This is a genomic window from Streptococcus suis (assembly GCF_019794555.1).
Lineage (GTDB): Bacteria > Bacillota > Bacilli > Lactobacillales > Streptococcaceae > Streptococcus > Streptococcus suis_AB.
The window spans coordinates 1-57,671 of sequence record NZ_JAIMEP010000002.1; the positions used below are offsets into that span (position 1 = coordinate 1).

A 57,671-nucleotide genomic window follows, 5' to 3' on the forward strand; every position below is an offset into this window, starting at 1 on the left:
TACAATCATCAACGTTTTCAAGAGCGCAACAACGGCCTTGCCCCTCTTGAAATGAGGAACAAGGCCGTCGCCTAATCTTTTATTATTTCATTGTCCACTTGACAGGGAGCTGTTCAGTTTTTGCCATCATATATAACAAGCTAGTTTTATATAAACGCGAAAGTTCGAAATTAGGTAAGCCGACTGCTGTCGGCTCTCATCTCCAGCCTTAGCCTCGCTTCTCTATATCTAGGATCGGGCTGAAACAATTCACTTAACAAGCCTTGCTTTTATATTTTTAAGCTCGGGTTAAAACAGTAACTCCCCTGACTGTTTTAATCCACCCGGACTTTATTCAATGGTAAACTGACTATCGCCAGTTCCCATCTCCCGATAGCAAACATCTCCCAGATGTTAGTAAAAGGTAAGCTGATTACCATCAGCTCTCATCTCCCACTAGAAAAGGTCCACTGGACCTTAGCCATTGGTAAGCCGACTGCTGTCGGCTCTCATCTCCAGCTACCAACAGTCCCCCAGACTGTTGCTACATCTTCTCTTCCAACTCCACATCCGGATACTTGTCCGCAAACCAGCGGAGGGCGAAGTCGTTTTCAAAGAGGAAGACTGGTTGGTCAAAGCGGTCTTTGGCTAGGATGTTGCGACTTGATGACATGCGTTCATCCAGGTCTTCTGGCTTGATCCAACGGACAGTCTTTTTGCCCATTGGGGTCATAACTACCTCAGCATTGTACTCACCTTCCATGCGGTGTTTGAAAACTTCAAACTGGAGCTGACCTACGGCCCCCAGCATATACTCGCCAGTCTGGTAGTTTTTGTAGAGCTGGATAGCTCCTTCTTGCACCAGTTGCTCGATTCCCTTGTGGAAAGATTTTTGTTTCATGACATTTTTAGCAGACACTTTCATGAAAATTTCCGGGGTGAAGGTTGGTAGCGATTCGAATTCAAACTTGTTCTTGCCTACGGTCAAGGTATCGCCTACCTGATAGGTTCCGGTATCGTAAACCCCGATAATGTCCCCCGCTACTGCATTTTCCACATTCTCACGGGACTCGGCCATGAACTGGGTCACGTTGGACAACTTGGCCCCCTTGCCTGTACGAGGCAGGTTAACCGCCATGCCGCGTTCAAATTCGCCTGAAACCACACGGACAAAGGCGATACGGTCGCGGTGACGAGGGTCCATGTTTGCTTGGATTTTGAAAACAAAGCCTGAAAAGTCTTTGTTGAGCGGATCAATGACATCACCAGTTGTCGTTTTGTGTCCATGTGGCTCTGGAGCAAACTCCAAGAAGGTATCCAAGAAGGTCTGAACACCAAAGTTTGTCAAGGCTGAGCCGAAGAAAACAGGTGTCAAATCGCCGTCCAAAATCGCCTGTTCTGAAAATTCATTCCCAGCTTCCGCCAAAAGTTCAATATCATCTAGAACTTGTGCATAAAAGGGGTTAGAACCAAAGAGCTTGTCACCCTCGTCCAAGCTTGCAAAACGCTCATCACCTCGATAGAGTTCTAAGCGTTTGTTATGGAGGTCATAGAGACCCTCGAAAGATTTCCCCATACCGATAGGCCAGTTCATCGGGTAGCTAGCGATGCCCAAGACTTCTTCCAACTCCTGTAACAAATCAAGCGGCTCACGGCCATCGCGGTCCAACTTGTTGATGAAGGTAAAGACTGGAATGTTGCGGTGTTTCACAACCTCAAAAAGCTTTTTGGTCTGGGCCTCGATACCCTTGGCAGAGTCCACCACCATGACAGCCGCATCCACCGCCATCAAGGTCCGATAGGTATCCTCAGAGAAGTCCTCGTGTCCTGGCGTATCTAGGATATTAACCCGCTTGCCTGCATAGTCAAACTGCATGACAGATGAGGTAACAGAGATACCACGTTGCTTCTCAATATCCATCCAGTCCGACTTGGCAAAGTTACCAGTCTTTTTCCCCTTGACCGTCCCAGCCTCACGAATCTCGCCCCCAAAATAGAGCAACTGCTCTGTAATCGTAGTCTTACCCGCGTCCGGGTGAGAGATGATCGCAAAAGTGCGACGTTTCTTGATTTCTTCTTGTAGTGACATGATATTGATTCCTTTTTCTTTGGTCCATAGCAGAGCTGACTTCTTCTTTTGCCTACCAAATCAAAAGAGTACAAAAAAAGAGAGCAACTACTGCAACTCTCTTATTATATCGGAAATAATGGAATTTTTCAAACACTTGGAAAATCATTCTTGTAAGATAAAAACTTCATGTTTCTTCCAATAAGACAGAAAAGCCACTTGGGTCATTTCAATAGCTAGCACCAAACCCAAGTTTACAACAAAAAAGTTCAGACTAGCTTTCTGGCTATTAACTAGGGGCAAGTGACTTAGAAAACCATAGTTTCCTCCTGTGAATATATTGACCATAAAAATCACACTATTCATCAGCAATGTCCAAGAAAGGATCTGTTTCAGAGAAAGTTTTTCAAAGGACTGCTCACCCAGCAAATATACCAAGGCATTGACAGCCAAAGCATAATGTCCAACCACATAGGTGAAAAAAGTAAGATGAGGAAAAGGGTATGGGTCAAATACTGGATGTAAAAATGCTAGTACTGAGCCAAACAGCCCTAAATAAGCAAAATAACGCTTGATTGATCCCGGTTTTCCAAACAAAAGAACCAAAATAGCCAGACGACAATGATAAAAGGGAAGACTTTCAAATAAGGGAATAGACTGCACGATATGCCAGGTATATAGACTAACAACTTGAATGGCTAGAAGAATGTAAAACAAGCCTCTAAACCATCTTTTCTGATAGAATTTCAAACTTAAAAATAGAAAACATAGTAAAAGTAGAATGAGGCCCATTTGCTCAAAACTCGATAAATCAGGGCCTTGTGAAATATGATTGGTAAAGAATTCTGTCATATTGTCCCTCCTATCTACTATCTACTATCTAATCAGTATATCAAATTTGTCAAGAATTGACAAGGATAACTAAAAATGAGAGGTATCAACTCTCATTTCTCATGTTCTAAAACATCAAGGACTTTAGCTAGCTGCATTGAGTTAGAACCCTTGAGCAATATTTGATCATTGGCCCCTAAAACTAACTGAACCTGTTTGACCAGGTCTTCAAATTGGTCTTCTTCCGCATTTTTCTTAAAGAAATAGACTTTTCCAATTGGGAACATCTGACTAGCCAACTGAGCCAGGCCTTCAATATCCTGACCGTAGAAAATGACGGTATCTAGCACATCAGGCGACAGGCTCAGAATCATCTGATTGTGGAGGTCAACCGACTGGCTACCCAGTTCTTTCATGTCTGCTAAAACCGCGATTTTCTTGCCGCCTTCATTGGCTGGAATGCTAGAGAAAGTTTCCAAAATCAATCGCATGGCCGTTGGGTTGGCGTTGTAGACATCGCTGAGAATGTCTGCTCCGTTGGCTGCCTTCTTCCACTCGGTGCGGTTGCGGGTCAAGTTAAGACTGGCTAGGGCTGACTTGATTGCCTCATCAGGCACACCCAAGGTCTTGCCCACGTAACTTGCTACCATGGCATTGGTGGCATTGTACTTGCCTGTTACTGGGAGGAAAATGTCGCCGTCCATAAAGTTGACGGTGAAGGTCAGGCTATCTTTTGACTCGACCAGACTGGTCACCTGCAAATCTCCCTGTTCACCAAAACGAACGAGATCCACTTGGCTCGGCAAGAGCTTATCCGCAATCGGATCTGCTGGGATCAAGAGTTTACTACCTGGCTCCATTCCATCTGCAATCTGTAATTTTCCTTTGGCAATTTCTTCTCGTGAACCGAAAAATTCCAGATGGGCTTCTCCAAAAAGGGTAATCACTGATAGGCTTGGTTTGGCAATTTCAGAAAGCAAGTGAATATCGCCCAAGTGGTCTTGACCCATTTCCAAGACCAGTTTTTCTGTATCGTCAGGCATATGAAGTACTGTGTAAGGCAGACCGATTTCGTTGTTATAGTTGCCCTGTGTCTTGTAAGTCTTGTAAGTCGTCGCTAGAACATCGTGAATCATGTCCTTGGTGGTCGTTTTACCGTTTGATCCTGTCACGGCAATGACTTCTACCTCTGTCTTCTCCAGGTAGTAGGCCGCTAATTGTTGAAGCGCAGCCAAGCAGTCATCTACTAGGATGTGGGGAACATCAAGGCTGACTTCAGACAGGGTTACTGCGCAGCCATTTTCAAAAGCCACAGGAATAAAGTCATGACCGTCACGCGCTCCCTTGAGGGGAACAAAAAGATCCCCTTCTGTAATCAGGCGACTGTCGAACTCCACCTTGTTAAGGGTTCTATCGGGATAAAGACTAATATTATTTTTTGCGCCCAAGACCTGAGCGACTTCGTGTAGGGTTAATTTCATTGTTTTCTCCAGTAAACTAAAGGCTAGGTTCACCCCCACACCGCTTCTCAAAATTTGCGTCAACATCTCAGCGCAGTGGTTGATTGGTAGATTTGTTCGTGTTTTACACTCCAAATCTACCTAATCAACTGTGCGGGGGCGGGAAGACGAACTCTTTTTTGACAAGTCGAGTTCTTTCCCGCTCCCATTATACCATTTTTTATCGAACTTGAGTGAGGACACCATCTTTCATCTCATAAACCTTGTCGCATTTTTCAATCATGCGCTGGTCATGCGTTACCATGATAATGGATTTATTCCGTTCTTTGGCTTCCTTAGCTAATAACTCAACCACTTCAAAAGCGCGATTACTATCTAGACTGGCTGTTGGTTCATCAGCTAGAATCAAAGCTGGATCGTTATAAAGTGCACGGGCAATTGCTACCCTCTGACGTTCTCCACCTGACAAATCCTTAGGGAACTTGTTTTTGAGATGGGCCACTCCCAATTCAGATAGGAGTTCGTTTCGCTTGCTCGGTTCAGCTTTCTTATTTACCTTATCAACCAAGGTTAATTGTTTTTCGACAGTTAAAAATGGAATCAAATTAGAAGCCTGCAAGACAAAACCAATATCCTTATAGCGTAGTTGAGCACGTTTCTTTTCTGGTAGATCAGAGTAGTCTGATTGATTGATTAACACACGACCAGTTGTTGGTGTTTGTAGACCTCCTGCCAAGGTCAAAAATGTTGATTTACCAGACCCGGACGGTCCGATGATTGCGACAAACTCGCCTTCTTCAATACTAAAATTAGTCGGTTTAAGAGCTGTAATAGTTTGACTACCGTCTTGGAAGGTTTTACTAATATTTTCAAAAATAAGTGTTTTCATAACAACCTCCTAAGATAAATTTTGTAATGGATCTACCTTAAAGATAGAACGTACAGAGAAACTAGCACCTAATAGGGCAAATACAACAAGAGCTAGACCGATTGCGATATAGAAGGTCCAGTTATTTTCAAATGGCACAGCGCTTGGCAAGACAAGGGATGACAAATACGTTCCAGCCAATCCAAAAACAGTTCCCACACCAGCCAGAAGGAAGGTTTGAGCCAGTACAGAACCTGAGATATAGCCATTTGAAAGACCTTGAATTTTCATCAAACCAAAAATCGGAGATTTCTGTGTTGTCAAAACAAAGATAAAAATACCAATAACAATGGCTGAGATGACAATCAGGAATCCTATCATAAAGCCAAAGGTCATATTTTGTGCCTTATATCCTGGCAGATTTTCTATGAAATCTGCAATGGCAACTTTTTCCAACTCATCCGGTACTGAGGAGGCATCTCCACGAATGACAATGGCACTGGCCAGACTACTAGTAGCTGCCTGTTGCTTATCTGCTTGCATTAATTCTGAAAATGCATCAAAATCCATATAAACGACAGGTGCCACGCCAAAATAAGCATTATCTGTATACCCAACAATAGTCACTTTTTCATCAGAACCTGACAGATAGATTTGATCTCCAATTCCAAAACCTTCTACCTTTGACAGGGATTTGTCTACAACGACTTCTCCAACTTTTTCATACAAACGACCTTCTACAATATTCGGTACGATAAAACTATCTGATTCAACCGCAAAGATATTGACTTTCTCTTTTTCATCAGTTGCAGCATCTTTATCCACATATGCAACTCCTGCCTGTTGGCGAATCAAGGCCTTGTCACCAGCATCTACTTGGTCAATCAAGTCTGTATCAATTTTGGATGCTGTAATCAGGTGATTGCTTTCTGAATTAAGCAGGACATAGTCTGCCTGCCATTTATCAACTGCTGTTCTATTTTCCTGCATGAGTCCGTAAGCCAAACCAGTCAGGAAAAAGACCAGATAGGAAATCAGGACCAGTAGTCCTAATATTAAACCATAACGCAGCTTATTCTGCCGCATTTCTTCAATTGCTAAAAACATCTACTCCACACTTTCTAAGACAAAAAAACTTGTCTCAAACTGCAAGTCTTCCCTCAAAAGAGCTTTGACTTTACATTTCTTTTCAACATAGGCAAGAATCTCTTTCTGCTTTTGCGCCGAAACCGACTCACCAATTCCAATCAACACCTCAAAACGCTGATTGTCCAAACGGCTCTCCACCTGAACAGGCATGGTTTTATTGCCTTCTTGGCTGGCATAGTAGCCCTGCACACACATGGTGATACAGGCAGCTAAGCCAATATTAACTAGACTAACCGGAGTCTCACCCTTCTCCGTTACCCCAAAGGTACGAACCGGTTCGCCATAACCTTGAGAAAGAGCCTGAAACAGACCTTCCCCTTTTACTGTCGTTTGATACATAAACACCTCCAGAACTTGTTCCATTTTATTCCTTTTTGCAAACCTTTGCAAGAAAAAAGATTGGAATGATTCCAATCTTGATAATAATTAAATGAGGTGACTTTCGCGTTTTTCAAACATTTCCTTAGCCAAACGAACAAGCTCTTCAATCAAGTCTGGGTAAGCTAGGCCCATATTATCCCAAAGGAGTGGATACATAGACCACTGGGTAAATCCTGGCATGGTATTGAGCTCATTCAGGAAGATGTCGCCGTCTTCTGTCAGGAAGAAATCACAGCGAGAAAGTCCACAGCCACCGATAGCACGGAAGGCCTTGGCAGCATTATCACGCATGGTATCCATGATAGACTCATCAATCTTAGCTGGGATTTCCATGGTGATTTTGTTGTCGATGTATTTGGCATCGTAGTCATAAAAAGCAACGTCTTTGACTACTTCGCCAGGAAGGGTGGTTTTCACGTCAGCATTTCCCAAAAGACCAACCTCAATCTCACGCGCATTAACACCCTGCTCAACGAGGACACGGCTGTCATACTTGAAGGCCAGCTCAAGTGCCTTACGCAAGCCAGCTAAATCCTCAGCTTTTGAGATACCGACACTTGACCCCATATTAGCTGGTTTTACAAAGACCGGATAAGTCAATTTTCCTTCAATCTCTGCAATCTTATCATCGATATTTTCACCCTCGATAACTGCCACATAAGGTACTTGGGAGATTCCTGCTGATTCAAGAACGCGCTTGGTAGTGATTTTGTCCATAGCAACGCTGGAAGACAAGATATTGGTGCCAACATACGGCATACGAAGAACTTCCAAGAAGCCTTGAATCGAGCCATCTTCCCCCATCGGTCCATGAAGGACAGGGAAAACAACTGCATTTTCTTCATAAATATCGCTCGGACGGATTTTTTGCTCTTCAATAATCGTCGCATTGGTCATCAATTTTTCATCAGCAGCTGGTGTTTGAGAAAATTCTTGGGTCTTCACAAAGTCACCAGCTTGCGTGATGAAATAGGTTTTTACAAAGAATTTATCATAATTGATGGCACGCATGACGCTCTCAGCTGATAAAACGGATACTTCGCGTTCTGCTGAACGACCACCATATAGTAAAATTAAAGTTTCTTTTGTCATATACTTTCCTTTTCTAATTCAAAACAACTATAGTTAGTATAGCATATTTTTTATCTGATGGGCGGACCAAGGTCTCCTAAACTATAATTCTGTCCTATTCTCAATGGCACGAAGGAGGGTGACTTCATCTGCGTATTCAATGTCACTTCCGACTGCCAATCCTCTTGCCAGGCGAGTAACCTTGATACCTGCTGGCTTTAGGACACGTGAGATGTACATGGATGTCGCTTCACCATCTGCTGTTGCATTTGTCGCTACAATGACTTCTGTCACTTCATTTTCCATCAAACGAGTTAGCAAGGTCTTTAAGTTAATATCGTCTGGTCCAATGCCATTCATCGGGGAAATCAAGCCATGCAAGACATGGTAAAGACCGTGGTATTCTTGGATATTTTCCAAGGCTGTCACATCTCGACTGTCTTCTACAATTAAAATGGTCGACTGATCACGACTGCTATCTTGACAAATACCGCAAGGATCTTGGTCGGTCAAATTTCCACAAATCGAACAATAGGTCAAATCCCGCTTGGCAGCCAAGAGATTTTTTGCAAATTCATTGACCACATCGTCCTCCATACCAATCGTATAAAAAGCCAAACGAGTTGCGGTTTTGATACCAATTCCCGGTAACTTTGAATAGCTATCAATCAACCGAGCAATCGGGGTTGGGTACAGCATAATTCTCCTTTAATTCATAGGATAGAGTGAATTGTATAAATTGATAATATCACGCGTAATCGCCTTAGTCGTCGTAGATGACTGGTCCGTCAAATTCGGAAGAACCACCGAAACCGCAATCTGGGGATTATCGCTCGGCGCATAAGCAACAACGTTGGTGTTGATCGCCGTTACCACTTCACCTGAAGGAGTTGTAGTATAAGTTTCGGCAGTACCAGTCTTGGCACTGATGGTCACGGCCGCACCACGACCGATAGCACTACCTGTATTAAATCGTCCTCCACCATTTACAAGTTGATAAAATCCTTGACGAAGGAGAGCCATTTCATCAGCTGAAATATTGACTTGATTCATCTCTTTACCAGAAACTGTTTCAATCAAATCTCCCAATCCACCTTGGGGATTATTTCCATAGATACCTTCTACAAGATGAGGAGAAATCCTTTTTCCATTATTTGCTACTGTCGCTACATATTGAGCCATCTGCATCGGTGTATAGTTATCAAACTGTCCAAATGCATTCATAATAAAGTTTGCGGTGGAATATTCTTCTGGTAAGAAACCTGTTGATTCAAGTGGTAAGTCAATTCCTGTTGACGCACCTAAACCATACTCTGCAAAAGTCGAACGAAGCTTAGTCATGGCATTTGTCAATGTATCGCCATCGTTCAAAAACATATTTGGCGAATAGGTTTGACCTAATAACCCCAAAGCAATTTTTACCATGTAAACGTTTGAAGAATATTCTAACGCCTGTGTAACATCAATATTAAAACTACCATAGGCCCACCAAGATGTAATTGGTGCTGAACCTGCAAAATAAATCGGTTCATCTAATAATACCTGATTTCCTGAGATAATGCCATTCTCCCAACCAGATGAAATAGTTGCACCCTTGACAATAGAACCTGGTGTAAAGACGCTTGTGATAGTTCCAAGAGCATCTTCTGTTATGCTACCTGCTCCTTTTTCATGACTGTATCCAGACATGGCAAGCACCGCACCTGTTGAAGGTTCCAATGCGACTGCATAAACTCCTTCCGAGTAAAGTGCACTTCCTGTTGACAACTCACTCTCAAAATATTTTTTTAGAATCGCATTGACACCATCTTGAAAGGCCAAATCAATGGTTAGTTTAATATTGTTTCCTTGTTGTCCTTCTTGAACAGTCTGAATACTCTCGACGTTACCATTTCTATCTAAATTAATTTCTTTCTTCTCTCGTTGACCTTGCAAGACTTCTTCATACTGTTTTTCAAGATAGGCAGTTCCCACGCGGTCATTCGCAGAATATCCTTTTGACAAATAATAATCGGCATCCTCAGCTGGTAAACCTGCTTGTTCACTTGTTACAGTACCAATAATTGAGCTAAGTGAAGTATCTAGAATACTCCGTTGCCAGTTATTTGTAGTTGAGATTCCTTCAAGTTGGTCAGAATTTGCTACAATCAAAGCCACTTGTTCAGCCGTAAGGCTGTCTGTGACAAGATTAACTGTTTCAAAATAGGAAGCGGCATTCATCTGAGTAAATAGTTCAATTGCTTTCAACTCTTCATCAGAGTAGTTCAACTGTTCTGGTGTTAAACTAGCAACAGCATTTGTATAAATCTCTGACTCACTTAAATAATTGCCGTCTGCATCATAGCGCTGATCATCCGGAAGGTTGCTCACTACTTCCTTGTATACATCTTGATCAGCTAGATAATAATCAGCTTTATCCCGATCTGAAACACTAACATCCGAAACTGTGACCCATTGAAGTAAATTTTTAGCAACTTGCTTCATTTCCTCAGCAGTCATTTTATTAGAGCGAGTAAAGGACACTACTTGTTGTATCTGATTTTCAACCAAAGGCTTTCCTTTAGCATCGTAAATCAGTCCTCGAACAGAACTTTTAGTGACTACTTTCTGACTAGCAGTTGCTAATTTATTACTATAAAAATCATGATTCACAATCTGCATATCTGCCAACCGGACAATCAGCACTGTAAATAATAAAATGACGACTCCAAATAAAATATTTAATCGAATTGGAATCATATTTCTTGCATTACCAGTTGATTGATGATTCTTTTTTTTCAAAAGACAAACCTCATTCTAGAAATATTCTTCTTATTATACCACAGGCAAAAAATATTTTTTAGACAGAGCCTCCTTTTCAGAAAATATTTTCTTATGATTTCTTCACGAGACAAGCTTGCACTATCTCCCATTGACTGTGAACAGATGTTTCCACAAACTGTTGATCATGGGAAACCAAGAGGACACTTCCTTCATATTCCTTCAAGAATGTTTCCAAAGCTTCAATAGCTGCCATATCTAGAAAATTTGTCGGTTCATCTAATATCAAAAGATTTGCATCCGCCAACAATACCTTAGCTAAGGAGAGACGAACACGCTCACCACCAGACAGATTTGCTACCTTCTGCTGAGCCTTATCGTAAGAAAGTCCTAACATACCTAATAAATTGAGAATCGTCATCTTATCTTGAAGAGAGGTACAACTAACATTTTCAAAAGCAGTCTTTTCTTCATCAAGGTTTATCAAATCCTGTGCAAAATAAGCAATTTTTAACTTAGGATTATAATAGCCTGCCAATTCTTTCCTTAATAATTTTCGGACAAAACTGGTCTTTCCAGAACCATTCGCCCCCACTAAGGCTAACTTCTCTCCAAACGTCATCCCTATCTGAGGGAAATCAAATAGATACACTTCATCCACAAAAACTTGACCTGCTTGCAAAAGAAATAGTCTGTGTAAATCAGTATCTAAGGCCCCTTTTGATTCCATTTTAATATGAGCCTCCCTTCTGGGCTGACTAACCTTTTCCAACCTCTCAATCCTTTTCTCTAACTGTTTAGCAGACTTAGCCATTGACTTGGATTGACTATCATAGGAACCCATCATAGCACTGACTTTCCACTCAGACGATGAAACACCTTTCTTTCTCTTCCCCATCTTCTGAGCCTTGACCTGACGCTCTTGTTGGGCTTTTTTTAGTTGAGTGACTTTTTTCTGATAGGCTTCATAGGCCTCCTGCTGCCCTTCTCGCCTAGCCCGGCGACTTTCTACAAACGCCTCATAATTCCCTGTATAGACCTGAATACTTCCTTCTTCTAAATGCCAAATGTGACTGGCTATTTGATTGAGAAAATGCCGATCATGACTAACAACTAGTAGACTACCTCGATAGCGTTTGATTTGTTTGATTAGCTTTTCCTGGTGTTCTTGGTCTAGATTAGCTGTCGGCTCATCCAGGATTAACAACTGCGGTCTTTGGGCAAAAGCCTCTTGAATAGACTTCCAAACCTGTTCCCCACCTGAAAGCGAGCTCCTTTCCTGTAACTGGGGTACATAGGCCCAGTCTGCTTTTACCTCAATTTGACCGACAAAATCCCTATCCAGTCCTAGTAAGATTTTCAAAAAAGTAGACTTGCCAACACCATTATTTCCAACCAAACCAACCTTTTGACCAGCTTGAAGGCTCAACTGCTGGATTGTAAACAAACTACGTCCCGCAAATTCCTTCTCTAATTGAATACATTTTATCATTTCCATATAGACCTCTTTTCTTCACAAAAAGGGCTTCTATTCTTCAAAAAATGACACAAGAAAAAAGCCATGCAAAACATGACCTTTCCCTATGGAAAAAGTCACATGAATAGTAAGCCCTTATGAGCAGTCTTATCCCTTGTATTCTCGGTTAATATAACCTCACTACAATTTTTAAGAATGACTAATAACTAGCTTAATTATTCATGTAACTTCACCTCACGTATTTTATATATTTATTCTAAACAAGTTCAATGAATTTGTCAAATCTTGGTCAAGACAGTCGCCGTATCTGGCGAAGTATCATAAATTTGAAAATCTGTACCAACACCTAAATCAGCTTGTGCCAATTGGTTAACCATGGTCATGTGAGCCAGTTCCTTGATATTATTTTCCTTTGATAAATGCCCTAAGTAAATCTTCTTGGTCCGATTTCCGAGCGAACGAATCATGGCATCTGCACCATCTTCGTTACAAAGATGCCCTTTATCCGACAAAATCCGTTGCTTCAAATTCCAAGAATAGGAACCCGAACGCAGGATTTCAACATCATGATTGGATTCAATCAAATAGGCATCTGCATTTTCCACAATACCCACCATGCGGTCACTGACATAACCAGTATCCGTCAACATAACAAAGGATTTATCATCCTTCATAAAGCGGTAGAACTGCGGACAAGCGGCATCGTGACTAACACCAAATGACTCAATATCCAAGTCTCCAAAAGTCTTCATAGCACCCAATTCGAAGATATGTTTTTGCGCCACATCAATCTTGCCCAATTTGCTCTCCATAGCCTGCCAGGTCAATTCATTGGCATAAATGTCCATCCCATACTTACGCGCTAACACACCTATGCCATGGATATGATCACTATGCTCATGGGTGACTAATATGGCATCAATATCCTCTGGTTTTCGGTCAATTTCTGCCAAAAGGCTGGTGATTTTTTTTCCCGATAAACCTGCATCCACTAAAATTTTCTTTTTATCCGTTTCCAAATAAAAACAATTTCCACTAGACCCTGATGCTAAAATACTATAATTAAAACCTGTTCCGATCATACTCTCCTATTCTTCCTCAGCAACCTCTTCCCACTCATCCAGTGCAATATCCTTACTATATGGTAGGACAATCGTAAATGTCGAACCATGCCCATACTCACTTTTAGCCCAAATGAAACCTTTGTGTTGCTTTACAATCTCTTTTGCAATCGCCAAACCTAAACCAGTGCCACCTTGGGCTCTCGAACGCGCTTTATCTACTCGATAGAAACGATCAAATATTTTAGGCAAATCAGCTTTAGGAATTCCCAAACCTTCATCTGAAATAGAAATAATTAGCTGACTATCTGTCGTTTTCATACTAAAGGTAATGTTTCCCCCATCTGGAGAATACTTGATAGCATTATTCAAAATATTATCCAGTACCTGCGTCATCTTATCGGTATCAATTTCAACCCAAATTGGACTAATCTGGTAATCACGAATAATAGCGTAGGTCTTACCAGCATCAGAATTCTTCATCTGATCAAAGCGATTCAAGATGAAAGTGACAAAAGCCGTAAAGTTGATTAGCTCTACATCCATCTCTCCAACCTGATTATCAATGCGAGATAAACTTAAAAGATCTGTAATCATCCGCATCATCCGGTTGGTTTCATCTAAGGATACCTTGACAAAACTTGGGGCAACCGATTCGGTCAGAGCTCCCTCATCCAAGGCTTCCAAATATGATTTAACCGAGGTCAACGGTGTACGCAATTCGTGACTGACATTAGAAACAAACAGTCTGCGCTCACGTTCCTCCTTGGCCTGCTCCGTCATATCATGTAGGACAACAACCAAACCTGATATGAGACCACTTTCACTCCTAATCGTTGCAAAATTAGCTCGCAAGGTCAGAAATTCTTGATTCTCATTAACTTTTTCTAAGACGATTTCAGGAGTTTGGGATAACAACTCCCGCAGACTATATTGGTCTTCAAGTTCTAGAACATCAAGTAAAAAATATTGCTCCTGTTTATGATCTTTTAAGCCCAGTTGTTTCTGCGCCATATCATTGACCATGATAATTCGACCAATACGATCTGTAGCAATTACTCCATCACTCATGTAGGAAAGAATGGAACTGAGACGGATTTTTTCTTGTTCTAGATGATCGTGCGTTAAGCGGATTACTTCTGACAAATCATTCAGTGAATTTGCCATTTCAGTAATCTCTGGACTTCCTCGCAAATCCAATACATCAGAGTAATTACCATCTATCAAGGCGCCAACCTTTTTATTGAGTAATTGTATCTGTTTATTGTCACGATAGTTTTCTATCAACAATACTGTCAACGCAATTAGAAAGCCAATCAAAATAACAACAAACCAAAATTCAGCTGTTGTAATTAGATAGCGTAATTGATTAATCATAAGCTTTTATAAAATAACCTACTCCCCTGCGTGTCAAGATGTATTCCGGACGACTTGGAGTGTCTTCAATTTTTTCACGCAAGCGTCGTACTGTCACATCCACAGTACGTACATCTCCAAAATAATCATATCCCCAAACAGTCTCAAGTAGATGCTCTCGCGTCATGACTTGCCCAATGTGCTTGGCCAAATGATACAATAATTCAAATTCACGGTGTGTTAGTTCAAGTTCTTTTCCATGTTTCTTAGCTACAAAAGCATCTGGAACAATTACCAAATCACCGATTACCAATTCTGGAGTACCAGATGATTCAACTGCTCCTTGCGTCTCAGCCAATTCACTTCGACGAAGAAGAGCTTTTACACGCGCCTGTAATTCACGGTTTGAGAATGGCTTTGTCACATAGTCATCCGCACCAATTTCAAGTCCAATAACTTTATCAAACTCACTATCTTTAGCTGACAACATTAAAATAGGAACATTACTTGTTTTTCGAATCGTCCGTGCTACTTCTAATCCATCTATTTCTGGTAGCATTAAATCTAAAATAACAATATCTGGAAACTCTGCTTCAAAAATATCAAGCGCCTCACGTCCATCAAACGCAGTGACTACCTCATATCCTTCACGTGTCATATTGAACTTAATAATATCCGAGATTGGTTTCTCATCATCAACAATTAAAATTTTCTTCATTTTTTATTACCTTTATAATCTTTTATCTATTATATCAAACTTATTTAAAAATTTCATTTTACAAGATATGCACATAATTTTATGTTACGTTTTATGACATGTCATTTATTAAATTGTCTGAATTTACTTGACATTTAATGATTGCAATGATATGATGCTAATACCCTATTTTTTCTTGAAGGAGATACTTATGGCATTAGTAGATTTTAAAAATGTAAATAAATACTACGGCGACTACCACGCCTTACGCAATATAAACTTGGAATTTGAACCTGGACAGGTTGTCGTATTGCTCGGACCATCTGGTTCAGGAAAATCGACACTCATCCGAACTATCAATGGTTTAGAAGCAATTGATGAAGGTCAATTGGTCGTCAATGGTCATGATATTTCTTCTACGTCCATCAAAGAATTAGTTGCCTTACGTAAAGAAGTCGGCATGGTCTTCCAGCATTTTAATCTCTATCCACACAAGACAGTTTTAGAAAATGTTACCCTAGCTCCGACAAAGGTCTTAGGTATTGATAAGGCAACTGCTGAAAAAACTGCTCAAAAATACCTCGAGTTTGTTAACCTTTGGGATAGAAAAGATTCCTATCCTGCTATGCTATCTGGCGGACAAAAACAACGTGTCGCAATTGCACGTGGATTGGCTATGCAACCTGAACTTTTGTTGTTTGATGAACCAACTTCTGCCCTCGATCCAGAAACCATCGGTGATGTTTTAGCGGTCATGCAAAAATTAGCGCGAGATGGGATGAACATGATTGTTGTAACGCATGAAATGGGCTTTGCACGTGAGGTTGCTGACCGTATTATCTTTATGGCTGAGGGAGAGGTTTTAGTAGACACGACCGATGTCAATGGATTCTTTGAAAACCCAACCGAACCAAGAGCTAAGCAATTCCTCAGTAAGATCATCAACCACGAATCTGATAAGGTAAAGTTATAGGAGGTACCTATGAAAAAGAAGAATCGTACTCTCTTTCTGACATTTCCACTACTAGTCCTAGTAGCCATACTCCTATTCATAGTTAAACAGCCCATTGCGCAAACAGATACCCCTACAGAATTATCGAACAGTGACCAAGTTCAGGCAATAATCGAGAGAGGTGTTCTCCGAGTTGGTGTCAAACAGGATGTCCCAAACTTCGGTTACAAAAATCCTGATACGAATAAATTTGAAGGTATGGAGATTGATATCGCACGGAAGGTTGCAGATGAACTCGGCGTTGATATTGAATTCACACCTGTTACAGCACAAACTCGTGGCCCCCTACTTGATAATGGTCAAGTAGATTTGGTCATCGCAACCTTCACCATCACAGATGAACGCAAGTTACTCTACAATTTCACAACTCCTTACTACACAGATGCCGTTGGCTTCTTGGTCAATAAGGATAGTGGAATTAAGACCTTTACCGACCTAAATGGAAAGACAATCGGAGTAGCTCAGGGTTCCATTACACGTACTCTCATCTCTGAACTAGCAGACAAATATGGTATCTCTGTCAATTTTGCAGAGCTTGGTTCTTATCCAGAACTCTCTGTCTCGCTACGTGCTCACCGTACAGACGCATTTTCAGTAGACCAATCTATCCTTTCTGGGTATATCAGTTCGAAATCTGAATTAATGGACTTTAGCTTCTCAGCTTCTGACTATGGGATTGTTACTAAATTATCTAACAAAGACCTTAACGACTACTTAAATAATCTCGTAGAAAAATGGACTGCCGATGGTAGCCTACAAAGCATCTATGATGCCAATGGTCTCAAACCAGTCACAGAAACTGACGAATAGAAAGGTGAAACAATATGACAGTTTTAACAACTAGTCCTTACGCTTGGGAGAATTGGGTCAGTTATTTCAAAGATTTTCCAACCTTTTTCCAAGGTTTTCTCTTTACCTTAGCCATTTCTGTCGGCGCCTTTATCATGGCCATGTTTTTAGGAATTGTCTTTGGTAGTCTCTCTTCAAGTAAAAATAAAATTTTAAAAATCATCGCACGTGTCTATGTTGAATACTATCAGAACACGCCGCTTTTGGTTCAGTTCATGATTGTTTATTATGGACTTCCACTGATTTCAAATTATGTTCTCATGCCGTCTATCTACTGGACAGCTGTTATCTGCGTGGGACTCTATCACGGTGCCTATATCGCAGAGGTCATTCGTGCAGGGATTGAAGCTGTGCCAACTGGGCAAACAGAAGCCGCACTTTCACAGGGATTTACCCAGGCTGAAACCATGCGGATCATCATCTTGCCACAGGCCATTCCGACCATTCTGCCACCTTTGACCAACCAAGTCGTGAACTTGATTAAAAATACTGCCACTGTTGCCATCATCTCAGGAGCTGATATTATGTTTATGACAAAATCTTGGTCCGCTATGAATGCTAACTACATCCCAGCCTTTGCTGGCGCTGCTTTTCTTTACTTCATCATGTGCTTCCCTGTTGCAAGCTGGGGCCGACGCATTGAAGAAAAGAATAAGTCTGCCTATTCACACTAATAGGAGGTTGAAAAATGAATTATATTTTAGAATTACTCAAGCCTTCAACCTTCCAACTCTTGTGGAGTGGATTGAAGTTAACACTCTATATCTCAAGCATTTCGGTAATCCTCTCCATTCTTTTTGGAATGATTCTCGCCATCATGCGCAACGGAAAAAATCCAATTTTCAAGTGGATTGCAACGATTTATATTGAATTTGTGCGTAATGTACCAAACTTGCTGTGGATTTTCACAGTTTTCCTAGTCTTCCAAATGAAGTCAACACCCGCTGGTATTACAGCCTTTACCATTTTTACCACGGCAGCCATGGCCGAGATTATCCGTGGTGGTCTCAACGCCATCGGACCGGGCCAGACCGAAGCTGGTTTGTCACAGGGTTTTACCCCAGTGCAAATCATGGTCTATATCATCATGCCACAGGCTATTCGCAAGATGCTGCCAGCCATCATCTCGCAGATTGTAACGGTCATCAAGGACACTAGTTTCCTCTACTCCGTTATCGCCCTGCAAGAACTCTTCGGTTCGAGTCAAATCCTCATGGGACGCTACTTTGAGGCAGAACAAGTCTTTGCCCTTTACCTCATAGTTGCTTTCATCTACTTTATCATCAACTTTGCCATTTCAAGTCTGTCACGCTATGTGGCAAAGTCTTGGGCGAGCAGTATAGAGTAAGATTTCTCCCAGCCAGTTGGTTGGGATTTTTTGCTGTCAAAAAAGAAGCCCTTTCGGACTTCTTGCTTTATTTATTCAGCTTCAGCTGGTCGTGACTTACGAGCAATATCTGCTAGGATATGGTCCACAAATTCTGCAACAGACTGAGTTTGCGTTGCCTTACTTCCGTAGCGACGAACGTTGACAGCATTGTCTTCCATTTCCTTGTCACCAACGATGAGTTGGTATGGAATCTTGCTGGTTTGGCTCTGACGAATCTTGTACTGCATCTTCTCGTTCCGCTCATCCACGTGTACGCGAACTCCACGGTCTTGCAATTCTTTTGCAACCTTCCAAGCGTAATCCAAGTGAGCTTCCACAGAGATTGGAATCATAGTCACTTGGGTTGGAGCCAACCAAGTTGGGAAGGCGCCCTTGTAGGTTTCAATCAAAATGGCTGTGAAGCGTTCCATAGTTGAGATAACACCACGGTGAATCATGACTGGGCGGTGTTCTTCACCATCAGCACCAATATAGGTCAAACCAAAACGTTCTGGCAAGAGGAAGTCCAACTGAATGGTTGACAGTGTCTCCTCATTTCCTAAGGCAGTTCTCACCTGGATATCCAATTTTGGACCGTAAAAGGCTGCTTCCCCCTCTGCCTCGAAGTAGTCCACGCCTATTTCATCCATAGCACCTTTCAACATACGCTGGGCATTTTCCCACATCTCATCGTTGTCATAGTACTTCTCTTTGTCCTCTGGGTCACGATATGACAGACGGAAACGATAGTCGTTTAGGTTGAAATCTGCGTACACATCGATAATCAACTGAAGTGCTTTTTTGAACTCTTCTTGGATTTGCTCAGGTGTCACGAAAATATGACCGTCGTTAAGTGTCATCTCACGTACTCGTTGCAAACCTGTAAGAGCACCAGATTTCTCATAGCGGTGCATCATACCAAGCTCAGCGATACGCACTGGCAATTCACGGTAAGAACGCACATGGTTTTTATAAACTTGAATGTGGTGTGGACAGTTCATCGGACGAAGAACAAACTCTTCACCGTCGCCCATGTCCATAGTTGGGAACATATCTTCTGAATAATGCTCCCAGTGGCCCGAAGTCTTATAGAGTTCAACAGAAGCCAACGGTGGTGTGTAAACATGCTGGTAACCTGAAGCCAACTCCTTATCTGTGATATAACGCTCCAAGGTACGACGGATAGTCGCACCATTTGGCAACCAGAATGGCAAGCCTTGACCAACTTCTTGACTAATCATGAAGAGATCCAATTCCTTACCAAGTTTACGGTGGTCACGTTCTTTGGCCTCTTCACGCATTTGCAGGTAAGCCTTGAGGTCTTTCTTGTCAAACCAAGCTGTACCATAGACACGTTGCATCATTGGATTTTCACTCTTACCACGCCAGTAAGCACCAGCCACATTGAGCAATTCAAAAATCTGGATACGCCCTGTTGACGGAACGTGTGGGCCACGGCAGAGGTCAACGTATTCACCCTGGGTATAAATGGTCAAACCGCCCTCATCATCAGAATGTTCCTGAATCAATTCCAACTTGTATGGATCATTTTTGAAAATTTCAAGAGCTTCTTCCTTAGTCACCTCACGACGTTCTGAAGGGAAGTTTTCCTTGACAATCTTCATCATTTCTTCCTGAATGCGTGGCAGATCTTCATTTGAAATCTGACCAGCCGCATTGTCCGTATCATAGTAGAAACCGTCCTGAATAGCTGGACCAACCCCCAACTTGATGTCTGGGAAAAGACGACGAGCCGCCTGGGCAAACAAGTGAGCTGCTGAGTGACGCAAGATGTCCAAGGCATCCTCGTGGTCAGGCGTTACGATTTCAAGCGTGCCGTCCTCTTCAATGGCACGAGTGGTGTCAATCAATTTACCATTGAACTTACCAGCAAGCGCCTTTTTCGCCAAAGACTTGCTGATGCTCTCTGCAATTTCAAAAGTAGTCACACCAGCCTGGTACTCACGAACAGCACCATCTGGGAAAGTAATTTTTAACATAATATAAGATATAAAGGGCGTTAAGCGGACACAGCCAAAATAGGAAACAGAACGACGACGCAAGCGTCTAGTTCTCGTTTATCTTTTTGGCCCAGTCCGTAGCCCGTATTCAGTTCAACCAAATACGGAGACCCTAGTCCTTTCTATTTTTTATTTTTTAATCCCCAATAACTCTTCTTTTTGAGCTAAAAAGGTTTCCATTTCTTTTTGAATATCAATATCCAGGCGGTCAGCCAGTTCAATCAACCACCAGATATTTTCAGCCATTTTATGCTCCAAGGTATAAGGTGTTTCATCATAGTAACGCCCCTGCTTGGTCATAATCAGACGGTTCATGTTGCCAATATCATTGGTCAAAGCCAAGAGGTCCTCTTCAATAGACCACTCTTTCTCATGGTGCTTAAGTTCCAACTCTCTGTAAGCCTTGCGAACGGCTAGGCAACGGTCAATCGTTTCTTGTGGAAGAGCAGGCATGTTCATCTCCTTGTTTTCTTTTGTCTAAATAGATATTTTAGCAGCGAGCAAGGTCCAAAATGTCAGCAGCTTGCTCTGTCATTTCTTCAATTCTTCGGCTGCCATCGGTTAGCAAGTGCGGATAGGATAGCCTTTCTGCCTCCCTGCGGCACCGTTGAGCAAAGAGAATGTCTCGATTCATCCAGTTGTCAAAAGCTAGCTGAGGATTGGAGGAGTTTTGTAAGACATAGGGAACCCATTCTCTTTTGTCATACTGCTCTCTCTGAAAGTCAGCAGAGGGAGTAATACATAAATAGGAAACATCCAAATCAAGTGACGAAATCAGGTGGGGCAACAAGCCTGCACCCTCTAAAATCATTGGTCTATCCTGGTTCTCTGCTAGGTATTGCCGCAGGTAGGGAAAGATTTCCTCGTAAAAGGCCCATTCTTCCTCGGCCATGGCGGCGGGCTCTCTCAACCAGATCTGATCCGTTGTCCTCTTCTCCCTAAGAGTTGAAATGGGGGCACCATCCCTTCTTGCTGATTGGGTAAAACCCTCCACCAAATCATCCAATTTGATTTGGATTAGTTGATAGCACTCCGCTAAATGGGCTGCGATGGTTGATTTCCCACTGCAAGGTGAACCTCCGATGAGATAAAGCATCTTCTCACCTCCTCCAAAATAAAACCGACGCCCTCACAAAAGGACGTCGTAACGTGGTTCCACCTTCATTCGCAGTCACGCTAAAAAGCCTGACTACCTCAGATTGGCGATAAGGGAACCACCCTTTTATGTTTGCATAAAATCATACCGAGTAGTGTCAATTCTATCCTCTGTGTGCTTTCACCAACCGCCCACTCTCTCAAAGATTTCCTAGAATTGATAAGTCTCTAACAGCTATTATAACAGGATTTCCTGATTTTTCAAGGATTTTTCTTCATTTTCTTCCTTTGTGTAAATAGCAGAGCTCCTATCCCATTTCCAATCAGAGTACATAAGGTGTAGACAATCTGATAGAGAATAATCCATTCCTTAAAGAAAAAGATGGTTACAGGATAAAGCAGTAAAACCAAGGCAAGAAGACTAGGAGAAAAGCCGTTAAAAAATCCATAAAGAAGTCCAGTTAAGAATAGCACAATGGGAGTGTAGAGCAATATATTCCCGACCACCAACTCCTTAGAAAGCATGGTGTCACTAATCAGATGAAAGGCAATCAGGTAAATACCTGCATACATGAATAGTATAATAAGGGCTACTACAACCAGACTCTTCCAACTTTCCTTTTGTAATCTTCCCATTTGAACCCTCCAAATTAATCAAAGAAATTCCGAATAGACTTCACCTGTTCAACAGATTTTTTTAGCATCCTTGCTGTAGTATCAGTTGATTTGACTACTGCTTTACGTGGTAAATAAATAGCTTCTTTTAACAATACTTCAGCCACACTATCTTGATTTGTATGCTTTTTTCTGAAATCATATGAAATTTTCAAATCGAGATAGTATTCAAACACTCTGCGTCCGAAATTAGTCGCGGAAATTTCATATAATTTTTTTTCCAAAGCATGAGGATTCATAGGAGGGGTCATGACAATTGCTTCAATGACCGCATCTGAAAGTTCCTCTTCATGTAAAAATAGCGTTCCAAACATCTTATCAGTGATAACATTAGACAAATAGGGATTCGAGTGAGCGATAATGGGGGTTCCCGTTGCCAAGCTCTCTAAGAAGGTCAACCCTTGGGTCTCACTTGTTGAAGCCGAAATAAAGAAATCCGCAGCTTTATAATACAGAGCTGTATCACTTGGTGCAACCATTCCCGTCATCTGAACAGAATCTGTCAGTCCCAATTCAACAATCATATCCTGCAAAGCCGTCTCATATGGCCCACCACCAACAATAACTAGTTTTACCTTTGGATTGTCCGCCAAAATGTTCGGCATTGCTTTAATAACAGCCTGAATATTCTTTTCATGTGAGATACGAGATAGGCTGAGTAACATGGTTTCATCTGGTCCAATGCCCAGTTGTTTCCTTAATTCCTCAATGTCCGAAGGACAGATTTCAGGGCGGTCAAATTTTGCCAAGTCAATCCCTGTTGGTATGACCCTTTTTGAAATAGGAACATTGTATCGTACCAATAGTTCCTCAACAATTTCACTCGGACAAATCACACCGTCCAAATCATGCAGGAACGAGCGAGCAAAATATTTTATCATTCCAGGACGAATCAACCGTCCCTTAGCGATATAGTGTACATAATCCTCATATTGAGTATGATAGGTATGCACAACAGGAACTTGTAGTTCTTTTGCAACCATCTTACCTAGAATACCTAAGGTAAATTCTGTATGGGTGTGAACCAAGTCCAACTTATAGCGACTAGCAATTTTTAAGGCATCTGTAAAACCAGCATAGGCTACTCGCCGGTCTTTAAATGCGAAAAATGGAACACTTGGAATACGTATAATATCCCAATCCTCGTAGCGATTGACACCCTCATCTGTTGTTGTAAAAATAAATACTGTATGACCTAATTTTTCAAGCTCAGTTTTGAGAGTTCGAATCGAAGTTGCCACACCCGAAACTTGTGGAAAATAGGTATCTGTAAATAATCCAATCCGCATGCTTTCTCCCATTTTATCTATTATGATTTAGCTAAATCAGCCTGCTCTTGGTAAAAGGCAAGCCACTTTTCAAGCAAGGCTTCCGGAGAATAATAGTTAGAAATCTCTCCCGCTTTATTTGTCAATTCAACCAGCTGATTTGGTTGATTCTGCAACGTTTCTATAGCTGTTTTCATTTCATCCATATTTTTTACTGGCAAATACATTCCCTCGAGAATAACCTTGTACAAATCAATGTCTCGCAACATGATGGCTGTACCACAACTGGCTGCTTCTAAAATCGTCATCGGGAACAATTCGCTATAACTAGGTAAAAAGAAAACATCAGCCATATTATACAATTTTAGCATTTCTTCTGCTTCAACTATCCCTGTGAAAACGAGATTTTTAGGAGGCTGCTCCATTAATTTTTTGTATTCTGCATGTCCATCAGTCATATTACCAAATGAAAAACCACCTGCCCAAACAAAGGTCACATCTGGACATTCTCTTGCTAGTTGTGCAAAGTCATCAATTCCTTTTCGTCTTTGCACTTGCCCTGCACCTAGTACAACAAATTGATTTGGAGAAATTGCGTAGTGTTTTCGAACATCTTGCACTTCTTCTGTAGAAAGAGGATGCCACTGATCACGATTTACAAAGTTTGGTAAATAAGTGATTTTATCGCGTGAAATTCCATACTCTACCAAATCATCTATGAAACTCGGATTGACGACCACTAACTGGTCCATACGATTATAAAAGGTAATCACATACCAAGATACAAGAGGAGCAAGAAAACGTGGAATTTGTAAGCTACCTTCAAGAGTATCAGGAAGAAAATGCACATAACCAACTCGTCGCCCTGTTCTTTTCTTGAAAAATGTCGTCAAAAAAAAGATGGGATCGATGGTATGGTAATGGGTTACATCCGCCTTAACAAATAGTTTTTCTTGAATGTCTAGCTTAGTTGTTCCACGTTCTCGCAATAAGTGCATCAGTTCTCTATAGGCCCCTGATACCCCTTGTCCCTTTACTTTTTCGCTAGAACTTAACATGTTTATGACTAATTTCTTTGTACTCATATATGTATTATACACTACTTTTTCAAATAGTGAAACCGCAAACAGATAGGGAAATCCCTTACCTATTTTCTAAAAAAATAAAAAGAAGCCGACTGATTAGTTCGACTTCTGAATCCTTATTTTGTAGATTTACGTTCCTTGATACCATGATTCAAGATAACTTCGCGATTATCCAATTCTTCCTTGTGCATAATTTTTGTCAACATACGCATGGCAATTGCACCGATATCGTAAATCGGTTGATTGATGGACGTCAGATTTGGACGAGTATATTTTGTTACCTGTGAATCATCACTTGTAATGATTTCAAATTCTTCAGGAACCTTTATACCACGATCACTAATACCATTTAACAAGCCAGCAGCGATTTCATCTTCAGCAACATATGCTGCAGTTGCTCCCGCATTCAAGACACGTTCCGCCAAGGCATAGCCTTCTTCATATTTGTATTTTGATTCAAAGACAAGACCTTCATTAAACTCTAAACCATTCGCTTGGAGTCCTTCTTTGTAACCAGAAAAACGAACTTTCCCATTGATGTCATCAACCAATGGTCCTGAAACAAAGGCAATTTTTTTGTTATTTTTAGCTAGCAATTTCACTGCATCACTACTTGCAGCTGCATAGTCAATATTGACACTTGGCAATTGGTGTTCCAAATCGACAGTACCTGCTAATACAATCGGAGTGCGTGAACGCGAAAATTCTGCACGAATCTTATCTGTCAGATGATAGCCCATGAAGATAATACCATCGACTTGCTTAGAAAACAATGTATTAACAACATTAATTTCTTTCTCGTCATTTTCATCACTATTTGCCAATACGATATTATACTTATACATATCAGCAATGTCATCAATCCCCTTAGCCAAGGTTGCAAAATAGGCATTGGCAATATTTGGAATCACAACCCCCACAGTTGTCGTTTTTTTACTTGCCAAACCACGCGCAACAGCATTTGGGCGATAATCTAATCGATCAATCACCTCTAACACTTTTTTACGAGTGTTTTCCTTGACATTTTTATTACCATTGACTACACGACTGACTGTAGCCATTGACACACCAGCTTCACGCGCAACGTCATAAATCGTCACGGTATCGTCTGTATTCATCATCTATTTACACTTCCTTTCTTAAATCAAATTTCTATGAAAATTACGCTTTCACTCAATCATAGTGTATCATTTTTTGAAACCACTTTCAAGAGAAAATCGTAATTTTTTCCTTTGTACTTGCAAATTTTTTGATTTTTTGAAACAATAGTCTATATAATAAAAGAAAATTTCAAAGTAATTACCAAATTTGAAAGGAAAAGCCATGTCAAAATTGCAACACGTCCAAAACTACCTTGATGCTAAGAAATTAGATTTAGCAATCTTTTCAGATCCAATTAGTATTTATTATCTGACTGGTTACCTCAGTGATCCGCATGAGCGCCATATGTTGCTCTTTGTCATGCCTGATTATGAATCGCTCCTTTTCCTTCCTGCCTTGGATGTGGAGCGTGCAGTTGCCACAGTTGATTTTCCAGTTGCTGGATATATGGATTCAGAAAATCCATGGCAAATCATCAAGAATAAACTTCCTCAAAAACATTTCTCAGCAATTGGTGCTGAATTTGACAACCTGAATCTAACACGTTATCATGGTCTTCAATCCATCTTTAGCCAACCATTTTCAGACATTACGCCTCTGATTAATACTATGAAATTGATCAAGTCGCGTGATGAAATTGAAAAAATGTTGGTTGCTGGTGAATTTGCAGATAAAGCAATGCAAGTTGGCTTTGATAATATCTCACTCAACGTAACAGAAACTGATATCATTGCTCAGATTGAATTTGAAATGAAAAAACAAGGCATTTCAAAAATGAGCTTTGATACCATGGTCTTAACAGGAAATAATGCCGCTAACCCACACGGAATTCCATCAACAAACAAAATCGAAAATGACGCTCTGCTATTGTTCGACCTAGGTGTAGAAACTTTGGGATATACTTCCGATATGACGCGCACAGTCGCTGTCGGTAAGCCAGACCAGTTTAAACAGGATATTTACAACTTAACTTTAGAGGCTCATATGGCTGCAGTTAATATGATCAAGCCTGGTGTGACCGCTAGTGAAATTGACTATGCCGCACGATCAGTGATTGAAAAAGCTGGTTATGGTGAGTATTTCAACCACCGTCTTGGACATGGTTTGGGCATGAGTGTCCATGAATTCCCATCGATTATGGAAGGCAATGATTTGGTCATAGAAGAAGGTATGTGTTTCTCTGTCGAGCCTGGTATTTACATCCCTGAAAAAGTTGGTGTTCGTATCGAGGATTGTGGTTACGTTACCAAAAATGGCTTTGAAGTCTTTACAAAAACACCAAAAGAATTACTGTATTTTGAAGGGTAATGGGAACCAATCGTTTCTTCACTCCTCAAAGCTCGTTGGCAACAGTTCATTTTTATCTAAAATAAAAGTGCTGTGATGCCGATTATTAAAATAAAAGCATACGATCATGTTACCGAAGAGTTTCATAATCGTATGCTTTATTTATTTGTATGCCTGTCTTACAAAATTTTAAGAAAGTGTAACTAAAAACATGTCTCAGTCCAACCAAGAAGGCTTTTTATCTTAAAAATTTCGTCCGTTTTTACCGTAACCGTATTTTTCCATAAAGTCTTGACGGAATTCCAAAAGGTTATCATCCATGATTGCTTGACGGACATTTTTCATTAGGTTAATCAAGAAAAATAGATTGTGATAACTGGTCAAACGAATACCAAATGTCTCGTCGGCCTTAAGTAAATGACGGAGATACGCACGTGTGTAGTTTTTACATGTGTAGCAATCGCACTCTGGATCTAATGGTGTAAAGTCCTCAGCGAACTGAGCGTTTTTAACCACAAGACGTCCTTGACTTGTCATGCAAGTTCCATTACGTGCAATGCGTGTTGGTAGTACACAGTCAAACATATCAACCCCACGAATTACGCCATCAATCAAGCTATCTGGTGCTCCAACACCCATGAGATAGCGTGGTTTATTCTCTGGTAAAAGTGGGGTGGTGAAGTCCAGGACAGCATTCATTTCATCATGTGTCTCCCCAACAGCCAATCCCCCAATAGAGTATCCTGGAAAATCCATGCTAACCAAATCATGAGCTGATTGGCGACGAAGATCCTCAAAACCAGCACCCTGTACAATACCAAATAAGCCTTGATCATGCGGACGGCGGTGAGCCTTAAGACCACGTTCTGCCCAACGACTGGTTCTTTCAATCGATTTTTTTACATAGTCGTAAGGTTGATAGAACTGCGGACACTCGTCGAAACTCATCATAATATCCGAACCAAGATTGTTCTGAATTGAGATAGCTTTTTCAGGTGACAAGAACATTTTACTACCATTGAGATGGTTTTTAAATGTAACACCTTCTTCAGTAATATTTCGGCTATCTGCTAGAGAGTATACTTGGAAACCACCTGAGTCAGTCAAAATCGGTTGATCCCAATTCATAAACTTGTGCAAACCACCTGCACGCGCCACTAAGTCGTCACCTGGACGAAGCCACAGATGATAGGTATTGGATAGGATAATCCCTGATCCCATCTCTTTCAATTCTTCAGGCGACATGGTCTTTACCGTTGCCTGAGTCCCAACTGGCATAAACATCGGGGTTGGAAAGGTCCCATGTGGGGTAATAATTTCACCCAAACGAGCACCTGTATGCTTTTCTTTCTTAATCAAGCGATACTTGATTGGAACATCTGTCATCTTTTATTTACCTCCCGCTAGGAAAAACAGTCCTAGGAATTTAATCTTGCATGGTCTAATCGATTGTTCTGTCTTATGAAAAATAAACAAGTATCATTTTCATGTATATCCGACGAATCGTTTTGAAAGTTGAGAAGAACAAAACTTACTGTAACTAACTTGAAATAAGGAATCGATTAATTTCCACAGCACCTTCCAGTCTATCAAAAAAAATCTAGCTTGTCATCTAGAATTATGTTACAATGTCTATCAAAGGAGACCCTATCTATGTTGACTATTGCTACAATTACTGACAAGGCTAGAAAAACATTACAAAATACTCCCAACATCTTTCAAATTGCACTTATTCCAGTGCTCATATCCGTCAGTGTCCAACTTTTCTCATCCACTCGTCAATCTATTCTTGAGGTATACTTGTCACAAGATGGATCCAATCTACATTTCAGTTACCTACTGTCTAGCATACTATTTCCTATCTTTTTTGGACTCTTAATGAGCCTGTTATATCTATCTATAACGTGGACTCTTTTCAAAGGCATTAAACAGGGAGCGAATGAATACAGAGTGAGCAGTTCATTGGCCATTTTTCAACATGAACAGTTTAAAAAGATTTTCTTTACTTTCATCTTAAAGCGCATTTTGTTATTTCTTTGGGGCCTTATTTTCTACATCGGACTAGTATGTTTTTTAGGCTCAATTATCTATTTATCGAGTTTTCTCCTTTCACAAGGGAGCGTTACCGAGGTTCAAATTCCCTATGACATTCTCAGTGTGACAGGTATGCTGTTTTTCATCGGATTTTTGCTGATGATCATTGGATTGATTATTTATCTACCTCAAATCTACGCCTATTCGCAAGTTGAGACAGTTTTATTTGACCAATTAACCACGAATGACTACCGCAATCCTCTTTCTACCATTAAACACAGTCGGAACCTAATGAAAGGATACAAAATGAAACGCTTTCTGTTAGATCTGCATTTCATCGGATGGTTCCTACTTTCTACTATCACCTTCGGTGTAGTTGGCATTTATGTATTGCCTTACTATCATGCTGCGCAAATCCACTTTTACACTGCACTATTAGAAGATCAGAAGCATTCATTTGTAAAAACATCAGCTTAGAAGATGATTTCGGTCTAGTTTCTTACTAACTAGCTGATAGAATATATCATAGCTTTCAAAAAAACACCCTTATCCAATTGCTAAATATAATTGGATAAGGGTACTTTTTTTTTCATATTTACTCTACTTCACTTCTCACACACTGCAAGGCAGCTCCGATAACTTGGTGCATATCGTAGTAACGATAATGACCAAGACGCCCACCAAATATAACATTCTCTTGTTGTTCTGCGAGGCGTTTATAAGCAGTATAGAGTTTGTTGTTACGATCATTGTTGACTGGATAATATGGCTCATCGCCTCGTGTCCATGTCTTCGAATACTCACGTGTAATAATGGTTTTCGGTTGTGTACCAAATTCAAAATGTTTGTGTTCGATAATTCGAGTAAATGGCGTTTCACTATCTGTGTAGTTCACAACTGCATTCCCTTGATAGTTTTCCATATCCAAGACCTCTGTCTCAAATCGAAGGCTACGATATTCCAATTCACCAAGTTGGTAATCAAAGAACTCGTCAATCATTCCTGTAAAGACAATCTTCGGATAGGTCGCTAAATAGTCTTTTTTATTGGCAAAGAAATCAACATTTGTCTCCACATCAATATTGTCATGATCCAACATTTTTTCAACAATCTGCGTGTAACCACCGATCGGAATACCTTGGTAGGTATCGTTAAAATAGTTATTGTCGTAAGTCAAACGCACGGGTAAACGACGGATGATAAAAGCAGGCAACTCCGTACATGGTTTTTCCCATTGTTTCTCGGTGTATGACTTGATCAATTTTTCATAGATGTCTGTACCTACAAGGGAAATAGCTTGCTCTTCCAAGTTTTCAGGTGTTTTTCCACCCAACACAGCACGTTGCTCTGCAATTTTAGCTTCTGCTTCTGCAGGAGTGACCACGCCCCAGAGCTTGTTAAAGGTATTCATGTTGAATGGGAGGTTGTAGATTTCACCCTTGTAGTTGGCGACTGGTGTATTTGTATAGCGGTTGAACTCCGCAAACTGATTCACATATTCCCAAATTTCCTTCTCAGAAGTGTGGAAAATATGGGCTCCATATTCATGGACCTGAATGCCTTCTACCTCTTTTGTATAGATGTTTCCAGCAATGTGGTCTCGTTTTTCGATAACCTTGATTTTTTTACCCTTTTTAGCTGCCTCATGAGCAAAGACTGCACCGAACAGACCTGCACCAACAACTAGATAATCATAATTGTTCATTAATTTGATCAAACCTTTCTTACAAAACAAAGTTGTTTATCAGTGGAAGCCATAACATCAAACTGAAATCCGTCGACCCTTGCTTCCTTTAATTGTTCCAAGGTCACACAATTTGTCTCTGCCATCCATGACAAAAATCTGCCTCTCCCCTTTTTGGATATTGTGGAATGTATTTTCCTCTTGCCATTCTTTTCTTCCACAAACAGTACCCTTATCATTCTCTTTTGAATTTCCGGAGAAAAAACTTGTTCAAATTCCGAAGATGCCAAAGAAATAATGACTTCTTCGTTTTCCAGACAAGCATCATAAAAGGGACGCCAAAATTGCTTCAATGATTTTCCCATCACTTTTAAACTCCCTTGAAAATCCAAACGATGAGGTGCAATGAGGGAGAATGGAGATATCAATCCATAAAAACCAGTTGCAATATAAACATGATCTTTCATGTAAGACAGTTCCTGGTCAGAAAGGTCAGTTCGGTGCATATAACGATACATCAATCCATCATACAAGAGCCAAGCAGGATATGTTTTTGCTTGACCATGCTCTATCCTTGTCCAACGATCTTTCTCCAGCTCCGCTCTTTCCAGTGGCAATTTATAAAAATCTGCTAACTGCTGAGAATCTTTACTTGCAAGCTCAGATAAAACTTGCAAACTTTCTGGAGATAAATCCTGAAAAGCTTGTGGATCCATATTTGTATTTAATTCTTTAGCATTTGGTAAAATAATCTTCATGCCTTTCATTATAACACAGGCCTCGCTTCTCTGCCTACTCTGCACAGTTTGTTCTTGTCTTACTTGAAACAATGCTATATACTAATAGTAAATCATCTGTAAGGGGACAGTTGACATGACAAAATACCAGCAAATTATCTCAGATATTAACCAAGCTATTGAAAACCATACTTATAAACGTGGGCAAAAACTCCCATCAGTACGGCAACTTAGTCAAACTTACCAGTGCAGCAAAGACACTGTACAAAAGGCCTTGGTCGAACTCAAATACCAAAAGAAAATCTATTCTGTCGAAAAAAGTGGATACTACATCCTGGAAGACCAACATTTCAAGGAAGATATGGTCGATTTAAATCCAGCCGATTTTCAGGAATTACCATACGAAGATTTCCGCATTTGTCTTCATGAAAGCCTCATTGGAAGAGAAAACTATCTCTTTAACTACTACCACCAACAAGAAGGACTGGCAGAATTGATTTCCTCTGTCCAGAGCCTTCTAATGGATTACCATGTCTATACAAAAAAAGACCAGTTGGTCATTACCGCTGGTAGCCAACAGGCTTTGTATATTCTAACGCAAATGACATTGACCAATGACAAATCTGATATATTAATTGAAAAGCCTACCTATTCACGGATGGTCGAACTCGTTCAACACCAAGGGATTCCTTATCAAACCATTGAACGCAACCTTGATGGCATTGACCTCGAAGAATTAGAATCCATTTTCAAAAAAGGAAATATCAAATTTTTCTATACTATTCCTCGCTTGCATAACCCTCTCGGTTCAACCTATGACCTGGCCACTAAAACAGCCATTGTAAAACTTGCTAACCAATACAACGTCTACATCATTGAAGATGATTATTTAGCAGATTTTGACTCCAGCCACAGTCTTCCATTGCATTACCTTGATACAGACAATCGTGTCATCTATATCAAATCCTTCACCCCCACACTCTTTCCTGCACTACGAATTGGTGCAATTAGCCTTCCCAACCAATTACGCGATGCCTTTATACAACACAAAAGCTTGATTGACTACGATACCAACCTCATCATGCAAAAGGCACTTTCACTGTATATTGATAATGGTATGTTTACACGAAATACACAGCACCTTCATCAAATACATCACGTACAGTGGAATAAAACGAAAGAATGCCTCAATCAACATTCTCTAACCGTTCCATATCGTATTTCAAAAGGAAGTGTAACCTTTCAACTTGAAAAAGGGACCGTAACGCCTGCCATTCAACAGCAAATCAGAATGAGTCAATTTTTTGAAGGCGAAAAGCATGATTTCCTCCAATTGCACTATGGGGAGGATCTCCCAGAGAGGCTGGACATGCTTCAGCAACGATTGCAATCCAAATAAATCGAATAAACAAATCCCCCTCAGCTTCATCATTAGTGCCGAAGGGGAATTTATTTATATCATATTAATTATTTGCTTCTGTCTATTGGACGGATGCCTCAATTTCATAGCCCATCAGCAATCCTCCGTCTTCTGCATAAAAACTGCACAATCCAGACGTTGCAACCTCATCAATGATGGCAGCAGGAAAACTATGTCGAACCAACTCTGAAAATTCTTGGAAAAACTTCACATTGTTACGGTGTGCCATTACAATGCGCCCTCCTTGATACCCTGCTTTCTTCATTTCTTCGAAAGCCGCTTTGACAGATTTTTTATGACCTCGCGCTTTTTGAAGCAACTCAAGCTTGCCCTCAGCACTCGCTTCACCAACCATTCGAATATTTAGCAGTCCAACAACTGTTCCAACCAGTTTGCTCAGACGACCATTCTTAACAAGATTATCCACTTTAGCCAATACGAAGAGAAGCTTACTATGGTTTTGGTAATGGGTGATAGCCTCTACTACTTGTGGGAAATCCAAACCTGTTCCAATCAACCGGTTGATTTCATCCACCAAAAGTCCATTTCTCCACCGGCTGACAAGCTATCAATCAGGTGAATTTGAACTTCTGGATGCTCCTCCAAATACATATCTCTTGCTATCCGAGCTGCATTAAAGCTTCCTGACAATCCACCAGTAATTGTCAAGACAATAATATGATCAGCTCCTTCAAAAGCGGACTGATATGCCTGAGGACTCGGACATGCTGAACCTGCTGCAGCCTTAGAAGTTTCCATCACATGCATCATATGGTCAATATCCAAGCCTGCATCGTCAACGAATGCTTCATCTCCCACCTGAATAGTAAGTGGCACGCTAATAAATTCGGTATTTGGCGCCAGATTTGCTAATTGACGGTAATCACAGCCAGAATCTGCGACAATTTTCCATTTTGACATAGGATTCTCATTTCTAGTTTTACTTTTTTATTTGACAATAAATCTCTATTTACTTACAATTATATCATTCAACAATCCCAGCTGAAAGCATTTACTTTCAGACGTCACACAAGTGGAAAGGATGAATATGACCGAGCGTAAGATTTCACCCAAATCATTAAAAAATCTCTATCAATCTAATAAAGAAGCCAATCAGCTAACCAAGGAATCTATCGAAACCGCTCTGCTATTTCTCCTAGAGAAAAAAGAACTTAAGCAAATTTCGGTTTCCGAGTTAGTACGAAAAGCAGGGGTTTCTCGAAATGCATTCTATCGGAACTACAAATCAAAAGAAGAGATTCTAGAAGCCTATTACGAACGGACTTCCAGCAACCTTAAAAAGAAATGGCATGATTTGCAGGACAAGGTTCAAAAGGACGGCGTCAAGCAAAGCTTTGCAGATTTTGTCCAGGAACAAAAACGTAAGGCAGAGCAAAGCAAAACTATGTCCAATGTCAGCCAATGGATCAAGGAAAAAACAAAACGGGATTAAAAGTCCCGTTTTTTGTTGTTTTCTCTCTATTTTTTGCCTAATTTTCTAGTCTTTTTGAGGGCGGCGGCGACTGCCTTAATAACGGCGTAACGGAAGCCTTCTTTTTCAAGAGCCACTACGCCTGCAATAGTCGATCCACCTGGCGAGGTCACTTCTTGCCTCAACTGGGCTGGATGCTTGTCGCTGGATAATACCATTTGAGCAGTTCCAGCCAAGGTTTGTGCAGCCAAAATTTTCGCATCCTCCGCTGTAAGACCATTCTGCACACCAGCATCTGTCAGGGCCTCAATCATCTGATAGACGAAGGCAGGTCCACAGCCCGCGATAGCCGTCGCAGCATCTATCAACTTCTCTGGCACTTGCTGTACCTTGCCAGATTTTTCTAAAATTTGTTCCAATAGCGGAGCGAGTTCTTGATTGACCACGCTATAGGTTGTCATACCTTGGCCGATAGCGACAGGTGTATTGGGCATGATACGAATGAGTTTATCTGCAGACACAAATTCTTCCAGGCTGTCAAGGGTCACTCCTGCTGCCATGGAAATCCAGATAGCTGATGGATTCTGGCTAATCTGGTCCTGCAAGCCTGACAAGACTGTCTGAATCAGGTGAGGCTTAACCCCAAGGAAAATCACCTCGGCCTGCTCTGCTATTTCCCCATTAGAAAAAAGCTGACCTCCCACCTTCTCTTGAAGAGCATGGGCTTTTACTGGGTTGTGGTTGCTGAGGAGGAGCTGAGTGTCTGCCTGCTGGCTGACCGCTTGAGCTAGAGCCGCTCCCATATTGCCCAGTCCAATAAATCCAATCTTCATCTTGTCCTCCTAACGAATATGGCCGTCGCCTGTGATGATGTACTTGTAAGTTGTCATTTCACGCAGTCCCATTGGACCACGAGCGTGCATCTTCTGGGTAGAAATGCCCAGCTCACAGCCCAGACCAAACTCGCCGCCGTCAGTAAAACGGGTCGAGGCATTGACATAGACTGCCGCTGAGTCCACGTAGAGTGTGAACAAGTCTGCCGTCTGGCTGTTTTCCGTCACAATGGCCTCGCTATGTCCAGTCGAATGTTGGCCGATGTGTCTGATGGATTCTTCTACGCTTGATACGACTTTGACAGCCATGATATAGTCTAAAAATTCCGTGTCAAAATCTTGGTCGCCTGCTGGTGTGGATTGTTTTAGAATTGCCTGTGCCTGACTGTCAGCACGTAATTCCACCTGACCAGAAAGAGCTTCTTCCAAACGAGGCAAGAATTGACTGGCAATTGATTCGTGGACCAGCAAGACTTCAACCGCATTGCAGACTGAGGGACGACTGGTTTTGGCATTGACCACAATCCGCAAGGCCTTGTCCAAGTCCACATCCTTGTCCACATAGACATGGCAGATACCTGTGCCTGTTTCTATAACTGGCACAGTCGCATTTTCTACTACGGCTTGAATAAGTCCTGCACCGCCACGTGGCACCAAGAGGTCAATCTTGCCTTTGGCAGTCATCAACTCGGTCGCAGAGGCACGGCTGGTATCTTGGACTAACTCGATGACCTTAGGTGATAGGCCAACTTCTTCCAAACCTGCCTTGAGGGCTGTGACAATAGCCTGGGCCGAATGAAAAGCTTCCTTGCCACCACGCAAGATGACCGCATTACCACTCTTGATTGCCAAGGCTGCGGCATCTGAGGTCACATTTGGACGGCTTTCGTAAATCATTCCCACCAATCCAAAGGGTATTGATTTCTTGCAAATGTTCAAGCCGTCTGCCCGAGTGGATTCTTCCAAGACTAATCCGACAGGATCTGGCAAGCCAATCAAGGACCGAATGCCATCTGCCATGGCTTCAATTCGTTCAGCAGTCAGGAGCAATCTGTCCTGCATGACTTGGCTAATCTTGCCTTGGGCATTTTTCATATCAATGGCATTGCCTGCTAAAATTGCCTCAGTCTGAGCAACCAACTGGTCTGCCATTGCTGATAGGGCCTGATTTTTTTGTTCTGTTGTCGCTAGGTTGATTGAAGCCTTGTGGGCCAATAAACTATCTAATAATACCTGTGTTGTTGTCATATATTTCTCCTCCTTAGTCTTTCTGTTTGCTCATTCGTCAACATAAAAAAGATAAACTAAATTACTATAAGCTCACCCAATCGTTGCGGTGAATCAACACACCTTCTGCTCTGCCATTTTTTAACTTGTTCTGCAAGTCTTCGGACGATAGTTTGACCCGACCTTTGCCAATCAAACGATGTTCACTTTGGCTATATACTTCGACAACTTGCCCTACACCAAAATCACCTTCGATAGCTTTGACACCAGCTACTAACAAACTTCGACCTTGATGCAACATCGCTTCAACAGCACCTGCATCCACTTCAACAGTCGCATCAGTCCGAGCATAGAAAGCCATCCACTGTTTTCGTTGATTCATGGCATGTTCATCTGCTAAGAACAAGGTTCCTCTATTAGCCTGACTAACAGCCTGAAGCAAAGCGGTATCTTCTTTAGAAGAACAAATAAATACTGGCACGCCTGACTTGGTTGCAATCTGAGCTGCTTGTAGTTTAGTAGTCATGCCTCCTGTCCCATTAGACGAACCAGCCCCTGCAGCCATGGCAAATAGGTCTTCCGTGATTTCTTTAATTTCAGGTAAATGCTCTGCTGTGGGATCACTATTTGGGTTTGCAGTATATAACCCGTCCACATCGGTCAATAAGACCAGAAGATCTGCCTTTAAGAGAGAGGCAACTTGAGCAGACAAGGTATCGTTATCCCCCACCTTAATCTCCTCAATGGCAATGGTGTCATTTTCATTAATAATGGGAATCGCACGTTGTTTAAGTAAGACTTGCAAGGCCCGAGAAGCATTCCGATATCGTCGCGCGTCAGCAAAATCATCTTGCGTTAATAGAATTTGCGCTGATACAATGCCATCTTTCATCAAATTTTGTGTATATTCTTCAATCAAAAGTCCTTGACCCACTGCCGCAGAAGCCTGTTTTTCTGCAATTTTCGTCGGTCGCTTATCAAAGCCCAATCGTCTAAATCCTGCAGCAATAGAACCTGAGGTTACCAATACGATTTGATAGCCCTTTTGATGGAGTTGAGCCAATTGATTGGTAATGCGAGCTATTTTAATTCGATCCAGACTTCCATTGTCTTGTGTCAGGGAACTCGTTCCCACCTTAAATACTATTGTTTTTTCAGTCATCGTAGCTTCTCTCTCAAAGTAATATTTGAAAAATTATACCATAGAATTAAATATTTTTCTATATTGATGGAAAAAAGAGCAAGCCATACGCATGAAAAAAAAGAGGCTAGACTCATCACATCTAGCGATCTTATTGTTTGTCAATCCGCAACTCATTCTTCAAAATATTGCTGCACAGTTCGACAAATTTCTTTTTCATCTATTTTCGTTAGTTGATAATCTTTCTGTAAAAAGGAAAGAATTTGGTGCCCATATCGTTTTGTATAGACCCTGTTATCTAAAACCAATACAATCGATTCTTGAGTTGACTGACGATTGGTCCTTCCAATAGCCTGTTTTAATTTGATCATCATCAGTGGCAAGTTATAATCGTAAAAAGGATTCTTCCCTTCATTTCTCAAATGATCATTTATTTTCTGGACAAATCGATCCTTCGGATTTTCAAAAGGTAACCGAGTGATGACTTGAATCAATTGATTATGGCTTGAAAAGTCTACACCCTCCCAGAACATTCCTGTTCCAAGCAATAGTTGACATTCTCCACGCTCAAATTTTCGTTTTAATGTTATTTCCTGACCATGTTTATGTTGGGCCAAATGAGGAAGATCGTACTGATCTAGTAAATCAGAAACCTGTAACAATAAAGAAATGGAGGTAAATAAAACCAAGATCGGTTTGCCCAGCTCTGCCATTTCAACCAAATGACGCGCCAGATAATCAGCGTGTTCGACTTTTGGCAATTTTATGATGTCTGGAAGATTCGTTGGAAAAATAATTTCTTGGTTTTCCACTTTTTTGGTTGGCAATAAATCCATTGTAGCCTGTTCAAAGCCCAATAGGTCAGATAGATTTATCTGATTGCTGATAACCAAGGTAGCACTAATACAAAAGATCTTGGACTTTGGTAAGAGACTCGCTACATTTAGCAAGCCATCCTTTGCTCCTCTCAAATAAGCAACACGTTTTTCTTCTAACACCTTTTCTTCCAACCAAAATGCATCATAATAATCTAAAAACTGCAATAATTCACGCAAATCACTATCCTGTAACTCAGTCAAATTTTGACGAACCTGCGCTAGTTCCTCTTTATGAATTTCTCGGTAACCATTCTGTCGAAAACGAGTCAAAAAATGACTGAGTTCAAACTGACTCGATTCAAATAAGCGCTGTTCCAATATCGAATCAGCCTTGTCCTTCTTGCTTTGCAAGAGCTGTAAAGCAATGCCCAACTCTTGTGAATCAGTCGCCAAGTTTTCAGCAGCCAGTAGAAATTTCTGCGCCTCATCAATCACCACGATACGGTGCTCCATGAGAGGATCTTGATCCTTGAGATGATGAAGGAAATAGGCATGATTCGTGATGAGCAATCGACATGACTGTGCTTGTTGATTCAGTCTTCTCCAAAAATCCCACTCCCAAAACAAACTCTCAGAATCTATTGTTCCATCATGGCTAATGTCGTCAAAATAAGACTGATAACGCTGTTTTTGCTTCAACTCATCTAAGTCACCTGTGTGAGTTTCAGTCAGCCAAACCAGCACTTGCATTTTGAATAAATTGACAAGTCGATTGCTATCCTGTTTTTGCAAAGATTTCCAAAATTTATCCAAATCTATAAAATGCTTTGGGGATTTTATAGAGACGATTGGAATTTGAAATATTTCTTGTAATTTACATCCTTCATTTTCTATGATTTGCTCTTGGAGGAGTTTTGTTGGAACAGTCACTAATAATGGCTGATCTGTTTTGGCAAGAAGAGGAAGCAGATAGCCATAAGTCTTCCCTAGTCCTGCTTGTGCCTGAATAAAATGCACATTTTCTTGATCATCCAATCGTTTTTCAACAACTGTTGCAAAAGCTGTTTGGTTTTTCCGTTCGTGCAAGCCTAGTAGAGCGATGTTGGTCAAAAAATCTTCGGACAGATGATAAGCCTGCTTTGTTTCAAGTGGTCTTTTAAGTACCAATCCATGAACTACCTCGAAACTTTCTGACAGATTATCTGACAAATAGGGAACCATCTCATCAATAACCAATCGACTCTCAAAAAGTAGCTGATCAGCTAAGAGCAAGAGATTCTCCACCATGAAAGTGGGGAGACTTTTAATTTTCTCTTGAATTTTGATGAGCAATCGAGCGGTTGCCAAGGCATCAGAAATGGCCGTATGAGCCTGTTCTAAACCCAAATCCAAATATTCCGCCAAATTCCCCAGACTATATTTATCAAAGGTCGGAAAGAAAAGTTGGGATAACTCAACCGTATCGACTCTTGGTGACAACAAATCATAGCCCTCAAAAAAGAGAGCCTCAGCCAACAAGTTTGCATCAAATTTAACATTATGAGCTACGAAAATAGCATCACCAATCAGCTCATAGATTTTTCCAGCAACTTGTCCAAAATCAGGTGCTATGGCCAATTGCTGGTCCGTAATCCCTGTTAAATTTTTTATATGGTCATCTAATAATTCATAGGGATTAATATCTGTGGAATAGGTCTCTACTATTTCCCTATTTTCAACGATAACAATCCCGATTTGAATAATTTTTGCATCTATACCAGTACCCGTAGCTTCCAAATCTACTACAGCGTATCGATTGCTTGTTCTAGTTATATCCATAATGACATTATAGCATATTCCATTTATAGGCAAAAGCTCCAAACAAAATCCATGAAGAATGCCATTTTTTTTGTTACACTAATACCGTCTTTGATTGTGTATAGACTATTATGAATGAAAATTAGGGGAGCGAACATGAAAATCCATAAAACAATCAATCCAGTGGCCGTCCAAAATACCTATTATCTTGAGAGTGATACCCATCTGATTGTAGTAGATCCTGGTAGTGATTGGAACAAGATTCATGATAAGATTGAACAAATTGGAAAACCAATAACTGCAATACTCTTGACCCATACTCATTACGATCATATTATGAGTTTGGACATTCTACGTGAAACCTACCACTTTCCACCTGTATATGTTGCAGAAAGTGAAGCTAGCTGGCTTTACACACCAGAAATGAACCTGTCCGGACTACCTCGTCATGACGATATGGAAAATGTCATTTGCAAACCCGCAGAACAAATCTTTCAGTTTGAAAAAGAATACAAATTTGATGGTTTTCATTTTATAGTGGTTCCCACACCTGGCCATTCGATTGGTGGTGTATCCTTCATCTTCCCTGAAGAAGAATGCGTGATAACAGGTGATGCCCTATTTCGTGAAACCATTGGTCGGACAGACCTTCCTACAAGTAATTTTGAAGACTTGATTTATGGAATCCAAAACAACATATTTACTCTACCAAATCACTATACTGTCTACCCTGGTCATGGACAAAATACGACCATTGCACATGAAAAAAATTTCAATCCATTTTTTAAGCGATAAAAAAATCCTGAGAAGCAACTTCTCGGGATTTTTTCTAAATTTAAATCTTCAAATAACGGTTCATTGATATCATTGATCCAAGCGAGCCAATAAGAATTCCTATTATAAATAGAGCAGCGATCATAGCTGGAATAAATATATCTAAACCGATTAAGGATAAATCTTGGCTAGCCAAACTACTATTAACCGAAGTATATACCATATTATACAAGAAGTATACCAAGGCTGATGGAATGATGGCTCCTAGCAAACCAACCCACGCCCCCTCCCATAAGAATGGACCACGGATATAACCATTTTTTGCCCCAACTAATCGCATAATTTGAATCTCTCTACTGCGAGAAATAATTGTAATACGAATCGTGTTAGAAATTAAGAATATTGCTGTAAACAATAGCAAGGCAGTTGCGGCTAATCCCCATGTACGGACCAAGCCAGCTAATTTAAAAATTCGCTCTGTCTCCACTTCTCCATCACGCACCTCTGTTACTCCGTCAATCTTTGCAATTTCAGCAGCGACTGATTTAACATACTGAGGTTCCGTCGTATCAATAATATAAGCATCGTAAAGCGGATTAGCATCCCCTTGGAACAAGTTCCACGTTTCACCCAACGTCTCAGTCAATTTCTTCAACTGATCATCCTTGCTGGAATATGTAACTGTTTCGACATTAGGAAGAGCTGTAATCTGATTATAAACTGCCTTGTAATCCGGATTTGCAACTGTCTGACCCTCGTCATTTACAATCGTTTCGGCTTGATCTGTAGAATTTGCCCTCAAATAAACATTTATCCGTACATTATTCTCCAAGTCAGAAGCAAGCTTGGCTGTATTTAAAATCACCGAAGCGAATAAACCAACCATTGTCAATGTAATCGCCACGGAAGAAATTGCCGCAATCGTCATCCAACCATTACGTTTCAAGCTTTTTAAAGACTCTACAAAGTGCCTAAAAAATCGTCTAATCATCGTATCCATACTCTCCTTGTTCTTGGTCTCGTACTACTCGGCCATCTTCAATGGCGATAACACGATGGCGGAGGGTATTAACAATCTGACTATTATGTGTCGCCATAAGGACTGTTGTCCCTTGTAGATTGATACGCTCCAAAAGATTCATAATTTCCCATGAATTCTCTGGGTCCAAGTTACCAGTTGGTTCATCAGCAATTAATACCTTAGGATTATTTACAATTGCACGTGCAATTGCAATCCGTTGTTGTTCACCACCTGAAAGCTCATTTGGGAATGAACGAATCTTATGTTTCAAACCAACCAAATCCAAAACTTCCATGACACGTTTCTTGATATTACGAGGTTTCTCACCGATAACTTCCATCGCATAGGCAATATTTTCAAAAACAGTCTTTTTAGGTAAGAGTTTGTAGTCTTGGAAAACCACTCCAACACTACGACGTAGAAGAGGAACATCTCTCTTTTTAATTTTTGCAAGATCGAACTTACCAACCATTAAACTTCCCTTATCGAGTTTTTCCTCCCGATACAATAGTTTGATAAATGTTGATTTCCCTGCACCAGAGGGACCTACAATATAGGCAAATTCTCCAGCCTCAACATTGACCGATACATTACGTAAGGCCGTTGTTCCGTTACCATATTTCTTGGTAACCTCTTTCATTTCAATAATTCTCATAGGATTTTCTGTCTCAGACAGTCCTTTCTTAAGATTTGAGAACCTGTATTAACAGTTCAGCACTTCCATCAAAGGCTAGTTTTTCAGCTACTCATCGTTAGTTTTTTCAAAATACAGTCCGCATTCTCTCAAAAAACTTCCTTGATTAGATGAAAACCTACCTTTTAAATATAAGTACTTTACTTGTAAATACGAATTCTTAGCTAATTCGCCATTTTAAATAAGCATCTATAAAGCCGTCCAAGGCACCGTCCATCACTTTGTCAACTTGAGCCACCTCATAACCTGTACGGTGGTCTTTTACCATTGTATAAGGTGTAAAGACATAAGAACGAATCTGACTTCCCCAAGTGATCTCTTTCTTGTCACCCTTGAGTGAGTCTACTTCTGCCGCTTTCTTCTCCTGCTCCAATTGATACAATTTAGCCTGCAAGAGTTTCATTGCACGGTCTCGGTTTCCATACTGAGTGCGGTCAACTGTGGACTGAGTCACAATCCCTGTCGGAATGTGCGTCAATCGAACACCTGTTGAGACCTTGTTGACGTTCTGTCCACCAGCACCACCTGAACGGAAGGTATCCATCTTCACTTCATCATCTCTGATTTCAATTTCAATGGTATCGTCCAACTCAGGCATTACCTCTACAGATGTAAAGGAAGTATGACGACGCTTAGCTGAGTCAAAAGGTGAGATGCGCACCAACCGATGAACACCCATTTCTGACTTCAGCAAACCATATGCATTGGGACCGGTAAAGCTAAGGGTCACAGACTTAATACCTGCCTCATCACCAGCTTGATAATCCAATGTTTCTACTGTAAAACCTTTGGCATTTCCATAGCGCTGATACATCCGCAGAAGCATTTCTCCCCAGTCTTGTGCCTCGGTACCACCCGAACCTGGATGAATTTCCAAGATAGCATTATTGTGGTCGTAAGGTTCTGACAACAAAAGGGTCATCTCGTAAGCAGTCATGGCTTTGTCCAATTCTGCCAACTTTTCAACCAGTTCATCCCGAACAGACTCATCTTCCACTAGAAAATCTAGCAATATTTCAGATTCATCATATAAATCCAACATCTGATGGAAATTTCCATAGGTATTTTTTAATTCATTCAACTCCTGAGACGTCTTCTGGGCTGCCAAATTATCATTCCAGAAATCTGGCTCCGTCATCTTGTTCTCAAGAATGGCAATCTCTTCTTCCAGACCTTCTAAGTCAAAGAGACCCCCTAAAAGAAGTTAATTTTTTGCCAAGTTCTTCAACCTTTTGGCGAATTTCTGCTGTATCCATATACACCTCATTTTGATTCATAATCTTTATTATATCACATTTGCAAGTCCTTGACCATGTTGAGAAAGGCCGTTTGCTCTGCTATGACATCATCATTGTCTGATGAAATACCTGCAATAAAGGAAACTATCTCATCATTGGGCTGTTTGACCAATTGCCCCAAAGCCCAGATAGCTGTCGCCATGTGGATTGGATTTTGCTTCTTATCAATAATTTCTAGGAGTTTGGGAATGGCAGAGCGGTCATTACTATTGGCCAAGGCAATGATAGCATTGCGCTGAAGAATATTTTTCCCTCGCCAAGAGCCAGCAATCATGCCAAATTTTTCCTTAAATTGTCCATTTGATAAGTCCAAGAATGGAATCAGCTCAGGCTCAGCCAATTCTGGGTCAATCTCCACCACAGGCGGACTGGAAATTCCCTTGTTGTAAGGACAACAAATCTGGCAAATATCACAACCATAGATGACAGTCTTGATTTTCTTACGAAATTCCAAGTCCATCATCCCCTTATCTTGTGTCTGAAAGGACAGGCAACGACGGGCATTCATGGTCGTGTCACCTAATAGACAAGAGGTCGGACAGGCTGCAACACAGCGATTGCATTCACCACAATCATAATCTACTGGTTGATCTGGTTCGATGTCCAGGTTGGTCACTAATTCTCCTAGAAACATATAGGAACCAAATTCCTTAGAAATGACTAGCCCATTCTTACCGATAAAGCCAATTCCTGCACGACGAGCGACCGCTGTATCCACCAAAGCTCCTGTATCTACCATAGCCTTGTATTCCAAACCATCCGTCAGTTTCTCAATTCCCCGTGCCAAACGCTCCATCTTATCTTGCAAGATATAGTGGTAATCAAGCCCCCATGAACTAGGGGTAATCTTCCCACGTTTGTATTGAGTCTTCTGCGGTTTGACAGGCAAATGTCGAGGATAAGCTACCGCGATAGAAATGATGGTTTTGGCAGATTCTAACGACAGTTTGGGACGGATACGTTCTCCGATATTCTTGTGTTCAAATCCTGACGAACGCCCTTCTTCCTGACTAGCACGAAGTGATTTCTCCAAATAAGCAAAATCATCAGCCGTTGTAAAACCAATCTTCGAGATTCCGATTTCCTGAGATAATTTAATAATCTCTTCTTTTATATTCATTATCTTCATTTTAGCAAACTTTGGATATATTTAGCAAGACCTACATAGCTAAATAAGTTATTAATATAACAAAAAACGTTAGCACAAAACAAAAAATATTCATACGAACATAGGCCTTCTCCCGCCAAATACTGGTCAAGACATACATGATATTAATACCGATTGCTCCCCCTAAGCCGTTAGCCAGTAAATCAGTTATGTCTGCAACCCCAAGTAAAAGAAGATATTGCAGAACCTCAAAGCAGAGACTCACTAACATAATCAAACATAGATTAGCCACCCACGATGCCTTGCGAAATAGCATTTCCATATAGATACCAAAGGGAATAAAACTTACAATATTAAATAGAATTTCTGGAAAATCTAACACTCCATCATAGACTGCTGTTCCTGCAAACGGAATTAAGTTTATACTAGCATAACCATAGCGTCCATAAACGATGCTCAAGTCCATCTTAAAGACAATCATCCAAGCAAGTAAAAGGAGATAGGCAAAAAATAAAAACACACTCATTTTCTTTGTCTGCATAGAAATTCTCCTCTCAACTAGCATATTTTATCATTATATCATAAATGCTGTTCTATAAAATGTCACTTCTGTGACAAAGCTCGTTCCATATTACAAGTACTTTACAACCTACTAAAACAGAAAAGGAAGACACTACCAAGCTTCCCCTTATTTCCAAAAAAATCTTATTAAAATGTCTGATTGCTATACTGAAAAGCCTTATATTGATGGATTTGTAGCATCAAACGTTCAAAGTTTGCTTCCTTACATGCTCGCATGATTAAGAAGCAATCAATAAATTTCCACAAGTAAACACCAATAAAAAATAAAAAACCTATCAAAATAAATAGCGTTACAAACGAAATGATAAATGCAATTAATTTTGCAAACCCCAGCCCCTTATTTCCAGCATAAAACCGATCCACTCCAAATTCACCGAAAAAAATAGCTAAAATAAGAGCAACTAGAGGCTGACGCAATTCAACCATCATGAGAGCATTTAAGGCTCCTTCGTCCAAATCTTCCAACTCCTGTTGAAGAATCAGTAACTTATCTGAAGGCAAATAACTACTTTTACTAAAAACATACTGCTGAAGATTATTCATATACTTTCTCACCTCATAAAAATTATAGCAGTTTCTTTCGTCTCAAGCAAGTATTGAAAGGACAACCATTCCAGAATATATTTGCATGTTTTTTTCTGTTTCGCTATAATAAAACTAGATTACGAGGAGGTTCTTATGAGAATTATAATTCATTATCCAAAACCTATCAAACAACTATCCTCCCAAAAACTTCCACTTCTGGTAGATGGAAAAATTGCTGGGACAGTTACACAAGGTAAAATTCTAAGCTTACCAATTACACAACCATCTGTTACACTAAGCGTTCGAGGGGATAAAAAGTCAGCCATTCAAGTTGAAGAAGGCGATAGGGTTCAAATAGTAGAGAATAGCAAGTACTTCATTCTCTACTATTTCAGCCTGGCTATCGTACCAATCGCCTTACTGTTTAACTTACCAACTCTTGTCAAAACCATCCTCCTCGTACTAGCACTTGCCATTACTTTGTTAGGACAACTAATCTTTCCAAAATACATTATCCTTAGAGAAAAAAGCTCAGACCACTAAATCTGAGCTTTTATTTTTTCTTTATGAGTATTAGATTGCTTTTTCATCCAGGCCCATTCTGCGTTGTACAAATTTGACAATTTCAACAACGACAACCATGAGACCAGAACCGATTACCGCAACCAACCACTGAGTCGCAGACAAGTGTGCTACGCGGAAGAATTGGTTAAATCCTGGGATGACAATTGTTGCCATCAAGAGCAAGAAGGCAGCAACGATAGACCAGTTGAAGAGCTTGTTCTTGAATGGCCCAACGGTAAAGATGGATTGGTAAACAGACTTCACGTTGAAGGCATGTACCAATTGGATCAGACCAAGTGTCAAGTAAGCCATAGTGAGGGCATCCGCGTGAATTTCTTCATAGGTTGCATGCTCTGGGAATTGCAAAGCAAACCAGTAGACACCCAAGACAAGAATCGTTTGCAAGATACCTTGGTAGATGATAGAGCTCAAGACACCACCTGAGAAGAAGCTTGAGTTACGGCCACGAGGTTTGTGGGTCATAACACCTGGCTCAGCAGGCTCAACACCGAGAGCAATGGCTGGAAGAGTATCTGTTACCAAATTAATCCAAAGAAGGTGAACTGGTTCCAAAACGTCCCAACCAAAGAGGGTTGCAAGGAAGATACAGAGAACTTCTGCCGTGTTGGCTGACAAGAGGTACTGGATAGTCTTTTGAATGTTTGAGAAGACCTTACGTCCTTCTTCAACCGCAACGATGATGGTCGCGAAGTTGTCATCAGCTAGGACCATGTCAGAAGCACCTTTCGAAACCTCTGTACCAGTGATACCCATACCAATACCGATATCCGCTGTCTTCAGAGATGGCGCATCATTAACACCGTCACCAGTCATGGCAACAACCTTACCGTCATTTTGCCATGCTTTTACGATACGAACCTTGTGCTCTGGAGACACACGCGCATAAACTGAATATTGCTTGAAGACTTTTTGGAATTCTTCGTCTGTCAATTCGTTGAGCTCAGCACCTGTAAATACGTGATCCTCTGTATCGTTTTCATCGATGATACCAAGACGCTTGGCAATAGCCTCAGCTGTATCTTGGTGGTCACCGGTAATCATGATTGGACGGATACCCGCTTCTTTCGCGACACGAACCGCCTCAGCAGCCTCTGGACGCTCAGGGTCAATCATACCAACCAAACCTGAGAAGACAAGGTCATTTTCCACAATTTCAGATTCCAATTCTGGGATAGCATCCACATACTTGTAAGCCATCATGAGGACACGAAGAGCTTGCTTAGCAAGTGATTTGTTGGTTGCAAGAATAGCATCCTTGTCCGCATCTGTTATCGGACGGATAGTTCCGTTTTCTTCGATCTGAGTCACACGTTTGAGCAACTGATCTGGTGCACCTTTTACCGCTACAAAGAAATTGCCTACAGCTTGTTGGTGAATGGTAGACATCAATTTACGTGTTGAGTCAAATGGCAATTCAGCCACACGAGGCTCAGAAACCAAGACTTCACGAACATCGAAAGATTTGTCCAAACCAAATTGAACAAGAGCAGTTTCAGTTGGGTCACCAATCAATTTACCAGTTGGGTCAACCTTTGTATCGTTGGCGAAGTTCATAACACGAAGAGTCGTGTTTGATGCATCGATTGCTTCGCTTGCATCCACCAATTGACCATTTGTGTAGACTTTTTCAACGGTCATTTGGTTCATGGTCAAGGTACCAGTCTTATCTGATGCGATGATTTCTGTTGAACCAAGTGTTTCAACCGCTGGCAACTTACGGATAATAGAATTCCGTTTAGCCAATACTTGGGTGCCAAGCGAGAGGACAACAGTAACAATAGCTGGCAAACCTTCTGGAATCGCCGCAACCGCAAGGGCAACGGATGTCATAAGGGCTGGCAAGATACCTTCACCACGGACAAATACAGATACCAACATGGTGATAACTGCAATAATCAAAACGGCGTAGGTCAAGACCTTAGACAATTGGTGCAAGTTTTGCTTAAGTGGTGTGTCTGTTTCATCAGCATTTGCCAACATGCCCGCAATGTGACCAACCTCAGTAAACATACCTGTGTTGGTTACCACACCAAGACCGCGACCGTAGGTCACGTTTGAGTTTTGGTAGGCCATGTTGACTCGGTCACCGATTGGTGCATCTTCTGCCAATTCAGCACTCAAGTCCTTATCAACAGGAACAGATTCACCAGTAAGAGCAGCTTCTTCGATTTTGAGGGAGTTAGCCTCCAAGAGACGCATATCGGCTGGAACGACATCACCTGCTTCGAGCAAGACGATATCACCTGGAACCAATTCTTTTGAATCCACCTCAGTGACATGGTTGTCGCGAAGGACACGCGCCACTGGGCTAGACATGTTTTTCAGCGCTTCAATGGCTGCCTCAGCTTGACCTTCTTGGTAAACACCGAAGGCTGCGTTGAGGATAACTACGGCCAAGATGATGATGGCATCTGTCAATCCGTGTGAACCTTCAGTGATAACTGTAAGAATGGCTGCACCGATCAAGATGATAATCATCAAGTCCTTGAACTGGTCTAGGAATTTAGCCAGAAGGGTACGTTTTTCACCCTCATCCAATTCGTTACGACCATATTCTCCCAGACGCTTACCAGCTTCTTCGCTAGTCAAACCGTCCAAGGATGAACCTAAGCTAGACAATACTTGCTCTTCGCTTTGCGTATAAAACAAATCGCGTTTTTGTTCTTTTGACACTGTTTTTCTCCTTTTCGATCCCCGTTTTACTTAAAGAAATAAAAAAGAGACCTGTTGTATTAAAACAAGTCTCGCTATTTAAGATAGTGCCGGAAACGATTTTCGGATTGACGACACTATCACGGACAAGTCCGTTAGCTACTCCCTCGATTTGTCATCTATTATACCAAAATTTTTTGCCAGGTCAAATAGATTTACACTTGAAAACGTTTTATTTCCAAGAAATTTCCATTTGATAGGAAGCAAACCGCTGTTGATTTTCCAATCCCATTAAATCATATTGCAGACGCAAGTGTTGTTCCGAGCGATTCAGCTGATAATTTTTAGTATTGGTTACAAAATGCTGAATCCCCATCGGTGTGGGAATGGTCACAATAGCCTCTTTGTTAGAAATAAATCGCATGATAGACTTGGGAGTTGAAAAACGTGTCATGACAAGTTCCTCGTCATCACATTTGATAACAACTTTTTCTGCCTCATCATTTACGAAAATGAGATAAAGATGCCCATCTTTTTCCTTAACCTCTACTTGAAATCGCTGATCAATGATTTCAACTTGTCCATCTAAATCAATTTTATTTTGTAATCGAATATACATGTGTTCCTCCTACTCTTTATTTATTCTTGGAACAAAGGACGAGCGTAATAATGTAAATCCAGTATAGGCCGCAATGAAAACTACCAAAATTTTCAAATGGTTTATATCTAAATTTGACAGGAAAAAGGCTGCTGTCAGAACACCTAATACCCCACCGACTATAATCCCAGGTACACCAGGCCAGTTGACTCTACCAGATTGGATAAACTGCTTGGCACCGGCTGTCATAATCATAGCAGCATTAAGCATCATAACCGGAAGCGCAACAGCGGGACTGATTCCCATCAATGAGAAGAAGATTAATTCCGGTGCATAGTTCCCAAGTCCCATACTCATCAACATCCCTACCATGAAGTCAAAGATCATCCCCAGTGCTAATTTCCACCCAGTTAAGCCTCTCACTTCGTTTGTAAGGTCCGCACCAGGATTGGTTACCATACGATAGACCATAAAACCTGCCGCAAGCACAAGTAAAATCCCCAAAATCCGCTGTACCTTCTGAGTATTCCAATTCTGAGTAACCTTTGCCCCAACAAATGCCCCAGTAAAAGCTGCCACTGCCATTGCGATAAGCGTCACAATGTCAACCTCGACAATTGTTATAAAAAGTAAGGCTTCTACTAAGACTGGGATGATATGAGCTGTTGTCATCGTGGCTGGAATTCTTCGGTCATCCTCCACCAACTTTGTTAGCTTAAACATGGTTGTGGTCGTCGCAAAGGTACCAATCCCCAAGGTGTCTAGCAGATCTGTGATATACCCAATGCCAAAACCTGTCCAAAATTTTTCAGTTAGAGAAATCTTATGTTTTTTTGCATAATATAAAATAGTATAGACCATCCAAATAATCAAACCGATAATAAGTATTTGTATGCCCCTTAATATAAATAGATGATTCATTTCTCCATTATACTGAAAAAAGAAGACTTGGTACATAACAATATCCTTGTGTTTTAGAAAAATAAGGAAAATATTAGCTTTTTTTGCTATAATGAAAGTATGATTGAAAAAGTATTTCGTGACCCCGTCCACAACTATGTTCACGTCGAGCAAGAACTTATTTACCATCTGATTAATACAAAAGAATTTCAACGACTACGACGCATCAAGCAGTTAGGAACAACTTCCTATACCTTCCATGGTGGTGAGCATAGTCGCTTTTCTCATTGTCTCGGTGCCTATGAAATTGCCAGAAGAATCACTCAAAAATTTGAAGATAAATACGCAGATACTTGGGATTCAAATGAATCACTTTTGACCATGGTCGCGGCTCTATTACATGACGTCGGTCATGGTGCTTATTCTCATACCTTTGAGCGCCTATTTGATACCGACCATGAGGAAATGACGTGCGCTATCATAACTAGCCCTGAAACTGAAATCAATGCTTTACTGAAGCTAGTATCCCCTGATTTTCCAGAGAGAGTAGCCAGTGTGATTAACCATACTTATCCAAATAAACAGGTCGTTCAATTGATTTCTAGTCAAATTGACGTTGACCGCATGGATTATCTGCTACGAGATTCATATTTTACAGGTGCCAGCTACGGTGAATTTGACCTGACTAGAATATTGCGTGTCATTCGTCCTACAGAAAATGGCATTGCCTTTAAAGAATCTGGTATGCATGCGGTTGAGGATTACGTACTCAGTCGTTACCAAATGTATATGCAAGTCTATTTCCATCCAGCTAGTCGCTCAATGGAGGTTTTGTTACAAAACTTACTCAATCGGGCAAAACTTCTGTATACTAGCGAGCAAGACTTCTTTGCGCGCACTTCCCCTCGCCTCTTGCCATTCTTTGAACATCGTATTCATCTAACAGACTATCTCGCACTAGATGATGGCGTGATGAACACCTATTTTCAGTCTTGGATAGATGGCCCTGACCATATTTTATCTGATTTAGCACAACGTTATATCAATCGAAAGGTATTTAAATCTATTACATTTAAGAGCAATCAAGAAAATCAGTTGGATATTCTACGAAGTATTGTCGCTGAAGTAGGTTTTGATCCAGAATACTATACCGCAATCCATCATAATTTTGATTTGCCTTATGATATTTACAGACCAAATGCCGAAAAGAAACGAACACAAATTGAAATCTATCGTAAAGACGAAAGTTTGGTAGAGCTCTCTACTCTATCACCAATTGTCCACTCCCTATCTGGAACTATCCATGGCGACAGCCGATTTTATTTCCCGAAAGAAATGTTAGTGGACACAGGTATATTTGCCGAACAAAACGCTACTTTCCTTAGCTATATACATAATGATCATTTTAACATAGGAGACCTTTCTTCATGAGTATTAAACTTGTTGCTATCGATATTGATGGTACCCTTTTAAATAGCCAACACCAAATTACAACCGAAGTGCATGCAGCCATTCAAGAGGCCAAAAAAGCGGGTGTAAAAATTGTTATTGCTACTGGCCGCCCTATTTCTGGAGTTCGTGCCATCTTGGAAGAGCTTAACTTAACAAACGCTGGTGACTATGTCATTACCTTTAATGGGGGACTGGTACAGGATGCCGCGACTGGTGAAGATATTGTAAAAGATACACTGAGCTATGATGACTATTTAGATATTGAATTGGTTGCTCGTAAATTAAACCTTCCCATGCATGCAAGTACGAAAGAAGGAATCTATACGGCCAACCGCAATATCGGAAAATACACTATCTACGAATCAACACTTGTAAGTGCTCCTATTTTCTACCGCACTCCTGAAGAAATGGTTGATAAAGAGATTATCAAGACAATGATGGTAGATGAACCAGAAATTCTCGATGCTGCTATTCCGCTTCTACCGACCAGCTTGACTGAGAAGTACAACGTCGCAAAATCAGCACCATTTTACTTAGAAATCACACCAAAAACGGTCAATAAAGGCCAAGCAATCATACATTTAGCAGAGAAACTTGGTCTAACAATGGATCAAACGATGGCTATTGGTGATCAAGAAAATGATCGTCCAATGTTGGAGGTTGTTGGAAATCCAGTAGTCATGGAAAATGGTAATCCTGAACTGAAGAAAATCGCCAAGTATATCACCAAGTCAAACGATGAAGACGGTGTCGCATATGCATTAAGAGAATGGGTTCTAAAATAGTCTCGATTCCTAACACCCTATCTTGTTAAAATAAGAATTTAAAAGGACTTAGATTTTGAAATCTAAAGTCCTTTTTCATATTTTAGAAGTTCAACAAAGCCAAGAAGCTTTCTGCTTCGAGTGATGCACCACCTACAAGGGCACCGTCAACATCTGGACAAGCCATGTACTCAGCAACATTTTCAGGTTTTACTGAACCGCCGTATTGAACACGTACTTTGTCAGCAACTTCTTGACCATAGTCAGCTGCAACAACATCGCGAACTGCTTTACACATTGTTTGCGCATCATCTTGAGTAGCTGATTTACCAGTACCGATTGCCCAGATTGGTTCGTAAGCAATTACCAATGAAGCGACTTGCTCAGCTGACAAACCTTTCAAAGCTGCAGAAACTTGAGCTCCTACGAATTCAACTGCTTTACCAGCTTCGTAAGTTTCAAGAGATTCACCACAACAGATGATTGGAGTCAATCCATTACGGAAAATTGCATGGGCTTTCTTGTTAATATCTTCGTCTGTTTCATGGAAGTAATCACGACGTTCAGAGTGACCGATAACAACATAGTTAACGCCCATTTCAGCCAATACTTTTGGAGAAGTTTCACCAGTGAAGGCACCTGCATCTTCAAAGTAGCAGTTTTGAGCAGCAACTTTCAATTCAGAATCTTTAGCGAACCACAAGAGAGCGTTCAAATCCACAGCAGGAGCTGCGATAGCTGCTTCAATTTTATCGCCTGCAGGCAATTTTCCTGCAATCGCCTCAACGAAAGCTTGTGCTTCTTGAGGGTTTTTATTCATTTTCCAGTTACCGGCAATGATTGGTTTACGTGACATTTCACATACCTCTTCTTTTTTATTTTACAAGGTCCATTATAGCATAAACTCAGCGAAGATTAAAGAATTTCTGTGTATTTTATGAATACTTACAGAAAAACTCTCTACCACCTGGTAGAGAGTTACAATTTTTGTTGTCTGACAAATAATTGTTATATCTGGGAACTCAATCGAATTAAGCTTCGATTTCTGTAACCATACCTGAACCAACAGTACGTCCACCTTCACGGATAGAGAAAGTAGTACCTTGTTCAACGGCGATTGGGTGGATCAATTCAACGTCAATAGTAACGTTATCACCAGGCATTACCATTTCAGTACCTTCTGGCAATTTGATTGAACCAGTTACGTCAGTTGTACGGAAGTAGAACTGTGGACGGTAGTTGTCGAAGAATGGAGTGTGACGTCCACCTTCTTCTTTAGTAAGGATGTAAACTTCACCTTTAAATTTAGTGTGTGGGTTGATTGAACCTGGTTTAGAGATAACTTGACCACGTTCGATTTCATCACGTTGTACACCACGAAGAAGCACACCAACGTTATCGCCGGCAAGACCTTCGTCAAGTTGTTTACGGAACATTTCAACACCAGTAACAACTGCTTTAGATTTTTCTTCTTGAAGACCAACGATTTCGATTTCGTCGTTAACACGAACTGTACCACGGTCGATACGTCCTGATGCTACAGTACCACGACCAGTGATTGAGAATACGTCTTCGACTGGAAGCAACAATGGTTTATCAGTGTCGCGTTCTGGTTCTGGAATGTACTCATCAACAGTGTTCATCAATTCCATAACGATGTCTTCGTACTTAGTGTCACCTTCAAGGGCTTTAAGAGCTGAACCTTGGATAACTGGAAGATCATCACCTGGGAAATCGTATTCTGAAAGAAGGTCACGGATTTCCATTTCAACCAATTCAAGCAATTCTTCATCGTCAACCAAGTCAACTTTGTTCATGAAGACGATAAGGTGTTTAACACCAACCTGACGTGAAAGAAGGATGTGCTCACGAGTTTGTGGCATAGGACCGTCAGTTGATGCAACTACAAGGATCGCACCGTCCATTTGGGCAGCACCAGTGATCATGTTTTTAACGTAGTCCGCGTGTCCTGGAGCGTCGATGTGAGCATAGTGACGTTTTTCAGTTTCGTACTCAACGTGTGCAGTGTTGATTGTGATACCGCGTTCACGTTCTTCTGGAGCAGCATCGATAGACGCATAGTCTTTAGGTTGGTTAACTGCTGAAGGCAAGCGACGTGCCAATACAGTTGTGATAGCTGCAGTCAAAGTAGTTTTACCGTGGTCAACGTGTCCAATTGTACCAATGTTAACGTGGGGTTTACTACGATCGTATTTTTCTTTTGCCATTTTGGTAAAAGCCTCCAATAAAATATATTTTATAGATAGACAGTAGGCAATACGGTCTAACTTTACCTTACTATTCTATCAAATTGTAGCAGAATTGCAAGCATTTTCTATCGTTTTTTAATTTATACCTCTTCTACAAGGGCTACTCCCCCCGCTTGTAACACTTTTTTTAGTCCAGTTCCCTCTATACCATTAGCTAAAATGACTTGCTGATCTTCTGACAGGGGCACTAACTTTTCTCCTTGATTGAAATAGAGCGTGAGTGACTGATTGCCATCCTTATAAGTCATGAGAAGTAACTGATCTTCCGTAGACTGAAGTGAGAATGTTCCCGTCAAAATAAGATGTTGATAAGACTTCCGTAGGTGAATCAATTCTTTCACAAATGCTTGTAACTCTTTGTCCTGCTGTTCTTCTTTCCAAGGCATAACCCTACGACAATCTGGATCTTCTCCACCGATCATTCCAACTTCTGTTCCATAGTAGATGCAAGGACTTCCTACTTGGAAGAACAGAGCAACCAAGGCTGATTTTACTGCATCCGTATTTCCATTGGCTGTCGTCAAAATGCGTTCTGTATCATGTGAATCCAAAAGATTAAATAACACCTCTCTTGACTGTTGACGATAGGTGAACCGCTGACTATTTAAGGAAGTGATAAAGTCATCGCATGTTTGTTCTCCCTTGAGGAAGAATGTTTTTATTGCGTTGGCAAGCGGATAATTCATTACAGAATGGTGCTCGTCTCCAACCAGCCATGATTGAGCACTATGCCAAATTTCGCCTAGGATAAACAAATCTGGTTTGACAGACAGAACTGTCTTACGGAATTCTTTCCAAAATTGATGATCAATCTCATTAGCTACATCCAAGCGCCATGCATCGATGTCACATTCCTCAATCCAATATCGGGCAACACCCAAAAGATAATTCCTCACTTCGGGGTTTGATGTATTTAGCTTGGGCATTTTTCCTTGAAAGGCAAAGGTCTCATAATGCAGATTTTCTTTACCATCATGAACTTCAACCAATGGAAACCGTTCAATGTGAAACCAATCTCGATAAACTGATTGCTCTCCATTTTTAAGAACATCCTGCCACTGCTTAGATTGATAACCAATATGATTAAACACAGCATCTAACATGACCTTAATGCCACGCTTATGAGCTTCCTTAATCAGCTCCTTCAAGTCGTCTGTAGTACCAAATTGAGGATCAATTTGATAGTAGTCACTCGTATCGTACTTATGATTGCTAGGCGCTTTAAATATAGGACAAAGATACAAACCTGTGATGCCCAAGTCTTGTAGATAGTCTAAATGTTCAGTAATTCCTGTTAAATCACCACCAAAAAAATCACTTGTAGTTGGAGCCAAGTCTGGATTCCAATCTCTATACTCCTGTTTATCAGTATTTTTCTTTCCTCTAGCGAACCGTTCAGGAAAAATTTGATACCAAATTGTTTCCGAAACCCAACTTGGTACTTGACATCGATCAGCTTCATGCAAGTAAGGCAACTTGAAACCGTTCATAAATTGACTAATGTTATTACTTGTAGCATCCAGTGGACCAACATCTCCAAATAGAATCTGATGGCCATCATACCCCGTCAATTCAAACAAGTACTGCAATCTGGCAAAGTCAGCTCCGACTTCCACCTGCCAATAATCAAATAGATGATCACTAGCTATAATTTCCATTTCTGTTTGGTACTGATAACCCTGTTGGTAAAAAATAAAGGGGTCTCCATGGTGTACACGTATTGATTGTACATTATTCCTTTTGGTTCTAAAACGAATATGAACCACATTTTTCTTATATAAGTATGCATACTCTGAATCAGGACGATGATAAAGAGCTGTCAATTCTATCATAATTGCTACCTCCTAGCCTACCCATTTTAACATTCTTCTAACATCTATGCAAACGTTTTCTTTGCCCGGTGGTAACTATCACATCAAAAAAATTCCCACGAAATGAAAAAAGGCATCCGTACAATTTCCTTACGGACACCGATTCTATATCTTTTTGGAGGGTACGCAATTTCATACTTGAAGAGGCTGGGCAAAAAGCCCAGCACCACTTATCAGAGTTCGTGTCAACATCTCAGCGCAGTGGTTGATTGGCAGATTTGTTCGTGTTTTACACTCCAAATCTGACCTAATCAACTGTGCGGGGGTGGGAAGACGAACTCTTTTTTAACTAGTCGAGTTCTTTCCCACTCCCGATACATTCAAATTCCTATCAATTAATACTCAATAGTCAAGTTGATAATAGGGTTGCATGGGAATAGAAGCCCCAATACTCGAAGCATATACCCACTCTTTCCCTTCCAATTGTCCGAAATCTTCTGCTTTACCTGTAAGGATAATTCCAGCAAATTCAAGTTTATTGATATCTTCTTGCTTAGTAAAATCAGTTTCTCCGAATTTATCTACATAGCTCTC

52 protein-coding genes and 1 pseudogene (1 of these 53 running past the window's edge) are annotated in these 57,671 nt (G+C 40.8%); 12 read left to right on the top strand and 41 right to left on the bottom strand.

Annotation, left to right across the window (positions count from 1 at the left end; all coding sequences use genetic code 11):
• Positions 1-523: 523 nt before the first annotated feature.
• From K6V48_RS00810 to yycF, 13 genes are all read right to left on the bottom strand, one after another.
• The gene (locus K6V48_RS00810; RefSeq protein WP_222367294.1) at positions 524-2,068 is read right to left on the bottom strand and encodes a peptide chain release factor 3; all 1,545 of its coding nucleotides are present in this window, start codon (positions 2,066-2,068) and stop codon (positions 524-526) included.
• A 144-nt stretch (positions 2,069-2,212) separates the two neighbouring features.
• Positions 2,213-2,899: a YwaF family protein gene (locus K6V48_RS00815; RefSeq protein ID WP_222367295.1), complete on the bottom strand. Its 687-nt coding sequence runs from the start codon at positions 2,897-2,899 to the stop codon at positions 2,213-2,215.
• 92 nt (positions 2,900-2,991) lie between these two features.
• Entirely contained in the window at positions 2,992-4,359 is a 1,368-nt protein-coding gene (locus K6V48_RS00820; protein ID WP_222367297.1) for a UDP-N-acetylmuramoyl-tripeptide--D-alanyl-D-alanine ligase, read from the bottom strand.
• 199 nt (positions 4,360-4,558) lie between these two features.
• Positions 4,559-5,227 (bottom strand): ABC transporter ATP-binding protein, encoded by a 669-nt coding sequence (locus K6V48_RS00825; RefSeq protein ID WP_172040870.1) that lies wholly within the window; start codon positions 5,225-5,227, stop codon positions 4,559-4,561.
• A 9-nt stretch (positions 5,228-5,236) separates the two neighbouring features.
• Positions 5,237-6,313 (bottom strand): ABC transporter permease, encoded by a 1,077-nt coding sequence (locus K6V48_RS00830; protein WP_222367299.1) that lies wholly within the window; start codon positions 6,311-6,313, stop codon positions 5,237-5,239.
• Complete coding sequence (locus tag K6V48_RS00835; protein WP_024391265.1) at positions 6,314-6,694, bottom strand: OsmC family protein; 381 nt, start codon at positions 6,692-6,694, stop codon at positions 6,314-6,316.
• Between the two features lie 87 nt (positions 6,695-6,781).
• Positions 6,782-7,828 carry a D-alanine--D-alanine ligase gene (locus K6V48_RS00840; RefSeq protein ID WP_222328907.1) on the bottom strand — a complete coding sequence of 349 codons (1,047 nt, stop codon included), beginning with the start codon at positions 7,826-7,828 and terminating at the stop codon, positions 6,782-6,784.
• An 81-nt stretch (positions 7,829-7,909) separates the two neighbouring features.
• Complete coding sequence (gene recR / locus K6V48_RS00845) at positions 7,910-8,506, bottom strand: recombination mediator RecR (protein ID WP_222367300.1); 597 nt, start codon at positions 8,504-8,506, stop codon at positions 7,910-7,912.
• 9 nt (positions 8,507-8,515) lie between these two features.
• Positions 8,516-10,546 carry a penicillin-binding protein PBP2B gene (pbp2b, locus tag K6V48_RS00850; RefSeq protein ID WP_222367445.1) on the bottom strand — a complete coding sequence of 677 codons (2,031 nt, stop codon included), beginning with the start codon at positions 10,544-10,546 and terminating at the stop codon, positions 8,516-8,518.
• Between the two features lie 133 nt (positions 10,547-10,679).
• Positions 10,680-12,065, bottom strand: a complete 1,386-nt coding sequence (gene vga(F) / locus K6V48_RS00855) for an ABC-F type ribosomal protection protein Vga(F) (protein WP_222367303.1) — start codon at positions 12,063-12,065, stop codon at positions 10,680-10,682.
• 257 nt (positions 12,066-12,322) lie between these two features.
• Positions 12,323-13,126: an MBL fold metallo-hydrolase gene (locus tag K6V48_RS00860; RefSeq protein ID WP_024396184.1), complete on the bottom strand. Its 804-nt coding sequence runs from the start codon at positions 13,124-13,126 to the stop codon at positions 12,323-12,325.
• A gap of 6 nt (positions 13,127-13,132) precedes the next feature.
• Entirely contained in the window at positions 13,133-14,482 is a 1,350-nt protein-coding gene (gene vicK / locus K6V48_RS00865) for a cell wall metabolism sensor histidine kinase VicK (protein ID WP_024391261.1), read from the bottom strand.
• On the bottom strand, positions 14,475-15,179 hold the full coding sequence (gene yycF, locus K6V48_RS00870) for a response regulator YycF (protein ID WP_024391260.1): 705 nt from the start codon (positions 15,177-15,179) through the stop codon (positions 14,475-14,477). The genes vicK and yycF overlap by 8 nt, the downstream gene beginning before the upstream one ends.
• A 190-nt stretch (positions 15,180-15,369) precedes the next feature.
• On the opposite strand from yycF, the gene K6V48_RS00875 reads away from it, so the two are divergent.
• From K6V48_RS00875 to K6V48_RS00890, 4 genes are read left to right on the top strand one after another with little or no spacing between them, the layout of a single operon-like run.
• Positions 15,370-16,131, top strand: coding sequence for an amino acid ABC transporter ATP-binding protein (locus K6V48_RS00875; RefSeq protein WP_024391259.1), 762 nt, complete (start codon positions 15,370-15,372; stop codon positions 16,129-16,131).
• A gap of 9 nt (positions 16,132-16,140) precedes the next feature.
• On the top strand, positions 16,141-16,980 hold the full coding sequence (locus K6V48_RS00880) for a transporter substrate-binding domain-containing protein (protein WP_222367305.1): 840 nt from the start codon (positions 16,141-16,143) through the stop codon (positions 16,978-16,980).
• A gap of 14 nt (positions 16,981-16,994) precedes the next feature.
• On the top strand, positions 16,995-17,693 hold the full coding sequence (locus K6V48_RS00885) for an amino acid ABC transporter permease (protein ID WP_105127454.1): 699 nt from the start codon (positions 16,995-16,997) through the stop codon (positions 17,691-17,693).
• Between the two features lie 14 nt (positions 17,694-17,707).
• On the top strand, positions 17,708-18,367 hold the full coding sequence (locus tag K6V48_RS00890; RefSeq protein ID WP_105127455.1) for an amino acid ABC transporter permease: 660 nt from the start codon (positions 17,708-17,710) through the stop codon (positions 18,365-18,367).
• 71 nt (positions 18,368-18,438) lie between these two features.
• Here K6V48_RS00890 and thrS read toward each other — a convergent pair whose 3' ends face one another.
• The 7 genes from thrS to ccpA all read right to left on the bottom strand — a co-directional run bounded on the left by thrS (position 18,439) and on the right by ccpA (position 25,650).
• The gene (gene thrS / locus K6V48_RS00895; protein ID WP_222367316.1) at positions 18,439-20,388 is read right to left on the bottom strand and encodes a threonine--tRNA ligase; all 1,950 of its coding nucleotides are present in this window, start codon (positions 20,386-20,388) and stop codon (positions 18,439-18,441) included.
• 150 nt (positions 20,389-20,538) lie between these two features.
• Positions 20,539-20,862, bottom strand: a complete 324-nt coding sequence (locus K6V48_RS00900; protein WP_029751085.1) for a nucleoside triphosphate pyrophosphohydrolase family protein — start codon at positions 20,860-20,862, stop codon at positions 20,539-20,541.
• A 37-nt stretch (positions 20,863-20,899) separates the two neighbouring features.
• Positions 20,900-21,505 carry an adenylate kinase family protein gene (locus tag K6V48_RS00905; protein ID WP_172016121.1) on the bottom strand — a complete coding sequence of 202 codons (606 nt, stop codon included), beginning with the start codon at positions 21,503-21,505 and terminating at the stop codon, positions 20,900-20,902.
• Positions 21,506-21,765: 260 nt separating this feature from the next.
• On the bottom strand, positions 21,766-22,140 hold the full coding sequence (locus K6V48_RS00910) for a hypothetical protein (RefSeq protein ID WP_222367318.1): 375 nt from the start codon (positions 22,138-22,140) through the stop codon (positions 21,766-21,768).
• Between the two features lie 14 nt (positions 22,141-22,154).
• Positions 22,155-23,468 carry a glycosyltransferase family 4 protein gene (locus tag K6V48_RS00915; protein WP_222367320.1) on the bottom strand — a complete coding sequence of 438 codons (1,314 nt, stop codon included), beginning with the start codon at positions 23,466-23,468 and terminating at the stop codon, positions 22,155-22,157.
• Positions 23,469-23,488: 20 nt separating this feature from the next.
• Positions 23,489-24,532 carry a glycosyltransferase family 4 protein gene (locus tag K6V48_RS00920; protein WP_172040889.1) on the bottom strand — a complete coding sequence of 348 codons (1,044 nt, stop codon included), beginning with the start codon at positions 24,530-24,532 and terminating at the stop codon, positions 23,489-23,491.
• A gap of 116 nt (positions 24,533-24,648) precedes the next feature.
• On the bottom strand, positions 24,649-25,650 hold the full coding sequence (ccpA, locus tag K6V48_RS00925; RefSeq protein ID WP_172066002.1) for a catabolite control protein A: 1,002 nt from the start codon (positions 25,648-25,650) through the stop codon (positions 24,649-24,651).
• Positions 25,651-25,855: 205 nt separating this feature from the next.
• Here ccpA and K6V48_RS00930 point away from each other — a divergent pair, with 205 nt between their 5' ends.
• Positions 25,856-26,941, top strand: coding sequence for a M24 family metallopeptidase (locus tag K6V48_RS00930; RefSeq protein ID WP_222367322.1), 1,086 nt, complete (start codon positions 25,856-25,858; stop codon positions 26,939-26,941).
• A 222-nt stretch (positions 26,942-27,163) separates the two neighbouring features.
• Here K6V48_RS00930 and tgt read toward each other — a convergent pair whose 3' ends face one another.
• Complete coding sequence (gene tgt / locus K6V48_RS00935; protein WP_024391247.1) at positions 27,164-28,306, bottom strand: tRNA guanosine(34) transglycosylase Tgt; 1,143 nt, start codon at positions 28,304-28,306, stop codon at positions 27,164-27,166.
• 267 nt (positions 28,307-28,573) lie between these two features.
• Between tgt and K6V48_RS00940 the strand changes: the two genes are divergently transcribed.
• Complete coding sequence (locus K6V48_RS00940) at positions 28,574-29,431, top strand: DUF975 family protein (protein ID WP_222367324.1); 858 nt, start codon at positions 28,574-28,576, stop codon at positions 29,429-29,431.
• A 118-nt stretch (positions 29,432-29,549) separates the two neighbouring features.
• Here the strand turns inward: K6V48_RS00940 and glf are convergent, their stop codons facing one another.
• Both glf and yaaA read right to left on the bottom strand, forming a co-directional pair.
• Positions 29,550-30,659, bottom strand: coding sequence for a UDP-galactopyranose mutase (gene glf / locus K6V48_RS00945; RefSeq protein WP_222367446.1), 1,110 nt, complete (start codon positions 30,657-30,659; stop codon positions 29,550-29,552).
• 8 nt (positions 30,660-30,667) lie between these two features.
• Positions 30,668-31,396 carry a peroxide stress protein YaaA gene (gene yaaA / locus K6V48_RS00950; RefSeq protein ID WP_222367328.1) on the bottom strand — a complete coding sequence of 243 codons (729 nt, stop codon included), beginning with the start codon at positions 31,394-31,396 and terminating at the stop codon, positions 30,668-30,670.
• A gap of 115 nt (positions 31,397-31,511) precedes the next feature.
• Between yaaA and K6V48_RS00955 the strand changes: the two genes are divergently transcribed.
• On the top strand, positions 31,512-32,774 hold the full coding sequence (locus tag K6V48_RS00955; protein ID WP_222367330.1) for an aminotransferase-like domain-containing protein: 1,263 nt from the start codon (positions 31,512-31,514) through the stop codon (positions 32,772-32,774).
• Positions 32,775-32,856: 82 nt separating this feature from the next.
• On the opposite strand, the pseudogene K6V48_RS00960 reads toward K6V48_RS00955, so the two are convergent.
• Positions 32,857-33,716 (bottom strand): annotated as a pseudogene (locus K6V48_RS00960) (DegV family protein).
• A 127-nt stretch (positions 33,717-33,843) separates the two neighbouring features.
• On the opposite strand from K6V48_RS00960, the gene K6V48_RS12140 reads away from it, so the two are divergent.
• Positions 33,844-34,248, top strand: coding sequence for a TetR/AcrR family transcriptional regulator (locus K6V48_RS12140; RefSeq protein ID WP_222367447.1), 405 nt, complete (start codon positions 33,844-33,846; stop codon positions 34,246-34,248).
• 26 nt (positions 34,249-34,274) lie between these two features.
• On the opposite strand, the gene proC is transcribed toward K6V48_RS12140, so the two are convergent.
• The 4 genes from proC to K6V48_RS00985 all read right to left on the bottom strand — a co-directional run bounded on the left by proC (position 34,275) and on the right by K6V48_RS00985 (position 40,064).
• The gene (proC, locus tag K6V48_RS00970) at positions 34,275-35,060 is read right to left on the bottom strand and encodes a pyrroline-5-carboxylate reductase (protein ID WP_222367331.1); all 786 of its coding nucleotides are present in this window, start codon (positions 35,058-35,060) and stop codon (positions 34,275-34,277) included.
• A gap of 9 nt (positions 35,061-35,069) precedes the next feature.
• Positions 35,070-36,308, bottom strand: coding sequence for a glutamate-5-semialdehyde dehydrogenase (locus tag K6V48_RS00975; protein WP_222367333.1), 1,239 nt, complete (start codon positions 36,306-36,308; stop codon positions 35,070-35,072).
• 64 nt (positions 36,309-36,372) lie between these two features.
• Positions 36,373-37,449, bottom strand: a complete 1,077-nt coding sequence (proB, locus tag K6V48_RS00980; protein WP_172016108.1) for a glutamate 5-kinase — start codon at positions 37,447-37,449, stop codon at positions 36,373-36,375.
• A 152-nt stretch (positions 37,450-37,601) separates the two neighbouring features.
• Positions 37,602-40,064, bottom strand: a complete 2,463-nt coding sequence (locus tag K6V48_RS00985) for a bifunctional DnaQ family exonuclease/ATP-dependent helicase (RefSeq protein ID WP_222367335.1) — start codon at positions 40,062-40,064, stop codon at positions 37,602-37,604.
• Between the two features lie 135 nt (positions 40,065-40,199).
• Here K6V48_RS00985 and K6V48_RS00990 point away from each other — a divergent pair, with 135 nt between their 5' ends.
• Positions 40,200-40,838 (top strand): MBL fold metallo-hydrolase, encoded by a 639-nt coding sequence (locus tag K6V48_RS00990; protein WP_172016106.1) that lies wholly within the window; start codon positions 40,200-40,202, stop codon positions 40,836-40,838.
• Between the two features lie 40 nt (positions 40,839-40,878).
• Here K6V48_RS00990 and ftsX read toward each other — a convergent pair whose 3' ends face one another.
• From ftsX to K6V48_RS01020, 6 genes are all read right to left on the bottom strand, one after another.
• The gene (ftsX, locus tag K6V48_RS00995; protein WP_161942947.1) at positions 40,879-41,808 is read right to left on the bottom strand and encodes a permease-like cell division protein FtsX; all 930 of its coding nucleotides are present in this window, start codon (positions 41,806-41,808) and stop codon (positions 40,879-40,881) included.
• Positions 41,801-42,493 (bottom strand): cell division ATP-binding protein FtsE, encoded by a 693-nt coding sequence (gene ftsE, locus K6V48_RS01000; protein ID WP_105127475.1) that lies wholly within the window; start codon positions 42,491-42,493, stop codon positions 41,801-41,803. The genes ftsX and ftsE overlap by 8 nt, the downstream gene beginning before the upstream one ends.
• A gap of 199 nt (positions 42,494-42,692) precedes the next feature.
• A protein-coding gene (gene prfB, locus K6V48_RS01005; RefSeq protein WP_222367336.1) for a peptide chain release factor 2 occupies positions 42,693-43,788 on the bottom strand; the annotation gives its coding sequence in 2 pieces (ribosomal slippage) (positions 42,693-43,715 and positions 43,717-43,788; 1,095 coding nt in all).
• A gap of 34 nt (positions 43,789-43,822) precedes the next feature.
• Positions 43,823-44,950, bottom strand: coding sequence for a tRNA epoxyqueuosine(34) reductase QueG (gene queG / locus K6V48_RS01010; RefSeq protein ID WP_172016103.1), 1,128 nt, complete (start codon positions 44,948-44,950; stop codon positions 43,823-43,825).
• 40 nt (positions 44,951-44,990) lie between these two features.
• Entirely contained in the window at positions 44,991-45,479 is a 489-nt protein-coding gene (locus K6V48_RS01015) for a VanZ family protein (protein WP_172016102.1), read from the bottom strand.
• A gap of 167 nt (positions 45,480-45,646) precedes the next feature.
• Positions 45,647-46,063, bottom strand: coding sequence for a TM2 domain-containing protein (locus K6V48_RS01020; protein WP_172016101.1), 417 nt, complete (start codon positions 46,061-46,063; stop codon positions 45,647-45,649).
• 135 nt (positions 46,064-46,198) lie between these two features.
• Here K6V48_RS01020 and K6V48_RS01025 point away from each other — a divergent pair, with 135 nt between their 5' ends.
• A complete protein-coding gene (locus K6V48_RS01025) occupies positions 46,199-46,588 on the top strand; it encodes a hypothetical protein (protein WP_222367339.1) in 390 nt (129 codons plus the stop codon).
• Between the two features lie 30 nt (positions 46,589-46,618).
• Here K6V48_RS01025 and K6V48_RS01030 read toward each other — a convergent pair whose 3' ends face one another.
• The 3 genes from K6V48_RS01030 to K6V48_RS01040 all read right to left on the bottom strand — a co-directional run bounded on the left by K6V48_RS01030 (position 46,619) and on the right by K6V48_RS01040 (position 50,801).
• A complete protein-coding gene (locus K6V48_RS01030) occupies positions 46,619-49,303 on the bottom strand; it encodes a cation-translocating P-type ATPase (RefSeq protein ID WP_222367341.1) in 2,685 nt (894 codons plus the stop codon).
• 211 nt (positions 49,304-49,514) lie between these two features.
• The gene (locus tag K6V48_RS01035; RefSeq protein WP_222367342.1) at positions 49,515-49,901 is read right to left on the bottom strand and encodes a YwiB family protein; all 387 of its coding nucleotides are present in this window, start codon (positions 49,899-49,901) and stop codon (positions 49,515-49,517) included.
• Between the two features lie 9 nt (positions 49,902-49,910).
• Positions 49,911-50,801: a sulfite exporter TauE/SafE family protein gene (locus K6V48_RS01040; protein WP_222367343.1), complete on the bottom strand. Its 891-nt coding sequence runs from the start codon at positions 50,799-50,801 to the stop codon at positions 49,911-49,913.
• Positions 50,802-50,900: 99 nt separating this feature from the next.
• On the opposite strand from K6V48_RS01040, the gene K6V48_RS01045 reads away from it, so the two are divergent.
• Complete coding sequence (locus K6V48_RS01045; protein WP_222367344.1) at positions 50,901-52,211, top strand: HD domain-containing protein; 1,311 nt, start codon at positions 50,901-50,903, stop codon at positions 52,209-52,211.
• Positions 52,208-53,017 carry a sugar-phosphatase gene (gene yidA / locus K6V48_RS01050; RefSeq protein ID WP_222367352.1) on the top strand — a complete coding sequence of 270 codons (810 nt, stop codon included), beginning with the start codon at positions 52,208-52,210 and terminating at the stop codon, positions 53,015-53,017. Before K6V48_RS01045 ends, yidA begins: the two co-directional genes overlap by 4 nt.
• An 82-nt stretch (positions 53,018-53,099) precedes the next feature.
• On the opposite strand, the gene tpiA is transcribed toward yidA, so the two are convergent.
• The 4 genes from tpiA to K6V48_RS01070 all read right to left on the bottom strand — a co-directional run.
• A complete protein-coding gene (gene tpiA, locus K6V48_RS01055; RefSeq protein ID WP_222367353.1) occupies positions 53,100-53,852 on the bottom strand; it encodes a triose-phosphate isomerase in 753 nt (250 codons plus the stop codon).
• A 175-nt stretch (positions 53,853-54,027) separates the two neighbouring features.
• Positions 54,028-55,224 carry an elongation factor Tu gene (tuf, locus tag K6V48_RS01060; RefSeq protein WP_024391225.1) on the bottom strand — a complete coding sequence of 399 codons (1,197 nt, stop codon included), beginning with the start codon at positions 55,222-55,224 and terminating at the stop codon, positions 54,028-54,030.
• Positions 55,225-55,346: 122 nt separating this feature from the next.
• Positions 55,347-57,095, bottom strand: coding sequence for a glycoside hydrolase family 13 protein (locus K6V48_RS01065; RefSeq protein WP_105127497.1), 1,749 nt, complete (start codon positions 57,093-57,095; stop codon positions 55,347-55,349).
• 384 nt (positions 57,096-57,479) lie between these two features.
• Positions 57,480-57,671, bottom strand: the end of a protein-coding gene (locus K6V48_RS01070; protein ID WP_261311012.1) for an anti sigma factor C-terminal domain-containing protein. Its footprint extends 780 nt past the window's final position; 192 of the gene's 972 nt are visible here — the last part of the coding sequence; its start codon lies off the right edge, out of view — the gene reads right to left on this strand; its stop codon occupies positions 57,480-57,482.

Coding starts and splice junctions, on each gene's coding strand:
- K6V48_RS00810 (WP_222367294.1), bottom strand. CDS start 2,068: ATGTCACTACAAGAAGAAATCAAGAAACGTCGCACTTTTGCGATCATC.
- K6V48_RS00815 (WP_222367295.1), bottom strand. CDS start 2,899: ATGACAGAATTCTTTACCAATCATATTTCACAAGGCCCTGATTTATCG.
- K6V48_RS00820 (WP_222367297.1), bottom strand. CDS start 4,359: ATGAAATTAACCCTACACGAAGTCGCTCAGGTCTTGGGCGCAAAAAAT.
- K6V48_RS00825 (WP_172040870.1), bottom strand. CDS start 5,227: ATGAAAACACTTATTTTTGAAAATATTAGTAAAACCTTCCAAGACGGT.
- K6V48_RS00830 (WP_222367299.1), bottom strand. CDS start 6,313: ATGTTTTTAGCAATTGAAGAAATGCGGCAGAATAAGCTGCGTTATGGT.
- K6V48_RS00835 (WP_024391265.1), bottom strand. CDS start 6,694: ATGTATCAAACGACAGTAAAAGGGGAAGGTCTGTTTCAGGCTCTTTCT.
- K6V48_RS00840 (WP_222328907.1), bottom strand. CDS start 7,828: ATGACAAAAGAAACTTTAATTTTACTATATGGTGGTCGTTCAGCAGAA.
- recR (WP_222367300.1), bottom strand. CDS start 8,506: ATGCTGTACCCAACCCCGATTGCTCGGTTGATTGATAGCTATTCAAAG.
- pbp2b (WP_222367445.1), bottom strand. CDS start 10,546: ATGATTCCAATTCGATTAAATATTTTATTTGGAGTCGTCATTTTATTA.
- K6V48_RS00860 (WP_024396184.1), bottom strand. CDS start 13,126: ATGATCGGAACAGGTTTTAATTATAGTATTTTAGCATCAGGGTCTAGT.
- vicK (WP_024391261.1), bottom strand. CDS start 14,482: ATGATTAATCAATTACGCTATCTAATTACAACAGCTGAATTTTGGTTT.
- yycF (WP_024391260.1), bottom strand. CDS start 15,179: ATGAAGAAAATTTTAATTGTTGATGATGAGAAACCAATCTCGGATATT.
- K6V48_RS00875 (WP_024391259.1), top strand. CDS start 15,370: ATGGCATTAGTAGATTTTAAAAATGTAAATAAATACTACGGCGACTAC.
- K6V48_RS00880 (WP_222367305.1), top strand. CDS start 16,141: ATGAAAAAGAAGAATCGTACTCTCTTTCTGACATTTCCACTACTAGTC.
- K6V48_RS00885 (WP_105127454.1), top strand. CDS start 16,995: ATGACAGTTTTAACAACTAGTCCTTACGCTTGGGAGAATTGGGTCAGT.
- K6V48_RS00890 (WP_105127455.1), top strand. CDS start 17,708: ATGAATTATATTTTAGAATTACTCAAGCCTTCAACCTTCCAACTCTTG.
- thrS (WP_222367316.1), bottom strand. CDS start 20,388: ATGTTAAAAATTACTTTCCCAGATGGTGCTGTTCGTGAGTACCAGGCT.
- K6V48_RS00900 (WP_029751085.1), bottom strand. CDS start 20,862: ATGCCTGCTCTTCCACAAGAAACGATTGACCGTTGCCTAGCCGTTCGC.
- K6V48_RS00905 (WP_172016121.1), bottom strand. CDS start 21,505: ATGCTTTATCTCATCGGAGGTTCACCTTGCAGTGGGAAATCAACCATC.
- K6V48_RS00910 (WP_222367318.1), bottom strand. CDS start 22,140: ATGGGAAGATTACAAAAGGAAAGTTGGAAGAGTCTGGTTGTAGTAGCC.
- K6V48_RS00915 (WP_222367320.1), bottom strand. CDS start 23,468: ATGCGGATTGGATTATTTACAGATACCTATTTTCCACAAGTTTCGGGT.
- K6V48_RS00920 (WP_172040889.1), bottom strand. CDS start 24,532: ATGAGTACAAAGAAATTAGTCATAAACATGTTAAGTTCTAGCGAAAAA.
- ccpA (WP_172066002.1), bottom strand. CDS start 25,650: ATGAATACAGACGATACCGTGACGATTTATGACGTTGCGCGTGAAGCT.
- K6V48_RS00930 (WP_222367322.1), top strand. CDS start 25,856: ATGTCAAAATTGCAACACGTCCAAAACTACCTTGATGCTAAGAAATTA.
- tgt (WP_024391247.1), bottom strand. CDS start 28,306: ATGACAGATGTTCCAATCAAGTATCGCTTGATTAAGAAAGAAAAGCAT.
- K6V48_RS00940 (WP_222367324.1), top strand. CDS start 28,574: ATGTTGACTATTGCTACAATTACTGACAAGGCTAGAAAAACATTACAA.
- glf (WP_222367446.1), bottom strand. CDS start 30,659: ATGAACAATTATGATTATCTAGTTGTTGGTGCAGGTCTGTTCGGTGCA.
- yaaA (WP_222367328.1), bottom strand. CDS start 31,396: ATGAAGATTATTTTACCAAATGCTAAAGAATTAAATACAAATATGGAT.
- K6V48_RS00955 (WP_222367330.1), top strand. CDS start 31,512: ATGACAAAATACCAGCAAATTATCTCAGATATTAACCAAGCTATTGAA.
- K6V48_RS12140 (WP_222367447.1), top strand. CDS start 33,844: ATGACCGAGCGTAAGATTTCACCCAAATCATTAAAAAATCTCTATCAA.
- proC (WP_222367331.1), bottom strand. CDS start 35,060: ATGAAGATTGGATTTATTGGACTGGGCAATATGGGAGCGGCTCTAGCT.
- K6V48_RS00975 (WP_222367333.1), bottom strand. CDS start 36,308: ATGACAACAACACAGGTATTATTAGATAGTTTATTGGCCCACAAGGCT.
- proB (WP_172016108.1), bottom strand. CDS start 37,449: ATGACTGAAAAAACAATAGTATTTAAGGTGGGAACGAGTTCCCTGACA.
- K6V48_RS00985 (WP_222367335.1), bottom strand. CDS start 40,064: ATGGATATAACTAGAACAAGCAATCGATACGCTGTAGTAGATTTGGAA.
- K6V48_RS00990 (WP_172016106.1), top strand. CDS start 40,200: ATGAAAATCCATAAAACAATCAATCCAGTGGCCGTCCAAAATACCTAT.
- ftsX (WP_161942947.1), bottom strand. CDS start 41,808: ATGATTAGACGATTTTTTAGGCACTTTGTAGAGTCTTTAAAAAGCTTG.
- ftsE (WP_105127475.1), bottom strand. CDS start 42,493: ATGAGAATTATTGAAATGAAAGAGGTTACCAAGAAATATGGTAACGGA.
- queG (WP_172016103.1), bottom strand. CDS start 44,950: ATGAATATAAAAGAAGAGATTATTAAATTATCTCAGGAAATCGGAATC.
- K6V48_RS01015 (WP_172016102.1), bottom strand. CDS start 45,479: ATGCAGACAAAGAAAATGAGTGTGTTTTTATTTTTTGCCTATCTCCTT.
- K6V48_RS01020 (WP_172016101.1), bottom strand. CDS start 46,063: ATGAATAATCTTCAGCAGTATGTTTTTAGTAAAAGTAGTTATTTGCCT.
- K6V48_RS01025 (WP_222367339.1), top strand. CDS start 46,199: ATGAGAATTATAATTCATTATCCAAAACCTATCAAACAACTATCCTCC.
- K6V48_RS01035 (WP_222367342.1), bottom strand. CDS start 49,901: ATGTATATTCGATTACAAAATAAAATTGATTTAGATGGACAAGTTGAA.
- K6V48_RS01040 (WP_222367343.1), bottom strand. CDS start 50,801: ATGAATCATCTATTTATATTAAGGGGCATACAAATACTTATTATCGGT.
- K6V48_RS01045 (WP_222367344.1), top strand. CDS start 50,901: ATGATTGAAAAAGTATTTCGTGACCCCGTCCACAACTATGTTCACGTC.
- yidA (WP_222367352.1), top strand. CDS start 52,208: ATGAGTATTAAACTTGTTGCTATCGATATTGATGGTACCCTTTTAAAT.
- tpiA (WP_222367353.1), bottom strand. CDS start 53,852: ATGTCACGTAAACCAATCATTGCCGGTAACTGGAAAATGAATAAAAAC.
- tuf (WP_024391225.1), bottom strand. CDS start 55,224: ATGGCAAAAGAAAAATACGATCGTAGTAAACCCCACGTTAACATTGGT.